Consider the following 52813-nt stretch of genomic DNA (forward strand, 5'->3'; position numbering starts at 1 on the left):
CGGTGTTCGTGCGCGGTGGCGTCGGCCTGTCGGACTGGCTGGCCGCGGCCTGGGCGCGCCTCGCCCCGGGCGGACGGCTGGTGGCCAGCGCCGAGGACGACCACGCCCGCGCCGACCTGCTCGCCTTCGCTGCCCAGGTGCCCGCCGAGGCCTGGCAGGAGCTGAGCCTGTCCCGCGGCGAGACCGTCGCCGGGCGGCTGCGTTTCGCCCCTGCCGCGCCGGTACGCCTGGCCCTGTGGCGCAAGCCGCTCAACTGAAACCGTCGCAATCCGCAGGAGCTTCGCCGTGTCCGAGTCCGCCTTTCCCCGCACCCACGCGCCGGCCCGGCCGGGCTGGGTCTACCTTGTCGGTGCCGGCCCCGGCGATCCCGAGCTGCTGACCCTGCGCGCCGCGCGCCTGCTCCTCGAGGCCGACGTGGTGGTGTACGACAACCTCGTCGGTCAGGACGTGATGGCCTGCGTGCCGGCCGGCGTCGAGCGCATCTACGTCGGCAAGAAGGCGTCGAACCATGCGCTGCCCCAGGCCGGCATCAACGCGCTGCTTGTCGAGCAGGCCCGCCTCGGCAAGCGGGTGGTGCGGCTGAAGGGCGGCGATCCGTTCATCTTCGGGCGCGGCGGCGAAGAGGTCGAGGAACTGGTCCAGGCCGGCGTGTCCTTCGAGGTCATCCCCGGCATCACCGCGGCGGCCGGCATCGGCGCCTACGCGGGGATTCCGCTGACGCACCGGGATTTCGCCCAGGCCTGCATCTTCGTCACCGGTCACCTGAAGGACGGCAGCGTCGATCTCGACTGGGCGATGCTGGCCCGCCGCAAGCAGACCGTGGTGTTCTACATGGGCATCACCCAGCTCCCCACGATCTGCGCCGAACTGGTCGCCCACGGCCTGCCGGCCAGCACCCCGGCGGCGGTGGTGCGGCGTGGCACGACCCGTGCCCAGCGCGTCGTCACCGCCGATCTGGCGACGCTGCCCGAAGCCGTGAAGGCCGCCGGCATCACGCCGCCGGCGCTCATCATCGTCGGCGACGTGGTCGGCCTGCAGCCGCGCCTGGCGTGGTTCCACCCGGAGGACGCGGCATGAGCGCGCCCGCCGTCGCGCGCTGTCCGGCGCTGTTCGTCGCCGCGCCCTCGTCCGGTCAGGGCAAGACCACCGTCACTGCCGCGCTGGCCCGGCTCCACGTGCGCCAGGGGCGCAAGGTGCGGGTGTTCAAGTGCGGGCCCGACTTCCTCGACCCGCAGATCCACGCCGTCGCCAGCGGTGCGCCGGTGCACAACCTCGACCTGGGCATGTGCGGTGAGGCGGACGCTGCCTGGCGCCTCCACGCCGCGGCGCAGGAGGCCGACCTGATCCTCGTCGAAGGGGTGATGGGCCTCTTCGACGGCCAGCCGTCCGGCGCCGACATCGCGCGCCGCTTCGGCATTCCGGTGATGGCGGTGATCGATGCCAAGGCCATGGCCCAGACCTTCGCCGCCGTCGCCCACGGCCTTGCCACCTGGCAGCCGGACCTGCCCTTCTCGGGCGTGCTCGCCAATCACGTGGGCAGCGACGGCCACGCCAGGCTGTTGCAGGATTGCCTGCCGCCGTCGATCGCCTGGTACGGCGCGATCCCCCGCGACGCCGACGCGGCGCTGCCCGAGCGGCACCTGGGCATCCTCCAGGCCGCCGAGATCGCCGATCTGGACGCCCGCCTCGACCGCCTTGCCGACCACCTCGCCCGCACTGGTGCCGCCGGCCTGCCACCGCCGGTCGATTTCCCTGCCGCGCCGCTGCCCGAGGTGGCCCCGCAGCTCGCCGGACGCACCGTCGCCATCGCCCGCGACGCGGCCTTCGGTTTCATCTACCCGGGTAACCTCGACACCCTCGAAGCCCTGGGCGCCCGGCTGGCCTTCTTCTCCCCGCTCGCCGGCGACGCCTTGCCCGCCTGCGATGCCCTGTGGCTGCCCGGCGGCTACCCGGAACTCCACGCCGACGCCCTCGCCGCCAATGCCCGCTGGCAGGCCGACCTGCGGGCCCACGTGACCGCCGGCAAGCCGCTCCTGGCCGAATGCGGCGGCATGATGAGCCTGTTCGAGACGCTCACCGACAAGGCCGGGGTCACCCACCGGGGCGCCGCGCTGCTGCCGGGCCGCACCGTGATGCAGGCGCGCCTTGCCGCGCTGGGCACCCAGGTGGCCGAGCTGCCCGAAGGCCGGATCGGCGGGCACACCTTCCATTACTCGAAGAGCGAGACGCCGCTGCTGCCGCTGGTGCGCGCCACCTCGCTCGGCGGCCGGGAGGGCGAGGCGATCTACCGCCACGGGCCGATCACCGCGTCCTACGTGCATTTCTACTTCCCGTCGAACCCGGCGGCGGTGGCGGCGCTGCTCGGCTAGCGTTCGCCCGGTCACGCGCGGGGTGGAACCAAACCGTCCCGCGCACGCTCCCACAGGCCATCAGTCACCCGTTGCGGGAGATCGTCATGGCCCAGCCCACCCGAACCGAGTCCGACGCTTTCGGCCCCATCGCGGTGCCCGCCGACGCCCTGTGGGGCGCCCAGACCCAGCGTTCCCTCGCCCACTTCGCGATCTCCACCGAGCGTCTGCCGGTGCCGCTGGTCAGGGCGCTGGTCGAGGTCAAGCGCGCCTGCGCGGTGGTCAATGGCGAACTTGGCCTGCTGTCGGCCGAGTTCGCCCGCGCCGTCGTGGCGGCCGCCGACGAGGTGCTGGCGGGCGCCCACGCCGAGGCCTTTCCGCTGTCGGTGTGGCAGACCGGCTCGGGCACCCAGAGCAACATGAACGCAAACGAAGTGCTCGCCAATCGCGCCGCCGAGCTGCTCGGCGGCACCCGTGGCGCCGGCCGGCGGGTGCATCCCAACGATCACGTGAATCTCGGCCAGTCGTCCAACGACGTGTTTCCCACCGCGATGCACGTGGCGGCGATGGGGGAACTGGACGGTGCGCTGCTGCCGGCGCTCGACGCGCTGACGGCGACCCTGGCGGCCCAGGCGACGGCGTTCGCCGACGTGGTGAAGATCGGCCGCACCCACCTGCAGGACGCCACGCCGCTGACCGTCGGGCAGGCCATGTCCGGCTGGGTGGCGCAGCTCGGGCTGGCGCGGCGAGCCGTCGTCGCCACCTTGCCGGCGGTCTGCGAGCTGGCCATCGGCGGCACGGCGGTGGGCACCGGGCTCAACGCGCCGGCGGATTTCGGCCCGCGGGTGGCGGCGGAGCTGGCTGCGCGCCGTGGTCAGCCGTTCGTCAGCGCGCCCAACAAGTTTGCCGCGCTGGCCGGGCACGAGGCGCTGGTGGCGGCCCACGGAGCGCTGAAAACCCTCGCCGCGGCGCTGCTGAAGCTCGCCAACGACGTGCGCTGGCTCGCCTCGGGGCCGCGCTCCGGGCTTGGCGAACTGCGCATCCCCGAGAACGAACCGGGCAGCTCGATCATGCCCGGCAAGGTGAATCCGACCCAGTGCGAGGCGCTGACGATGGTGTGCTGCCAGGTGTTCGGCAACGACGTGGCGATCACCGTCGGCGGGGCGTCGGGCAATTTCGAGCTGAACGTCTTCAAGCCGCTGATTGCCCATAATTTCCTCGGCAGCGTGCGCCTGCTGGCCGATGCGATGGCGAGCTTCGACGTCCACTGCGCCCGCGGTATCGAGGTGGATCGGGTGCGCGTCGCCGAACTGGTGGCCCGCTCGCTGATGCTGGTGACGGCACTGAGCCCGCACATCGGCTACGACCGCGCGGCGGCGGTGGCCAAGCACGCCCACCGCACCGGCCAGACGCTGCGCGAGGCGGCGCTGGCGCTCGGTGCCGTGACGGCGGAGGATTTCGACGCCTGGGTGCGGCCCGAGGCGATGGTCGGGCCGTCCGACGGCGGCGGCTGACGTCAGCGCGCGGTGGCGACCAGTTCGGCGAGGATCGCCAGGCCGCGCTCGATCTCGGCCTCGCCGGCGTGGCTGAAGTTGAGGCGCAGGGTGCCGGTGGCGGCCGGGTCGTCGGGGTAAAAGGCCTCGCCCGGCATGAACGCGACGCCCCGTTCGATGGCGGCCGGCAGCAGCGCGCGGGTGTCGACGACGCGCTTCAGGCGCAGCCAGAAGAACAGCCCGCCGGCGGGCGTCTGCCAGTCGGCCAGGGCGCCGAAATGGCGGTCGAGGGCGGCCGCAAAGACGTCGCGGCGGGCGCGATAGAAATCGGCCAGCCGCGCGAGGCGCGCCGGGCGGGCGGGCGATTCGAGCTGCTGCAGCACCAGCCACTGGCTGAGCCGGTTGCTGTGCAGGTCGGCCGCCTGCTTGAGGCGCACCAGGGGCGTGAACAGCTCGGCCGAGGCGGCCAGGAAGCCCAGGCGCAGGCCGGGCGCCAGGCTCTTGGAGAAGGAGCCCTGGTAGATCCAGCGGCTGCCGGCGAGTTCGGCGCAGACCGGACGGCGTGCGCAGGCGTCGTACACCAGATCGCGGTAGGGATCGTCCTCGAAAAGGGGCACGCCGGATTGCCGGCAGGCGTCGGCCAGGGCGGCCCGTTCGGTGGCGCTGTAGCAGCGCCCGGTGGGGTTCTGGAAGGTCGGGATCGCGTAGGCGAAGGCGGTGCCGGCCTCGCGCAGGGTGGCGGCGTCGAGGGTTTCGGGCGCGAACGGGGTGAAGCGTGCGCCGAAGAAGCGGAACACCTGCAGCGCGGCGAGGTAGGTGGGCGATTCGACCGCGACGGGGGTGCCGGCGTCGATGAACAGTTTGCCGACCAGGTCGATGCCCTGCTGGGAGCCGGACAGCACCAGCACCCGCTCCGGCGCGGCGTCGAGGCCGAGGGCGGCGAGTTCGTCGGCGATGCGCGCGCGCAGGGCCGGATCGCCTTCGGAGGGGCCGTACTGCAGGGCTTCGACGGGGGCGGCGAGACCGAAATCGGGAAAGGTTTCGGCGGCGGGCAGGCCGCCGGCGAAGGAGATCATGCCGGGCCGGCTGACGACCGCAAGGATCTCCCGGATCGGCGACGGGTGCAGGTCGCGCACGCGGTCGGAGAGGGAGAGCGGAAGCGGGCTGGGCGACATGAAGATTCTCCTGGCTAAACGGGTTAAATAGGTCAATAATATTGACCTAATGAATCCTCATCGTCGTCCTCTCCCGTAGAAAAGTCAACATGATTGACCTAAATCGTCAGGCCGCATTGCGTGCCGCCATCGAGCAGTTCTTCTTCGCCTATCGCGCCTTCACCGCGCCGCCGGACGAGATCCTGGCGGCGCGCGGGCTCGGCCGGGTGCATCACCGGGTGCTGTATTTCGTCGGGCGCAACCCGGGCGCGACGGTGACGACCCTGCTGAGCGTACTGGGGGTGAGCAAGCAGGCGCTCAACGCACCGCTGCGTCAGCTGGTGGAGTCGGGTCTCGTCGAGGCTGCGGCGGACCCGATCGACCGACGCATGAAGCGGCTCACCCTCACTGCGGCTGGCGTGGCGCTGGAGGGGGAGCTGTCGGGCACCCAGATGGCGATGCTGGAGCAGGTTTTCGCAGGGGCCGGTGCCGAGGCAGAGCGTGCCTGGCGGGGGGTGATGGAGGCACTGATCCACCGGCGCTGACGCGCGCTGGTGTGACCCTCAGTGACCCTTGAGGGCGTAGATGCCGGGGGCGTTGCGCCAGTAGCCCTTGTAGTCCATGCCGCTGCCGAACAGGAAGCGGTCGGCCACGTCGAGCCCGGTGAAGTCGGCGCGCATGCCGGTGTAGGCCTTGCGCGCGTGGGTCTTGTGGACCAGCACCGCCGAGAAGACTTCGCGGGCGCCTTCGGCCTTGAGGTAGTCGATGATGGCGGCGAGGGTATGGCCTTCGTCGAGGATGTCGTCGAGGACCAGGATGGTGCGTCCGCGCAGGTCGTGGGTGGGACGCACGCGCCAGTCGAGCAGGGTGCCCTGCAGCGCGTGGCCGTAGCGGGTGGCGTGCAGGTAGGACAGTTCGAGGGGAAACGGCAGCCGCGGCAGCAGCCGGCCGGCGAGCACCAGACCACCGTTCATGACCGCGTAGATCAGCGGATTGCGGTCGTGCAGACGGGCGGTGATGTCGGAGGCGAGGCGGGTGAGGGCGGCGTCGACTTCGGTGGCGTCGCAGAGGCAGTCGGCTTCTTCGTGGACGCGGCGGATTTCGTCGAGGTCGACGGTGTTCATCGGCGGGTGGTCAGGGGAGGAGGTTGCGGACGCGGCGCACGAGCTGGAAACCCAGCCACCCGCGCCGCGCCCAGCGCAGCGCGGCGCGTGGTCGCGCCACCAGCACGAACAGGCTGACGCCGGTGAGCAGCGGCGCGTGGTCGCGGGCCCAGCGCACGCCGTCGATGACGCGGTCGACGCCGCGAAAGGCCGGCGTGAACACCTGGGCGTGATGCACGAGGGCGGCGCGCTGGTCGGCGCTGCGCAGCTGCAGGCGCTGCTTGTGCAGGGCGAGCTGGACGAGTTCGGGATTCATTCTTTGCGGCGCAGGGCCTCGCGGTCCTGGGCAATCTCGGCGAGGCTGGCGGCAAACAGGCGCGAGCCGGCGCGCAGGCGGGCCGCTGCACGGGTGGCCGCCCAGATGCCGGCGAGGAACAGCCCGGTGGTTGCCATCCCGAGGGCAAGCAGCCGATGGCTGTCCCAGAACAGCACCGTGAGGAAGGCCATCAGGAACACGATGCCGAAGCCGACGAAGAGCGCCGCCAGCACGGTGTCGAAGAGGAAGCTGCCGGCACGCAGCTTTTCTTCCTTGAGTTCGACGGCGAACAGCTCGAGCCGGGTCTGGACGGTGCCAAGCCCGGACTCGACGAAGCCCTTGAGGGATTCGCCGAGGCGGGTGGGCGCGGGGGCGCTCATTTCGGTTCGCGCTTAGCGACGGTTGACCAGCAGGCCGAGCAGGAAGCCGACGCCGGCGGCGACGCCGACCGCTTTCCAGGGGTTCTCGTGCACGTAGTCGTCGGTGGCGCGTGCGGCGGCCTTGGTCTTCTCGACGACGGCAGCCTCCAGATCCTGCAGCTTGTATTTGGCGGAGGTGAGCTTTTCGCCCAGGCGAACGCGCACGTCGGCGACCTTGTCGCCGGCCTGGCCGGCGGTGAGCTTGAGCAGCTCTTCGGTGTCGGCCACCACGGCCTTGAAGTCGGAAACGAGTTTGTCCTTGGTCACTTGTGCGTCGCTCATGGTGTTCTCCAGTTTTTGTGGCGATTGAAGCTGCTTGAAAGCAGGCGGGCCGCCGGTTGCGGCAGCCACTACTAAATCCAGACCTAGGCTAATCCCAATCGTTCCCGAAGGCAATTCGCGGGTGCCGCGTCATGCTGTCGGATTACGCCGACAGCGGCTTGCCTCGGCACCGTCCGGGTGTGGCGCGGCGGACGATTGGTAAAATGTATCGAAGCCTGGACGTTGATGGTCAAATGCTATTGAATTGCGGGCCTTGCCCAGTCGTCAATAGCACCCATGCGTCATTCGCCGAAGGGGTGGTCGTAGTCGACGGTGAGTGGCGCGTGGTCGCTGAAGCGTTCGTCCTTGTAAACCGCGCTGCGGATCGCCCGCTCGCCGAGCTCGGGCGTGGCGATCTGGTAGTCGAGGCGCCAGCCGACGTTCTTTGCCCAGGCCTGGCCGCGGTTCGACCACCAGGTGTAACAGGCGTCGGTGGCGTCGGGATGGAGGCGGCGATAGGTGTCCACCCAGCCTTGCTCGTCGAGCAGTTGGCCGATCCAGGCGCGCTCTTCGGGCAGGAAGCCGGAATTCTTCTGATTGGAGCGCCAGTTCTTCAGGTCGATGGCCTGATGGGCGATGTTCCAGTCGCCGCAGATGATCACGTCGCGGCCGCTGGCGCGCAGACTGGCCATGTGCGGCATGAATAACGACATGAAACGGAACTTGGCGGCCTGGCGCTCCTCTGAGCTTGAGCCGGACGGCAGGTACAGGGAGATGATCGACAAGTTGCCGAAATCGGCCTGCAGATAGCGGCCTTCGGCGTCGAACTCGGCGTCGCCGATGCCTTCGACGATGCGGTCGGGTGCGATGCGGGTGTAGATGCCGACGCCGCTGTAACCTTTTTTAACAGCGCAGTGGAAGTATCCGGTGAAAATGCCCGGCTTGCTCATTTCCGGCGTCAGGTCTGACACCTGCGCCTTGAGCTCCTGGAGGCACACGACGTCGGCATTCTGGCGCCCGAGCCACGGGAGGAACCCTTTCACGCTCGCTGAGCGGATGCCGTTGAGGTTGACGGTCACGACGCGTAACATTTTGTGTAACTTGGTCCGATTCTTGGAAATAACGTGAATTTTAGCCGCGATTTCATCGAGCTCGCCTGTGACAAGGGCGTGCTGAGGTTTGGGGAGTTCGTCACCAAGGCCGGGCGGCTCTCGCCCTATTTCTTCAACGCGGGGCTTTTCAACGACGGGGCGTCCTTCGGACAGCTGTGCGATTTCTACGCGCGCACCCTGGTCGCGGCCGAGCTGCCCTGCGACATGCTGTTCGGACCAGCCTACAAGGGCATTCCGCTGGTGGCCGGCACGGCGATGCGTCTGGCCGAGCATGGCCACAACCTGCCGTTCTGCTTCAACCGCAAGGAAGCCAAGGATCACGGCGAAGGTGGCACGCTGGTCGGCGCGCCGCTGGCCGGCCGCGTGGCGATCCTCGACGATGTGATCTCGGCGGGCACCTCGGTGCGCGAATCGGTCGAGATCATTCGTGCCCATGGCGCCACGCCGTCGGCGGTGGTGATCGCCCTCGACCGCATGGAGCGCGGCACCGGCCGCCTGTCGGCGGTGCAGGAAGTGCGCGAGGCCTACGGTATTCCGGTGCTCGCGGTGGCGTCGCTGCAGGATCTGATCGGCTATCTGCACGACAGTCCGGCGCTGGCCGCCAATCTCGAGGCTGTCCAGCGTTATCGCGAAACCTACGGCGTCGCGGCGGAAAGCTGACTCGATGCGACGAAGCGCCCTCGCCCTTGCCCTGTGGGTCTGCGTGCCCGCGTGGGCCCAGACGCCGGGGAAAGGTGCGGTCTTCTGCTGCATGGACAACGGGCATCAGATCTGCGGCGACGTGCTGCCGATGCAGTGCTACGGCAAGGGCTACCGGGAAATGTCGCCGCAGGGTACGGTGCGACGCATGGTCGAGCCGCCGCTGACGCCCGAGCAGTTCGCCCGACGAGAGGCCGAGGAGCGCGCCCGCAAGGCCGAAATCGAACGTCAGCGCGCCGAGATGCGTCGCAACCAGTCGCTGCTCGAAACCTATTCGAGCGTGGCCGACATCGACGCCCGCCGCGACCGCGCGGTGGCCAGCGTGGATGTCGATCTCAAACAGGCCGAGGCCCGCCAGGCCCAGCTCCTGAAAAAGCGCGAAAGCCTCAACCGCGAGGCGGAGTTTTACCAGAAGCGCACGATGCCGGCCGCCCTGCAGAATGCGCTGCGCGAATCCGACAGCGAACTCTCGAACCAGGGTTCGGTGATCGCTGCCAAGAAGAAGGAGATCGAGGCGATCCGCAAGCGCTTCGAACTCGATCGCGTCCGCTACATCGCCCTCACCACCCCCCGCGGAAGTCTCCCGGTCCAACCCTGATCGATGCGCGATCGCGTCGGGGTTTTTTCGCCCCGAATTCGGGGTGTTTCTATTTGGCATATTTCAAAATCTTGCGTGGGTGTAATTCACCTTTTTGGCACCATCGTGCCGATTTCCTTTGCCAGACTGGATTTCCGGGGAGATGAAAAAAGAACCGGATGACGATTCATGCAAGGAATTCTGACATTTGCATTCTTTGGAATTGCCGGGGAATGAAAACAAGAGTGTCAGGTGGGGCGATTGGGCGCAGGGAGACGACAAGGTTCATAGCCACCGATTTGGTGCGTGATAAACTTTGCCCCACGTAAGGCATTCATGAACCGGTATTGAATATCAGGTAGCCAAAGCGCATTCGAGCTTCTTTTGAATCCCGCCGCGGCGCCAGACGCTGACCATGCTCCGATACAAGATCGTCCCTGTCACGCCGTTCGAACAGAACTGCTCCCTGCTGTGGTGTGATGCAACGCATCAGGCCGCGGTGGTCGACCCGGGCGGTGATGTGGATCGCATCGTCGCCGAAATCGATCGGCTGAGCCTGAAGGTAGACAAGATCCTGCTCACCCACGGCCACATCGACCATGCCGGCGGTACCGCCGAACTGGCGCGACGTCTCGGCGTCCGGATCGAAGGTCCGGAGCGCCAGGACAGTTTCTGGATCGATGCCCTGCCGCAGCAGAGCAAGATGTTCGGTTTCCCGCAGGTCGAGACGTTCACGCCCGACCGCTGGCTCGTCGATGGTGACGTGGTCCGCATCGGCGAGGAAAGCCTTGATGTGTTGCATTGTCCCGGGCACACGCCGGGGCATGTGGTGTTTTTCAGTTCAGCCGCCCGCCTCGCGGTGGTCGGTGATGTGCTTTTTGCCGGTTCAATCGGCCGTACCGATTTCCCTAAGGGAAATCACGCCACGCTCGTGAATTCCATCCGTCACAAGCTCTGGCCGCTGGGCAAGGATGTGGCTTTCATTCCCGGCCATGGGCCGATGTCCGATTTCGGCGAGGAACGTGAAAGCAATCCTTATGTGGGTGACTACGCGTAAACGCCTGGGCCGGAATTGGCGGCAAATGAAGGGCGGCGTGGTTGTGGATGGGCGTGCTTAATTTCTCGATAAAGGTAGACCAGCGTGCGATTCGCTATTCTCGAAGACGATCCGGCCCAGATGGAAGTCCTGACGGGCTGGCTGAGGGAAGCCGGGCACGATGTGCATGGTTTCGGACTGGCCCGCGAATTGATGCGCGTTGCGAGCCGTGAAAGTTTCGATCTTTTCCTGGTGGATTGGGTGCTGCCCGATCTCACCGGCGAGCAGGTGTTGCGTTGGCTGCGCGTAGAGCGCGGCAACGATACGCCGGCGATCTTCATCACGTCCCGCGACGCCGAGGAGGACATCGCCAACGCGTTCAGTGCGGGGGCGGACGATTATCTGATCAAGCCGCCGCGCCGCATCGAACTGCTGTCGCGCATCGAAGCGGTGATGCGGCGCTCCCAGCCGCGCAGCACCAACCAGACTCTGGTGGTGGCGCCCTACAATTTCGATCTGGCCCGCAAGGTGCTTACCGTCGATGGCGTGGTGGTGGAGATGACCGACAAGGAATTCGAACTGGCGGCCTTCCTGTTCCGCAACCTGGGGCGCCTGCTGTCCCGCGGGCATCTGCTCGAGGCGGTGTGGGGGCGCAACCCGGATCTGGCGACACGGACCGTCGATACGCACATCAGCCGTGTGCGCAGCAAGCTCAACCTGCGTCCGGAAAATGGCTTCCGGCTCACGCCAACCTACAATTTCGGCTACCGCCTGGAGCGGATCGACCCGTCCGAATCGCCGTCGCTCGGCACCGCGGTGCTCGCGCCGATCTGATGTTTCGCGGGGTTCCCGGGCGGGAACCCCGTTTCTCCCGCGCTTACTTCTTGAGCGCGTCGCGGATTTCCCGCAGCAGCTTCACGTCTTCCGGTTCGGCCGGCGCTTCCTCGACCGGTGCCGGCTCGTTACGCTTGAGCTTGTTCATCGCCTTGATCGCCACGAAAATGGCCATGGCCACGATCAGGAAATCGATCACGGTGTTGATGAACATGCCGTACTTGAACAGCGGTGCGCCCGCTTTTTCGGCGGCTTCCATCGTCTCGTAGGTCTTGTCGCCGAGATTGAGGTAGAGGTGCTTGAAATCGACGCCGCCGAGCAGCTTGCCGATGACCGGCATCAGCATGTCCTTGACGAGGGAGTCGACGATCTTCTGGAACGCACCGCCGATGATCACGCCGACCGCGAGGTCGACGACGTTGCCCTTCATGGCAAACTCTTTGAATTCCTGGATAAAGCTCATGGGTGCTCCTTTATTGCAGTGAAAAGGGTGATTGACTGAAAGCTTCGGGCTTTCCGGCAGCTTGACGGGAAGAATCAAGGTGTCGCGCCAATCATATGATTCGCGGCGCGCGCGGTGTTTGCGTAATTATCATGCCGTGACGAAGTTCTGGGCGAGTTTGCGAAGTTTTGCACCATGACCCGGACCGCAAACTAATATATTCAACCGAACTCCACCGAAAGACACTGTCCGTGGTCTGTCTCACATTGCGTATCCTGGCCGTCGCCGCCAGCGCCCTGGCGGCGAGCGGCGCCGGTGCGTCGGATCTCGAAGTCATATACACGACCCGCGCAGGCGACACCCTGATCGGACTCGAGCGGCAGTTCCTCGCCGCGCCCTTCGGCTGGAAGGGGCTCAAGCTGCACAACCGGCTCGTCGATCCGATGCGGATTCCCGTCGGCGCGCCGCTGCGCATTCCCGAATCGTGGCTGCGGATCGAACCCCGTACGGCGCGGGTCGTCGCGCTGCAGGGCAGCGTGACCGTCGATGGCCGGGCGCTCGCGCTCGACGCACAGGTACCGGCCGGCGCGCTGCTGCGTACCGATGCCGGCGCTTTCGTGACCCTGCTGATGCCGGACGAATCACGCCTGACGGTGCAGCCCCAGAGTTCGGCGCGGCTGCAGAAGGTCAATGGCGTGCGCGGATTCGGCGGCCAGAACACCGAAGTCTTCCTTGAGCGGGGCCGTGTCGAGACCACCGTCGCGGCCCAGCGCGGCCCGGCGGCGCGCTACCAGATCCGCACGCCGACCGCTTCGGTGGCGGTGCGGGGTACCGAGTTCCGGGTGGGCGCCGACGATGCGGGCGTGGCCGCCCAGGCCGAAGTGACCGGCGGCGAGGTGCGTTTCAGTCCGTCCGGCCCCGGCGGCGGCGCGGCGAAGGCCCTGCCGGCCGGCTTTGGGCTGGTGGCCAAGGCGGGCCAGCCGGTGCCGGCGCCGCGCGCATTGCTGCCGGCGCCGTCGTTGGCCGGGCTGCCGACGCGCTTCGAGCGGATCGAGGTGCGCCTGCCGTTCGCGGCCGTCGACAAGGCGGTCGGCTACCGTGCCCAGGTCGCCCGCGACAACCGATTCGCCGATGTCGTCACCGACGGCGTCTTCCAGGCGCCGCTGGCGCGCTTTGTCGACTTGCCCGACGGCCGCTACTGGTTGCACGTGCGGGCCATCGACGAAGCCGGGCTCGAAGGTTTCGACGCGGTGCACAGTTTCGAGGTCCGCGCGCGCCCGTTGCCACCCGAGCCGACCGTTGCGGTGGCGGGGCAGATGCACTGGCAGGCTGCCGCCGAGGCGTCGCGCTATCGGGTGCAGGTGGCCAGCGAAGGGCGCTTCGAGGCTCCGCTGTTCGATCAGGACGTGGACGCCCGCAGCGTCGATCCGCAGCTCGCGCCGGGCCGCTACCAGTGGCGCGTGGCGAGCGTGCGCGCCAGCGGCGAGCGCGGCCCGTGGAGCGACAGCCAGCCCCTGGTGGTGCGCCAGCCCCCCGGCCCGATCAGCCTGTCCGAGTTCAACCAGCGCCTGCGCGTTGCGTGGCCGCAGAGCCATGGTCAGATCTACGATGTCCAGCTGGCGCGCGATCCGGCGTTCACCGACCTGCTGGTCGAGCAACGCATCGGCGAGGCCGCGCTGACCATCCCGGCGCCGCCCCGTGGCACCTACTACCTGCGCGTGCGCGGCACCGAGCCGGACGGCAGTGCCAGCGCGTGGTCCGCCGTCCAGACCCTGCGCAACTTCTTCGTGCTGCCCTGGTGGTCCTTGTCGGCAGCCGCCGCGCCGAATCCGTGAGACACGTCGGCGGAGGCAGCCTGCGCCGGCCCACCCTCGAGTGGCTGGCCGTCACCCTGCTGTGCATGTCGCTGGCGGTGGCGGCGGCCATGGAGGGGTGGCTGTGGCGCATCGACCAGACGGTCTACGACGCCGTGCTGTCCACCTGGACGCGACCGCCGAGCGAAGACGTGGTGATCGTCTCCATCGACGACGCCAGCCTCGCCAGCATCGGGCGCTGGCCGTGGTCGCGGCGGGTGCACGCCGCGCTGATCGACCGTGCCCGCGAGGTCGAGGCGTCGGCGGTGGCGCTCGACGTGCTGTTCGATGCGCCCAGCCGCGACGATCCGGAAGCCGACCAGCTGCTCGCCAAGGCGATGCGCGATTACGGCCGGGTCGTGCTGCCGCTGAGCCAGGCGGTGACCGGCGCGGCGCTCAGCGGCGAGGCGCTGCCCCTGCCGATCTTTGCCAGCGCCGCGGCGGCGCTTGGCCACGATCAGGTCGAGTTCGATCCGGACGGGATCGCCCGCAGCGTTTACCTCTGGGAGGGCTTCGGCGCCGCCCGGCATCCCCAGCTCGCCCTTGCCCTGCTGCGCCTCACCGACGCCAGGGCGCGGCGCAACTATCCCCCGCCGCCGCTCGGCGAGGGGGTCGATTACCAGCACTGGCAGCGCTCCGGCTGGCAGCGCATTCCGTTCTCCGGGCCGCCGGGAACGTATGCCCATTATTCCTACCGTGCGGTGCTCAACGGCGAGGTGCCGGCCGCGGCCTTGCGCGGCAAGCTGCTGCTGGTGGGCGCCACCGCCTCCGGCATGGCCGACGCGGTGCCGACGCCCACTTCCGGCCTGTCCCGGCCGATGCCGGGGGTCGAGGTGCAGGCCAACATCTTCGATGCACTGCGGCACGACGCGGCGATCGTTCCGCTGCCCCAGTGGGTCGCCGCGTTGATCGCCGGGGTGCTGGTGGGGACGCTGATGCTGGTGCTGCTCTACGCCGACGCCCGCACCGGTCTGATGGCTTCGTTCGCGCTGGCTAGCCTGGCCCTGCTCCTGGCGGGGTTCGGGATGCAGCTGGGCGGCTGGTGGTTCGGGCCGGCGTCGGCGGTGCTGGGCTGCATGCTGGCCTATCCGCTGTGGAGCTGGCGCCGCCTGGAGGCCGCCCAGCGTTACCTCGACGCCGAACTGGTCGCCCTCGAACGGGAAGGCTCGCCGCTCGGGCTCGCGCCGACCAACGACGGCGTCGCCGCCGCCGATCCGCTCGAGCAGCGCATCCGCATCGTCCGCCAGGCGGCCCAGCACCAGCGCGACGTGCGCCGTTTCATTGCCGACACGCTGGAACACCTGCCCATCGGGGTGGTGGTGATCGACCAGATGGACCGGGTGATCCTGCACAACGAGCGCGCCCGCCACCTGCTGCGCGCCTTCCGCAGCGACGCCCTGCTGGCGGCGCTGCGCGAGCTGCCGTGGCCGGTCTACGTGCCGATGCGCGGGGGCCTGCCCGATCTGTCGGGCTTTGCCGGCATCCGCCAGTTCGAGTTGACGCCGGACAAGAAGCGCTACCTGCTGGTCTCGGTGGCCGACCTGGTCACCGAATCGAGTGGTCGGCCGGGCCGCGTGATCGGCCTCGCCGACGTGACGATGATGCACGAGGCCCAGCGCAGCCGCGAGGACACAATGCACTTCCTCTCCCACGATCTGCGCGCCCCGCTGGCCTCGATCCTGACCCTGATCGACGGTTACCGCGGCGATCCGGCCGAGCAGGTCGCACAGATCCCGCGCATCGCCCGTTACGCCAAGTCGGCGCTGGAACTGGCCGACGGCCTGTTCCGTCTGGTGCGGGCCGAAGGCTCCGACCCGAAGGACTTCGTCGAGCTCGACCTCGCCGGCCTGGTCGATTCGGCCGCCGACGAGGTGTGGCCGCAAGCCCACGCCCGCGGCATCCGGATCGACGTGGATACCCGCGATGCCGAGACCGAGGAAGCCATCGTGCGCGGCGACTTCTCGCTGCTGCGCCGCGCGGTGATCAATCTGCTCACCAACGCCATCAAGTACGGTGCGGCCAACAGCACGGTGTCGGCGAGCCTGTCGGCCGAAGGGCAGGACTGGGTGATCCGCGTGCGCGACCAGGGCGAGGGGATTCCGCCCGATGCGTTGCCGCGGCTGTTCAAGCGCTTTTCGCGGATCGTCGACGAAGGGCGCGACAAGCCCACCGGCGTCGGCCTGGGCCTGCTGATCGTCAAGACCGTGGCCGAACGCCACGGCGGCAGCATCAACGTCACCAGCACCCTCGGCGAGGGCAGCACCTTCGAACTGCGCTTGCCCCTGCGTGGTGTCGCCACAGTGCCCGTTTCGGGCTGAGGCGGCGCCTGGGTTAAGATCGCGGTCACGGAATCGTGGGTTCTCCGGACATGCGTTTCAAATACCTCAAGTACCTGGCATTTGCCCTGGGCGGCCTCAGCACGGCGGTCGCAACCGGGGGACTTTACCTGTACGCGACTTTCGACGGCGGCCGGCTGGCCACCGAGCTGAGCCATTTCGCCAAGCAGCGCTACCAGCGCAGCCTGCGTTTCGACGCGCCGCCCAGCCTGTCGATGTTCCCCCGCCTCGAACTGCGGCTGCCCGCCACGTCGCTGTCGGGGCGTAGCGGCGACGGCGAATTCCTCGGCTTCGAGCAGGGCGTGGTCGGCGTGCGCCTGCTGCCCTTGCTGGCCCAGCGGGTGGTCGTCGACCGGGTCGAGTTCGACGGCCTGCGGGTGGCCGTGCGCCGTGGCAAGGACGGCAAGCTCAATGCCGCCGATCTGCTGGCCGGCCTGCCCGCCGAAGCCCCGCTCGAACTCGAAGTGGACCGCATCGCCCTGCGTAACGGTACCCTGGCCTGGATCGACGAGGCCGGGGGCAACAACTTCGCGCTGTCCGACATCCGCTTCGAGAGCGGCCGGCTGGCGCGCAAGGCCGATGGACGACTCGAACTGGCCGCGCGGCTGACCCAGGCTACGCCGATGGTCGATGCCCGCGTCGAGCTCGAAACCGCCTACCGCTTCGATGGCGACGCCGGGCAGCAGGCGCGCAACCTGCATCTGGAGGTGAAGGGCGCGCTGGCCGGAAGGCCGGGCGTCGACCTGGCGCTGTCGGTGGCCGACCTGGCGCTGCCGCCCGACGCGGCGCCGCAACTGAGCGGCGTCAGCGTGCTCGGCAAGGCCCGCGCGGACGGCGACACCCTCGAACTGCGCGCTGCTGCGCCACGGGTGGTTCTCGCCGCCGCCGGTCCCGAGGCGGCCGCCGCCGAGCTGAGCCTGCGGGTGGACGGCAAGGGCCAGGGCGGCCAGGTGCGCGCGCGTCTGACGGGCGTGGCTGGCAAGGGGACGGCGCTGGCGGTGGATAAATTCGCGGCCGACATCGACTGGAAACTCGCCGCCGGCCGCCTCACCGGCAAGCTGGGCGGTCCGGCCCAGTGGCAAGGTGAAGCGCGACTACTCGAGATTCCGCAGCTGGCCGGCGATCTGGCCCTGACCCCGGCGCGCGCCGGTGCGACGCCGGTCAAGATTGCGCTGAAGGCGGGCGGCCGGCTCGATCTGGCCCGTGACAGCGGTGCGGGCAAGCTCGACCTGCAGGTGGACGACAGCCACGTGCAGGGCACCTGGACGCTGCCCCGCCTGACGCCGCTCGCGGTGGGCGTCGATGTGGACGTGGACCGGCTCGACGTAGGCCGCTATCTGGGCAGTCCCGATGCGTCGAGCCGCTTCGATCTGTCGGGCCTGCAGGGGCTGGATGCCGACGGCGCGGTGCGCGTGGCGCGCCTGACGGCCGGTGGACTTCAGTTCGAACGGTTGCGGCTGCCGTTCGCGCTGCATGGCGGCAGGTTCGTGGTGCCGGCCTACAGCGTGGCGCTGTACGGCGGTACGCTCGACGGCGCCGCCACGCTGGCTGCCGACGGTAATGCCCTGGCGTGGCGCGGCTGGCTGCAGAACGCCAATCTCGGTCCCCTGCTCAACGACGCCATCGGCCGCGAGGCCGCCAGCGGCACGCTCAATTTCTTCGTCGACGTGAGCGGCAAGGGCGACACCCTCGGCGCTCTGCGCGACACCCTCGCCGGGCAGGCGCGTCTGCGCCTGCGCAACGGCGTGATGCGGGGCATCGACGGCCCGGCGGCCTTGAAGGAATGGAAGGCCGCCTTCCTGGCCCGTCAGCCGGGCCGTCGCCCGTATCGCGAAACGGAGTCGACGCCGGTGGGCGAGGTGGTGGCGAGCTTCCAGGTGGGCGAAGGCCACGCGCGCAGCACCGACGTGTTCGGACGCAGCGCGAGCTTCGGGCTCAATGGCGGAATCGACGTGAGCTTCGCCGGCCCGAGCATCGACGCGGCGACGCGCTTCACCCTGCTGGCGGTGGCGCCGGCCGACATGCCGGTGCTGGGCAGCCTGCGCAATGTGACGGTGCCGGTGCGCGCCAAGGGCCCCCTCGACAGGCCGGAGTGGCTGATGGAGCCCGGTGCCACGCCGGTGATGCCGACCCGCGCCCTGCCCGCGACCTCGCCGACGCCGTCGCCCGCGGCGTCCAGGGCGCCCACCAAACCTGCCGCGAAGCCGGCGCCGGCCAGGCCTGCTCCAGCGGCCCAGCCGTCGGCTCCCAAGCCGGCTGCGCAGGAGCCCGCGGGGGAGTAGGGCGGTTTCCATACTCCTCCGTACGGTGCTAGATTGACGCCGGCTGCACCCTAAAAAATACCGAGGAGACTTCATGAACATGCCTTCCGTCTTCCGGGGCGCCCTGCGCGTTCCCGTCATTGCCGCGCCGATGTTTCTGGTGTCCGGCCCCGAGCTGGTCAGCGCCACCTGCCTGGGCGGGGTTGCCGGGAGTTTTCCGGCCCTCAACGCCCGCTCGTCCGACGAGCTCGACGCCTGGCTCGGCGAGATCAACGCCACCCTGGCCGCGGCGCGGGCGGCCGATCCGGCGGCGGCGGTGGCGCCGTTCGGGGTGAACCTGATCCTGCATGCCTCCAACCCGCGCGTCGGCCCCGACCTCGCCCTGGTGTGCAAGCATCGCGTGCCCTTCGTGATCACCAGTCTCGGTCATCCGGGCGAGGTGGTGGAGGCGGTGCACGGCTACGGCGGGCTGGTCTTCTCGGACGTGATCCACGCCTACCACGCGAAGAAGGCCATCGCTGCCGGGGTGGACGGGATCATCGCGGTGGGGGCAGGCGCCGGCGGCCATGCGGGCACCCAGAGCGCGTTCAGCCTGGTACGCGAGATCCGCGAGTTCTGGGATGGCACCCTGATCCTCGGCGGATCGATCTCCGACGGCTACGGGGTCCGCGCGGCGGAGGTGCTGGGCGCCGATCTGGCCTATCTCGGCACGCGCTTCATCGCTACCCGCGAATCCCGCGCCCAGCCGGCGTACAAGCAGATGGTGGTGGACAGCACGGCGGCCGATATCGTCTACACCGACGCCATTTCGGGCACCAACGCCAATTTTCTGTGGCCGAGCCTGGAGCGGGTCGGCCACCGGCGTGAAGACCTGGTGCAGGGCGTCGGCAAGGGCAAGCTGAAGGCGTTGTCGGACGAGGCGAAGGCCTGGAAGGACGTGTGGAGCGCCGGCCACGGGGTGGCGACGATCCACGATGCGCCGCCGGTCGCCGCGCTGTGCGAGCGGCTCGCCGCGGAGTACCGCGCGGCCTGCGCGCTACCGCCCAGCCCGGCGCTGGGGTGAGGTCGCGGCTCAGGCCGGCGGTCGGCCGGGCTGGCTGCGTTTGGTGGTGTACATCCGCAGATCGGCCTGGCTCAGCAGGCTGGCCGGGTCCTGGCCGTCGTCCGGGAATACCGCGAGGCCGACCGAGCAGGTGATGCGCACGTGGCAGTGCCCGAGGTTGATCGGCAGGGCCACGGCGTGGGTGATCTTGGCGATGATCGCGGCGAGCATGCGGGCGTCGCCGGCCTCGTAGAGCAGCACCGCGAACTCGTCGCCGCCGTAGCGGGCCACCCGGTCCTCGGCGCGCACCACGCGGCGCACCCGGTAGGCGACGGTCTTGAGCACGGTGTCGCCGGCCTGGTGGCCGTGGGTGTCGTTGATGAGCTTGAAGTCGTCGAGATCGATGAATAACAGCGCGATGCGGTCGGTCACCTCGCGGGCGCCGGAGATGGCGGCGCGCAGGTGGCGCTCGAAGCGGTCGCGGTTGAGCTGGCCGGTGAGGCTGTCGTGGTTGGCGCGAAATTCGTTGCGGCTGGCCCGTTCGTGGAACTCGGTGACGTCCACGATGGTGCCGATGAAACCGCGGATATGCCCCTGCGGATCGCGCAGGGCGCCTGCCTCGGCGCGCATCCAAAGGGGCTGCCCGGCGGGGGTGAGGTAGCGGAATTCCTCGGCGAAGCGGGTGGCGGATTCGACCGCGTAGCACCAGCGTTCGAGAATCCGCTCTTGCTCGCCGACGGGTAGCAGGTCGGGCCATGGCGTGCCCGCGACCTGGGCGAGACTGCGGCCGAGCAGCTGTTCGCAGCGCTCGTTGAGGAAGGTGCAGCGCGCCTCGGCGTCGGCCTCGAACAGGCCGGCCGGCGCCTGGCGGGCCAGCTCGCGAAAGCGCATCTCGCTGCGCTGGAGTTCTTCCTGGGCGCGGGACAGGCTTTGCAGGTCGGTGCGCAGCTGGCGGGCCTGGTGCTTGAGGAGGGCTTCGCGGCGCACGGTTTCGGTCACGTCGCGGATCTGCAGCAGGCAGGCGCGCTGGGCGTCGCTTTCGAGCGGGGTGATGTCGATGGACTGGAGCATGCGCTCGCTGCCGTCGCTGTCCGGCGGGTAGAGGGGCAGCGGCATCGGGTGCAGGGCGTGGGACAGGCGGGCCGACCAGCGAAAGTCGAGGGCCTCGCGGATGACCAGCGGGAGGCGCGGATCGATGTGGTGGCCGAACGCCTCGGCCACGCCGACGCCGATCACCTGACTGGCCTGACGCCGCGCGCGGGCGGCGACCCAGCGGTTCCAGACGCGGATGCGCCCGTCGCAGTCGACGAGAATCAGCCCGATATCGACGCTGTCGGCCAGGAGGCTGTTGCGTTCCATCAGCGTGCCGTGGTGGTGTCCGGCAGGTTGAAGAGGCGACACACGCGGTCCATGAACTGGTCGACCGAGGGCACGTCCATCAGGAACAGCACGAAGCCCGAGAGGTTGTGGGCCGACATGCTCATGCCGATGCGGGCGACCAGGATCAGGTTGTCCGGTGCCTTGTCGGCGAGCAGGTGACCGACGCTGCTGCATTGCACCTGGGGGAGCGAGCCGACCATCTCGGTGCCGAACAGGTCGGCGAGACTGCTCATGCAGCTGTTGATGATGATGTTGCCGATCTCGGCGAGGGCGTCCTGTTCGAGCTCGGTGATGTGCTGCACCGGCGTGTTGTCGCCGAGCATGCGGCGGACGATCTCGAGGCTGCCGTGCTCGGGGAAGAGCAGCAGGGCATCGGTGCGAAAGCCGTCGCCGGTCTTGAAGTTCTGGTTGATGCGGCACAGCCGGCCTTCGTCCTCGGCGGGCTGGCTGGCTTGCAGGCGGCGGGTCAGTTCGTCGCGGGAGACGAACTCGACGACCGGCACCGAGAGTTCGATTTCTTCGTGGACGATGGCCGAGAAGGTGGCGGCGGCTTCGCCGAGGGCGAGGTTGAAGGCCTCGGCGAGCGCGTCCATTTCGAGTTCGGAGAAGGCGCGCATGGCGTCAGTCCAGCAGTTTGAGGATGCTGGCGATCACGGCTTCGCCGATCGGCTTGCGGAAGAAGGTGACGCCGAGCGCGGCGGCGCGGCGCTGGACGGACTCCTGGACGTTGGCGGTGAGCAGCGCGAGGCGCAGCTGCGGATGGCGTGCGCGCAGATGTTCGGCGAGTTCGAGCCCGGACGTGCCGGGCATGTTCATGTCGAGTACGGCGAGATCGGGCGCCTGGTGGGCGACCCGTTCGAGGGCGCTCTCGCCGTCGCCGGCTTCGACGATGGCGACGTCGGAGCGCATGTTCTTGATGACCGAAGCGCATAACATCCGGGATGCGCGGCTGTCGTCAACGAGCAGGATCGTGGTGGTCATCGGGCGCTCCTTGGGTTTTCCTTGTGCAGTTACGGCCCGGCCGGAGCGAACTTTAGGCGATTTGACTAGCCTGGCCGCCGGCCCGCCCCGATCGGCTCCCGGCCCTGCGTCGATCGGGCGAGACGCGGCAGGGCGGGCCCGGTAAGCTGCGGGGTTCCCCCTCGTTCGTGCTGCCTGGTCATGTCGTCTCGTTCCGCTCCGTCGTCCGCCTTCCTCATCAGCCGGATCTTCCTGCCGTTTGCCGCAGGGTATTACCTGTCCTACCTGATGCGCACCGTCAACGCGGTGATCTCGCCCGACCTCACCCGCGAGCTGGGCCTGAGCGCGGCGGATCTGGGGCTGCTGACCAGCACGTATTTCTTCGCCTTCGGGCTGGCCCAGATTCCGGTCGGAATCGCGCTGGACCGCTACGGGCCGCGACGGGTCGAGGCCGGCCTCTTGCTGCTCACGGCGGTGGGGGCCGCGCTGTTCGCCATCGGGGACGATCTGCCGACCCTGGCGAGTGCCCGCGGCCTGATCGGGATGGGCGTCTCGGCCTGCCTGATGGGGGGCTTGAAGGGGTTCACCCTGTGGTTCGAGCGGGATCGGCTGGCATCGATGACGGGTTACGTGATGTCGAGCGGCGCATTGGGGGCGGTGACGGCATCGGCCCCGCTGGAGGCGGTCCTGCCCTTCATCGGTTGGCGCGGGGCCTTCTGGGTGGTCGCGGTGCTGGCGACGACGGTGGCGGCGGTGATCTTCTTCGCGATGCCGGAGAAGGACGACACCCATCCGCGCGGTGATCTGCAGCAGGCCCTGCGCGGCGTGCGGGCGGTGCTGGCGGCGCCGACCTTCTGGGGATTCGCCGCCCAGTCGGCCTTCTTCACCGGTGGCTTCATGGCGCTGCAGGGCTTGTGGGCGGTGCCCTGGCTGATGGAGGTGAATGGCTACGACCGGGCGCTGGCGGCGAACCATCTGCTGTGGCTCAACATCGGGATGCTCGCGGGCCAGCTTTCGATCGGTACCTGGGCGGTGCCGCTGGCGGCGCGGGGCATTTCGCCCCTGCGGCTGATGCAGATCGGACTGTTCGTCAGCATGGTGGTGGAGGCGTTCATCATCATGCGGAGCGGGCCGACGCTCGTGCTGTGGTGCCTGCTGGGTTACGTGTCGGCGACGGGCGCGCAGATGTATGGCGTGCTGGCGGGTTATTTTCCGCTCCACCTGGCGGGCCGCGTGACGACCAGCATCAACCTGATGGCCTTCGTGGGGGCGTTCGGTGTCCAGTGGGGGCTCGGCGGCCTGCTCGATGCGCTGCGCGCCGGCGGCATGGACAAGGCCGTGTCGCTGGAGATCGCCTTTGCGCTGCTGCTGGCGGCGCAGCTGCTGAGTTTCATCCCGCTGTCGCAGGCCGGGCGTTTCAAGGCGGTGAGCTGAGCGGGGCGGTGTTCGTTTCGCCGCTGCCGGCGACGCTGTATTCGCCGCGCCGGACGCGTTCGACCGCGACGGCAAAGCCCGACACGCCGCCGCCAGGGTAGAACAGGCAGGGCTTGCCGGCTTTCTTGCAGTGGCTTTTGACGTGGTGGTAGGCGTTGTGGCTCACCTTGTCGGTGGGGCACAGCACGGCGTCGGCGCTGCCGATCATGTCGGGCAGGCGCGACAGGGATTCCTCCAGGCCACCGTCGTGGTGGATCAGGCGGATGCCGAGTCGGCCGGCAAGCTGGCGATACTGGGCGATCAGCGCGGCGCGGCCGCCGACGTACAGGATGCAGCGAGCACTGGGCGCGTCGCTGCAACCGGCGCAGTTGTCGCTGCCGGCGCGGGTGCACAGGGCGTCGTCGGTGGTGGTGGTGGGCAGGCTGGCCTGAAGCAGGCGTTCGAGGGCGGCCCGTTCGGCGAGCGCGGTGTCCCGGGCGTCGGCGAGTTCGGGGGCGAGCTGCTGGGCATCGCGCAGGGTGTTTTCCAGTTCGTGCAGACGTCGGGTGCTCGCGGCGAGTTTTTCGTCGGCCCCTTGCAGGCTCATCAGGCGGCGCCCGAGTTCGATGATCACCTGGCCGGATTCGAAGCGTTCGAGGCGGTTGCGCAGTGCGCGCGCGTCGGCGCGCAGCGCGTCGCGTTCGGCGAGCCCCGATTCGGCGGCGGCGAGCTGGCGTCGGAGGGCGGCCAGCTCGCGCTTGAGGCCGCGCTTGAGTTCGGTGTTCTCGGTTTCCAGGGCGGCCAGCCGCCGGGTGTCGCTGGCGAGCCCCGCGCCCACCTGGTGGGACAGCATGTGGATGTCCTGGTACAGCGCCTGCAGCGTGGCAGGCGAGGTGGCACGATGGGTGCTGATCGCCCACAGCGGGCCGGCCACGTCACCGCCCCGGACCGAGGTGCGCCAGGCGTCGCGCAGGGCGGCGTCGTTCCTGAGGCGGGCCAGGCGCGCGACGACGGCGCGATACTTGGCATCGAGGTGGCGCTGGATCGCCTCGGAGCTCGGGTTGCGGCTCCGCGCATGGCTGACCGCCTCGACGTGGAGGGCGAAGGCATCGTCGAGCGGGGCGGCGAATCCGCAGCGTCGGGCGATCCGCTGCAGTTCGTCGAGCCCGAGGCAGGTGCCGACGATGGCGCAGTGGTATTGGGCGTCCAGCGTCCACAGCCGCGGGCGGACTCGCGTGATGGCGCTGTTGGGAATGGGCGGCTGGGCGAGCAGGGCGGCGCCCGCGGGGGGGCTGTCAGCGTGACGGCACATGGCGTTTCTCCAGGCCGGTGACGAGGCGCAGGCTGGCGCGTTCGCACAGCTCGCGCAGGTCGCGGTCGGTGCAGGGGTTGTCGGCGAGGCGACCGAGGAGATCGGCGGCGCGGCGCAGGGCATGGGGGCAGCCCGTTTCGTCGAAGCTCAGCAGGGCGCCAAGCGCGCCGGCCCACAGGCTGGCGGGTGAAGGGGCGTCGGAGGCGAGGCCTGGTTTCATCGAATCACACTCGAATAAATGAGAATGATTCGCAATATATTGGTTTTGGCGGGGAGTGTAAACGCGAACCGTTCTCATTGATGGCGGGTCGCGTTGCCGGCAAGTCGACCGGCAGGTCTTGCGCGAGTAGCGGAAAGCCGGTGGAAACCCACCCGCCGGGTGGCGGGCGGGCAGGGCGGCGAATGCGTGCCGCCCCTTGCGTCGGCGGCTTACTGGAAGGGGGCCGGACGCGGCGTGGTGTTGGTCGAAGGCGGCAGGATCGGCAGCTTGAAGTCGGGCTGCTTGCCGGTCAGGGTCTTCAGGAAGGCGACGATGCTGGCGTTTTCCTCGGTGGAGAATTTCTTGCCCAGTTGCAGGCGGCTCATGGTGTCCACGGCCTTTTCGAGGGTTTCGGCTTCACCGTCGTGGAAGTACGGGTAGGTGAGCTCGACGTTGCGCAGCGTCGGTACCTTGAAGTTGAAGCGGTCGGCGTCCTTGCCGGTGACGCCAAAGCGGCCTTCGGCGGGGTTGTTGGTCTTGTACCCCTCGACGACGCCCATCTTCTGGAAGGAGGTGCCGCCGACGGCGGAGCCGTTGTGGCAGGCGACGCAGCCGCTGTTCTTGAACAGCGCGTAGCCCGCCTGCTCCTGCTTGGTGAGGGCCTTCTTGTCGCCCTTGAGCCACTTGTCGAAGCGGGAGTCGGGGGTGGACAGGGTTTCTTCGAAGGCGGCGATGGCGGTGGTCACCTTGTCGATGTCGATGCCGTCGGTGCCAAAGGCGGTCTTGAATTCGGAGACGTACTGGGGAATCGACTTGAGGACGTCGACGGCCAGTTCGTGGGTGAAGGCCATCTCGCCCGGGTTGGCGATCGGGCCGCCGGCCTGGGCTTTGAGATCCTTGGCCCGACCGTCCCAGAACTGGGCGAGGGCGAGATTGGCGTTGAGGACGGTAGGCGCGTTGATCGGACCCTTCTGCCAGTTGTGGCCGATGGAGGTCTTGAGATTGTCAGTGCCGCCCATCGACAGGTTGTGGCAGGAGTTGCAGGAGATGAAGCCGGATTTCGACAGACGCGGATCGAAGTAGAGCTTTTTGCCGAGTTCGACCTGTTTGGCGTTCTTGACGACGACGGGGACGATCGGGCTGATCGGCTCGGCGGCGGGCTTGCGGCCAGGGCCAGGCCGCTGGCGGCGGTGCCGGCGACGAGCGTCGCCAGGGCGAGGGACTGGGGTTTCATCATCTACATTCTCCTGCGGAAGCGATTGAACCGGCGCTCACAAGGGCGGGCCGGCTTTCGAATTGGTCTGAACTACAGAAGCATTAGACATTGATGATGTTTCAGTAATCTTGATTTAGATCATGGAATATATGCTTTTCACTTGAATTTTTATATTTATGGAATTTCGCTGCGGCGCCATGCCGCATCGTTGCGTCGGTGAACGTGAGACGGGGCGTGTCCCGGTTTCCCGGAACACGCCCCGTCGCGGAGGCTAAAGCGCGGAGACTGCGGCGGTTACTTGACCGGCGCGGCGTCGGTGGCGGCCGGCGCAGCTTCGGCCTTCTTGGCCGGCTTGGCAGCCTTCTTGGCCTTCTTCACCGGCTTGGCGGCCTTCTTCTCGACCTTCGGCGCCTCGGCTTCGGCCTTGGGCGCAGCGGCGGGCGCAGCTTCGACCTTGGCGGGCTCGGCGGGCTTCACGGCGTCGGCCTTGACGGCTTCGACCTTCTTCTCGACTGCCGTGGTGACGGCGGCCTTGGCGGCCGGGACGGCCTGGGTGGCGGGCGCCTGGGCGAAGGAGACGGAAGCGAAACCGGCAGCGATGGCGAGGGCGATGATCTTGTTCAGCATGTGCATTCTCCTGGAGTACGAGGTGTTTGTTTCCGGGCGGCGTGATTGCCGGCCCTTGGAGCGAATAACGCGGCCCCCGGCGTGGACGTTGTCAGGGCAAATGTAAGCCTATGTTCAGTTGTAACAGTGGCGGGATCGAACGGCATGTGCGACGCAGTCGATTGACCCGACCCGATGCGAGGGGTATGCGCGCTGGCGTCGCCATCGCCAGCATGGTGACGCTGGATGCGAGCTTCGGCGGTCTGGCCGGCGCGACGGCGGTGGGCTGTCAGGGTTGAATGCCGGCATCGCGCTTGGCGATGATGAAGGCCGCCAGGCGTTTGTCGGTGTGCATGATGTGATTGACCAGCCAGTGGTTGAGGAAGTCGAGGAGCTCCTGGGGGGAAATCAGGATGCCGGCCTTGAGATCGTTGCGTACGCACACCACCTGGGCCGAGAAGTTGCGGTGTTCTTCGAGGTGGCGGGCGATGTCGTCGCGATCGGCGGCGTAGCCGTAGGCATGCATCAGCGCTTCTTCGGTCTCGAAATGGTACAGGGCGTAGCTGAGCAGGTCCTGGGTGATGGTGGCGAGAACGTCGAGGCTGGCGTCGGCGCCCAGCTTTTCGGCCGCTTCGTTGAGGGTGTGGACGAGGATGCGGTGCTGTTCGTCGATTTCCGGCACGCCGGTTTTCAGGCTGTCGTTCCAGATCAGGGCGGCGGGCTTGTCCATGGCGGTGTCTTGCGAGGGATCAGTGGGCGGCGACGGTGCGTCCGGCGGGGGACGGGGGTGACCACAGCGGGTCGGGCACGAAATCGTCGAGCCAGGGCACGATGCCGTCGGCGGGAAGCGGGCGGGAGATGCCGTAGCCCTGCATGACGTCGCAGCCGAGTTCGAGCAGGCGGCGTACCTGGGCCATGTCTTCCACGCCTTCGGCCACCACGTGACGCTGGAAGGCGCCGGCGAGCCCGACGACCCCCTGCACGATGGCGAGGTCGCCAGGGTCGTCGAGCATGTCGCGCACGAAGGTCTGGTCGATCTTGAGCACGCTCGCGGCGAGGCGCTTGAGGTGCACCAGCGATGAGTAGCCGGTGCCGAAATCATCCAGCGCGAAGCGGATGCCACGTGCCTGGAAGCTGGCGATGAGGCTGCTGACGGTGCCGATGTCTTCGAGCGCGGCGGTTTCGAGGATCTCGATCTCGAGGCGGTCGCGGCAGTCGTCGTGTTCGAGGAGGGCTTCGAGTCGCTCGGCGAATTGGCGGCGCATGAGCTGGCGGGCGGCGATGTTGACGCTGATCGTGAGGTCGTGGCCGGCGGCGCGCAGGCGGGCCTGCTGGCGCAGGGCTTCGCCGATGACCCAGTCGCCGATGTGCACGATGACGTCTTCCTGTTCGATCAGCGGCAGGAATTCGCCCGGCATCCGCATGCCGAGCACCGGGTGGTTCCAGCGGATGAGCGCCTCGAAGCCGACGACCCGGCCGGCGCGACAATCCACCTTGGGTTGGTAGTGGAGGGCGAATTCGTTGCGTTCGAGGGCCTGCTCGATCTTGCGGATCAGGCCGAGGTTGGCGCGGGAGCGGGATTCGAGGGTCGGGTCGAAGATGCAGAAGCGGTTCTTGCCCGACTGCTTGGCCTTGTACATGGCCTGGTCGGCGTGACGCAGGAGCAGGTCGGGGTCGGTGGCGTCGGTGGGATAGAGGGTGACGCCGATGCTGGCGCTGATGCGCGCTTCGCTGCCGTTGAGGCGGTAGGGCGTGGCGAGGGCGTCGAGGATGCGCTTGATGACCTGCTCGCATTGCCCGGCGGTCTTCAGGTCGCCGATGAGCAGCGCGAACTCGTCGCCGCCGATGCGTGCGGCGGTGTCGTCGCCGCGCAGGGTTTCGTGCAGGCGATCGGCGACTTGCTTGAGCAGCAGGTCGCCGGCGGCGTGGCCATGGACGTCATTGACGGCCTTGAAGCCGTCCAGGTCGAGCAGGCAGACGGCGAGGTGCTGCCCGTGGCGGCGGTTGTGGGCGAGGGCCTGGTCGAGGCGGTCGGAGAACAGGGCGCGGTTGGGCAGGCCGGTGAGGACGTCGAAGTGGAGCTGGCGCTTGAGGGATTGCTCCTGCTCGATGAGGCCGGTGACATCGGCGCTGGAGCTGACCGCACCGATCACCTGACCGGCGCCGTCGAGGAGCGGGCGGGCGTGCAGGCGCAGCCAGCGGACGCGGGCGTCGGGTGGGGCGATCTTGAGCAGGGCCGGGCCGGCGTGCTGGCCGCCCAGGGCGAGGGCGACCGGAAAGTGGGCCTCGTCGTCGTCGGGCACGTCGGTGAGGTCGGCACCGATGCGGGTGCGGGCGAGCCAGCGCCAGTGGCGTCCGAGGCTGGTCTGGGCGCCGTCGCCGAGCTGGGTCAGGGCGGCGGGATTGGCGAAGGTGAGGTAGCCGCGGAGATCCCACAGCAGGATGCCTTCGTCGAGGCCGAGCAGGATCGCGCGCATCTGGCTGCAGTCGAGCCCGATGAACTCGTAGGGGGAACATTCGGCCACGTTGAGCGCTCCGGGACTGCCTTTCGCATGAAAGGTTCAAGTCAGGATTAACGGCGCGTCATGGCCGATCTGAAGCTGCTCAGACCTCGGCGGGGTCCACGTCCAGGTGCCAGCGCAGCGCCCGTGGCAGCCGGAGCTGCCACAGCTGCCGACTCCAGGCGGCGAGAAAGCCCTGCAGGGCCGGTCGGGTGGCGGCCTCGACGAGGAGCTGGGCGCGTTCCCGGCGGGCGAGGCGGACCATCCGCATCGGCACGGCGTCGAAAACCTGCACGCCGAAGCCCTGGGCGAAGGGCAGGGCGGCCTCGCGGGCGGCCTTGAGCCAGTCGAGGGCGGTGGCGACCTCGTCGGCGGTGGCGCACAGCAGGGCGTTGGCGGCGAAGGGCGGGAAGCGGGCCGTCTTGCGTTCCTGCAGTTGCAGGGCGGCGTAACGGGCGAAGTCGTGGCGGGCCAGGCACTGGTAGAGCGGATGGTCGGGGTATTGGGTCTGGACCATCACCTCGCCCGGCAGCGCGCCCCGCCCGGCCCGGCCGCCGACCTGCATGAGCTGCTGGAAGAGGCGTTCGGGGGCGCGGAAGTCGGCGGCGAAGAGGGACGAGTCGGCGTTGAGCACGCCGACGAAGGTGAGCTTGGGGAAGTCGTGGCCCTTGGCCATCATCTGGGTGCCGACCAGGATGTCGGCCTCGCCCTTGCCGATCTGGTCGAGGAGGGCGTCCCACTGGGCGCGGGTGCGGGCGGCGTCGCGGTCGATGCGCAGCACGCGGGCGTCGGGAAAGCGTTCGGCGAGGGTCTCTTCGAGGCGCTGGGTGCCGCGGCCGAAGGGCTGGATGTCCTGGTTGCCGCAGTCGGGGCAGGCCAGCGGGATGTGCGTCTCGCAGCTGCAGTGGTGGCAGCGCAGGCGCTTGTCGGCCAGATGCAGCACGAGGTTGGCGGTGCAGTGCGGGCAGCGGCTGACCCAGCCGCAGGACGGGCACGACAGCACCGGCGCGTAGCCCCGCCGGTTGAGGAAGATGAGGCTCTGCTCGCCGCGCTGGAGGCGCGCGTCGATGGCCCGCAGGAGGTGTTCGGAGAGGCCGTTCTGCAGCGTCTCGCGGCGCACGTCCACCGGCCGCACGCTGGGCATGGTGGCGGCCACGGCGCGGCTGGCGAGTTCGATGCGGCGGTAGCGGCCGGTGTCGGCGGCGTGCCAGGTTTCGAGCGACGGGGTGGCGGAGCCGAGCACGATGGGCACGCTGCGCTGGCGGGCGCGCCAGATGGCGAGATCCCGCGCCGAGTAGCGCACGCCTTCGTGCTGCTTGTAGCTGGCGTCGTGTTCTTCGTCCACGACGATGAGGCCGAGCCGCGGGAGCGGGGTGAATACCGACAGCCGCGTGCCCAGCACGATCTCTGCACGGCCTTCCATGGCCTGCACGAAGCCCTGCGAGCGGGCGCCCTCGGCCAGCGCGGAGTGCAGGCTGACCACCCGCGCGGCCGGAAATCGTCCGGCGACGCGGCCTTCGAGCTGGGGCGTGAGGGCGATCTCGGGCACCAGGATCAGCGCCTGTTCGCCCCGAGCGATGATTTGCTGGACAAGGCGCAGGTAGACCTCGGTCTTGCCGCTGCCGGTGACGCCGGCCAGCAGGAACGGCTGGAACTGGCCGAAGCTGGCCGACATGGCCTCCACGGCGGCCTGCTGCTCGTCGGTGAGGGTGGGGGCGCCGGCCATGGCGGCCGGGTCGGCGGCGACGCCGGGGGCGATCCAGCCGCGCTTGAGGGCGTCGGCGACCACCGGTGTGCCGCCGTCGCCTTCGCGCAGCAGGCTGCGTCGGCGCGGTCCGTGGGTGGCGATGTCGCGCAGCAGGGCGAGGGCACGGCTCTCGCGCTTGGTGGTGGCGAGGGCGTCGCGGCCCAGGTCGGTGAGTTCGAGGAGCGGATCGGCCTCGGCGCCGGCGACGGCGTCGGCCTTGCGCAGGCGCGGTGGCAGGGCCATCGCGACGACTTCGCCGAGGGGGTGCTGGTAGTAGCGTGCGGTGAACTCGACCAGCGCGAGCCAGTCGGCCGGCAGGGCGGGGGCCTCGCGCTGGATCGCGATGACCGGCTTGAGCCGCGCGACGGGGAGCTCGGCCGCGTCGGGCAGGTCGACGATCAGGCCGGTCTTCTCGCCACGCCCGAAGGGTACCCGGACGCACCGCCCGAGATCCCCGGCGGTGACGTTTTCTGCCGTGTAATCAAAGCATTGGGGCAGCGGGACAGGCAGTGCGACGCGAACGATGGCGGTACTCATGGCCGGATAGTCGGACTTTTTTACGTGTATTTATATAAATCAGTGGCTTACAAAGTTTTGATAAGGCGTTGCGTCGGAAACAATTCTGAAACCCTTGGGGCTTCTCGGGTATTTTTTGTTGTCCACAAAATCTGTGGATAACTTTGTGGGGAAATTGGGTAAAGCCTCTTAAAACCCGCTCCCGGCAAGCCTTCGCCCTGCTTTGCCTAAATCGAGAGCAAAAAATATATCTTTATAAATCATATGGTTAGATATTTCGCTCGGTGGGCTGGGCGATAGTCGTCACAAAACTTACACAAAAGGTGGCGCTGTGCACAAGTCAAGCCCCGAATTGCAAATTTAGTGCTTGACGGGCCGGCTCGTGGGCGTTCCGGATTTGCCTTCGGGAAACAAAAAAGGCCGGCGCGGGCCGGCCCTTTCGGTATTACCGCAAAACCCGCTCAGGCGGAGGCTTGGCGCAGGTTGCGGCTGTATTCGTGAACGGTGTTCACCAACACGCTGACGTTTTCGGGGGGAGTGAACTGGGAGATGCCGTGGCCCAGGTTGAAGACGTGGCCGGCGTGGGGGCCGTAGGCGTCGAGCACCTTGCGGGCCTCGGCGGCGACGGCTTCGGGGCTGCCGAACAGCACGGCCGGATCGAGGTTGCCTTGCAGGGCAACCTTGTCGCCCACCAGGCGGCGCGCGGCGCCGAGGTCCACCGTCCAGTCGAGGCCCACGGCATCGGCGCCGGCGTCGGCGATGTCGGCCAGCCACAGCCCGCCGCCCTTGGTGAAGACGATGCACGGCACGCGTTCGCCGTCCTTCTCGCGGATGAGGCCGGCGACGATCTGGCGGATGTAGGCCAGCGAGAACTCGCGGTAGGCGTCGTGGGCCAGCACGCCACCCCAGGAGTCGAAGATCATCACGGCCTGGGCGCCGGCTTCGATCTGGGCGTTGAGGTAGGCGGTGACGGCCTGGGCGGTGACGCCGAGGATGTGGTGCATCAGGTCGGGGCGGCTGTAGAGCAGGCCCTTGACCTTGCGGTAGTCGTCGGAGCCGCCACCTTCGACCATGTAGCAGGCGAGCGTCCACGGGCTGCCGGAGAAGCCGATCAACGGCACCGAGTCGTCCAGCGCACGCCGGATCTCGGCGACGGCGTCCATCACGTAGCCGAGCTCCTGGACGGGATCGGGCACGGCGAGGTTGCGGATCTCCCATTCTTCCTTCAGCGGGCGCTCGAACTTGGGGCCTTCGCCTTCGGCAAAATACAGGCCGAGGCCCATGGCGTCGGGCACGGTGAGGATGTCGGAGAACAGGATCGCGGCGTCGAGGTTGTAGCGGGCCAGCGGCTGCAGGGTGACTTCGCAGGCGAGGCCGGGGTTCTTGCACAGATCGAGGAAGCTGCCGGCGCGCTTGCGGGTCTCGCGGTATTCCGGCAGGTAACGGCCGGCCTGGCGCATCAGCCAGACGGGGGTGTAGTCGGTGGGCTGGCGCAGCAGGGCGCGCAGGAAGGTGTCGTTCTTCGGACGGCTCACGGGGAATCCTCGGCAGGCAGGGCCGCGTTTGCGGCAAAGGCGGGATTATCCGCCATTTGCCGCCGCGGCGTGGATGAAGCAGATCAAGGGATGCGGATTTCCGCTGCGGCGCGGCGGCGGGCTGTCAGGCGCCGCTTTCGTCGTGACGCTTGCCGACGCTGATGCCGAGCTGTTTGAGCTTGCGGTACAGGTGGGTGCGTTCGAGACCGGTCTTTTCGGCCAGACGGGTCATGTTGCCGCCGTCGATCTGCAGGTGATGCTCGAAGTAGAGGCGCTCGAAGATCTCGCGCGCCTCGCGTAGCGGCAGGTCGAGGGGCAGACCGAGGGCGGTGGACGGGGTCTTGCCGAGCAGGTGGGCGACTTCGTCCATGCCGATTTCTTCTTCGAGGGTGCCCAGCGCGAGGGATTTGATGGCGGCCTTCAGTTCGCCGTAGCCACCGGGCCAGGCACGGTTGCGCAGGGCGTTGAGGGCCGCCGAGGACAGACGGCGGGCGGGCACCTCGCCGGCTTCGACGAAGTGCAGCAGGATCTGGCTGGCGATCTCGGGGATTTCGTCGCGGATTTCGCCGAGGGCCGGCGGGGCGAGGGAGACTTCGAACAGCCGGGCCAGGACGCGTTCGTCCCAGCCGTGTTCGACAAGTTCCTCGGGGCGGTGCTCGGTGGCGACGACGAGGCTCTGGCCGTGGCGTTCGAGGCGGTCCATGGCGAAGACGAGGTTCTTCTGCTGGGGGCGCGACAGGTAGATCAGCTCGGGTACGTAGAGCAGGCCGTTGCGCGCCGCTTCGAGGGTGGCGAGCTCGAGGGGCTGCGACGAGAGGGACAGATCGAGCCACGGGGCGCCGACCCGCTGGAGGGTGCGGGCACAGAGTTCGCCGAGGCTGCCCGGGCCGACGCGCAGCAGGATCACGCGGGACTTGTCGGCCATCTGTTCGAGGCGCTTCTTGAGATCGCGCAGCGGCACCGAGCGGGCGAAGGCGCCGAGGCCGAGGGGGCTCGGTGCGTTGGCGGGCTTGATGCGGGCAAGCCCGCGCTTGACCGCGGCGAGAAGCTTCTGCAGGGCGATGGGCTTTTCAAGGAACTCCATCGCGCCGATGCGGGTGGCTTCGACGGCGGTGTCGATGGTGCCATGGCCGGACATCATGACCACTGGCATGGTGAGCTGGCCGTTGGCCGACCATTCCTTGAGCAGGGTGACGCCGTCGGTGTCCGGCATCCAGATGTCGAGCAGGACCAGATCCGGACGGGCGGCGTTGCGGGCGGCGCGCGCCGCACCGGCGTTCTCGGCGAGGATGATGTCGTGACCCTCGTCGCGGAGGATTTCGGACAGGAGTTCGCGGATGCCGACTTCGTCGTCAACGATGAGGATTTTAGCCATGGGCTGGGGACTCTGGGTGAGGGGCGCTGCGCAGGCGGATGCGGATTTCCGCTCCGCCGGTTTCTCGATTGGCGAGACGAATCTCGCCGTCGTGCTCGTCGATGATCTTCTTGACGATGGCCAGGCCGAGGCCGGTGCCGCGGGCCTTGGTGGTGACGTAGGGTTCGAAGGCGCGGGAGAGGATCTCGGGCGGGAAGCCCGGCCCGTCGTCGCGCAGGATCAAGTCTACCCGGCGCGCCTCGACTCGGGTAGACAGCCAGATTTGAGGTGCCTCGGTGTCGGCGAGGGCGTCCTCGGCATTTTGCAGCAGGTTGTGGATGACCTGGCGGATCTGGCTGGCGTCGCCGAGGACGGTGGGGGTTTCGCTGGAAAGCTCGGCGTGGATCATCACCCGCGAGCCGTCGTAAAGGGCGAGCACGTCGTGCACCAGCGCGTTGAGGTCCACCGGCGTCATGACCGGGGCGGGCAGGCGGGCGTAGTCGCGGAAGGCGTTGACGAGGTTCTTCATCGCCTCGACCTGATTGACGATGGTGGTCGTCGAGCGTTCGAGCATTGCCCGGCCTTCCTCGTCGAGGCGATCGGCGAGCTTGAACTGCAGGCGCTCGGCGGAGAGCTGGATCGGGGTGAGGGGGTTCTTGATCTCGTGGGCGAGGCGCCGGGCGACTTCGGCCCAGGCGGCATTGCGCTGGGCAGCGATGAGGTGGGTGATGTCGTCGAACACCACCACCGTGCCGCCGCCGGTGCTGTCGGGCAGGCGGGTGCCGTGCAGCAGCAGCGTCTGGGTGCTGCCGTCGGGGTTGGAGAACTCGATCTGGCGGTTCCAGTCGGCCTCGGGGCCGTTGAAGCCGGCCAGCAGGGCGTCGCGGAAGGCGGCGTGGGCGGTCCAGTCCTCGAGACGGGTGCGCTCGTAGTCGTGCAGCTCGTCGTTGAGGATGGTCATGGCGCCGTGGTTGGCGGCACGCAGGTGGCCGTCGGGCGAGAAGGCGAGGACGCCGGCGGAGAGGTTGGCGAGCACGCTCTCGAGGTAGGCGCGGTTGCGCTCGACCGCGGCGCGGTTGGCATCGGCCTGGGCACGGGCGTCCTGCAGCTGGCGGGTCATCTGGTTGAAGGACTGGGTCAGCACGCCGAGCTCGTCGCGAGCGGGCAGCGCCTGGCGGGGGCTGAAGTCGCCGGCGGCGACGGCCTGGGTGCCTTCGGCGAGGATGAACAGCGGGGCTGCCAGGCGGCGGGTCAGCACGAAGGCGACGGCGACGGCGGCGAACAGCGCGAGCAGCAGGGTCAGGGTCAGCGTGAGGGTGTAGATGCGCTTGAGGCCGTTGCGTGCGAGGGACAGCTCCTGGTAGTCGCGGTGGACGGTTTCGACGCTGGCGGCGTTCACGGTGAAGGAGCGCGGCACCTGCTGGGTGATCTGCAGCAGCGGCGGGTCGGCGAGGTTGCGGGAGGGCACCGGGACGATGACTCGCAGCACCAGATCGTCGCTGCCGTGGGCTTCGGCGGCCTTGTAGCCGTGGGCCTGACGGGCTTGGCGCAGCTGGGCGGAGGACGGTTGCTCGGGCAGCAGTACGTCGATCTGGGTGTCGGCGGTGGCGAGGATCTTGCCGCTGGGCGAGAACAGGGTGGCGGAATCGATGGCGGCCCGTTCGCGTAACTGGTTGAGGAGTGGCGAGCGGATCTGCGGCGCGACCTCGAGTTCGAGGGCCATCTGGTCGGCCTTGCCGGCGAGCTGGTCGAGCAGGATGTCGAGGGTGGTGCGGCCCAGCTGCAGGCCGCTTTCGAGGGCGGCATCCACCCGCACGTTGAACCACGACTCGATGCTCTTGACCGCGAACTGCAGCGACACGGCGTACACCAGCGCGCCGGGCACGACGGCCATCGCGGCGAAGATGGCCATCAGGCGCAGCTTGAGGCGCGAGCCGAAGCGTCGGGCGCGGTATTCGCGCCACAGGCTGCGCAGCTGGGTGAAGACGAGCCCGGCGAGGATCAGCGCGATGATGCCGTTGAGGCCTAGCAGCAGGGTGTAGTTGCGGGCGAACAGCGGTGTGTTGGCGCTGGCGGTGGCGAGCAGGAACAGCAGGATGCCGGAGATCGCCGCGGCGACCACGAGGACGGTCGGTCTCATTTGGCGCTTTCGCGGGCGGCGGCGACGAAGGTCCAGCGGTACCAGTCGGTGGCGAGGTTCCAGTCCTTGCGGCCCAGTGCGCTGACCTGCAGCGGTTTGGGCAGTTCGCCGACGTCGAGCCGGAAGCGCAGCGCGGCGTTGTAGCTGCGCCCGACGCGCAGGCTGCCACGGTCGGCGACGCCCCAGTTGCGGATGCGCAGCATGGTCCGCAGGGCTTCGTCGAGGCTCCCGAAGTTCTGGTGCAGGGCGCCGGTGGTGAGTCGGTACTGGCGGGTCAGCGACTGGTAGGAGAGGCGATAGGTGAGGCTGCGGGTGGCGATTTCTTCGTCGAGCCAGTACCAACGCGGGGCGCTGAGTTCGAATTCGGCGATGAAGTAGAGCGATACGCCGCGTCCGACCACGTCGGCCAGGAGCGGGGTGAGCTCGGCGGCGATGTCGGCGTTGAGGATGTACTGGTCGTCGCTGGGCTGGAGCGCGGCGGCGCGAATCTCGGCGTCGCTGGCGTGGGCCGGCAGCGCCGGCAGGCCGAGACCGGCCACGGCAAGGGCGGCAAGCCCGTTGCGCAGCAGCCGGCGGCGCATCGACGCGGGCTGGGCGTCAGGCGGCTTTCTCGAGCAGTGCGTAGAAGAATCCGTCATGTTCGGTGCAGGGCAGGTACTGGCAGTCGAGCTGGCCGGCGATGGGCAGGCGGCGGCAATCCGCGTGGCGGGCGGTGAAGGCGGCCATCTGCTCCCCGTTTTCTTCGGCAAACACCGAGCACGTGGCATAGAGCATTTTGCCACCCGGCGCGAGGACTCGCCACAGCGCATCGAGGATCTCGGCCTGCTGGGCGGCGAAGCGGGGAATGTCGCCGGCACGGCGCAGCCACTTGATGTCGGGGTTGCGACGGACGACGCCGGAGGCCGAACAGGGCACATCGGCCAGGATGCGGTCGAAGGGGCGACCGTCCCACCAGCGGTCCACGTCACGGCAGTCGATGGCCTTTACCTCGGCCGCGAGGCCCAGGCGCGCGAGGTTTTCGTCGATCCGCCGGGTGCGTGCCGCGTCGGTATCGAGGGCGGTCAGCGCCACGTCGGCCTGTTCGAGGATCGCGCAGGTCTTGCCGCCGGGCGCAGCGCAGGCATCAAGGACGCGTTGGCCGTCGCGTAAGTCCAGGTGCTGGACAGCGTACTGCGCGCCGGCATCCTGCACGCTGAGGCAGCCTTCGGCAAAGCCCGGCAGGCGCGCCACGGGCACCGGGCGTTCAAGGAGCAGGGCGCCGTTGGCGAGGCGTCGCACGGCAAGTCCGGCCTCGTCGAAGCTGTCGAGGGTTTCGGCGAGGGTGGCGCGCAGCGGGTTGATGCGCAGCGCCATCGGCGGATGGGTGTTGCCGGCGGCGAGAATCGCGCGCCAGTCCTGGGGATATTGGGTCTTGAGGCGGCGAATCCACCAGGGCGGGTGACGGTGTTCGGCGACCATGTCGGCATCGGCCGCGTGAGCGAGGTCGGCGCGCTGGCGCAGGGCGTTGCGCAGCACGCCGTTGGCGACACCCTTGAACTTGCCGTCAAGGAGGGTGGCCGCGGCGCTGACCGCCTGGTCGACGGTGGTGTGAGCCGCGTCAGGACGGGCGTCGAGGCGATGCAGGGCTACGCGCAGGAGCGATTGAACGGGTTCGGGCAGGGGCTTCTGGAGCAGTTTGCCAAGGGTGAAGTCCTGCCGTCCGTAGTCGCGCAGGGTGCCGTAGGCAAGGTCGAGAATGGCGCCGCGGACGGCGGCCGGGGTGCCCGGACGGCTTGCCCAAAGGCGGGCGAGGGCGTCGGTGAGGGTGGTGCCGGCGACGACGTCGGCGATGAGGCCCGCGGCGGTGAGCAGCGCGTGGCCGAGGCTGTCCTCGGGCAGGCGGGGGGCGTATGAGACGGGGTGGCGTTCGATCATGGTGTCAGGCGAGGAGGTCGCGCAGGTAGTTGGGCAGCGCCGCGCTGGCGATGTGCAGGGCTGGATTGTAGTAGCGCAGGCCGTCGATGCGGCGTTCGGCAAGACGGGCGGCCAGGGTTTCGAGATCGCACGGGTGAGGTTCGAGGCTGGCGCGGACGAGCAGCCAGGGGCCGCCGTACAAGGGCACGTGGATCAGGGCTGGGGTGAGATGGGGGAAAACGTCGCGCACGCGTCGATGCAGGGCGCGGACTGCGTCAGGTTGGTAGAAAGGGGAGCCGAGCTGCAGATGGACGAGCCCTCCGGGTTGGAGCGCGGCGGCGCAGTCGCGCAGAAAGGCGTGGTCGTGCAGGTGGGCGCAGGCCGGATCGTCGCTCGCGGTGAGATCGAAGAGGATCAGATCAAAGCGTTCGCCGCAGGCTCGTGCCTTTCGCAGGTGAGTGGCCGCATCGCCGATGCGCAGGCGCACACGGGGATCTTCAAAGGCGCCGGCGGGCAGGCTGGGCATCTCGGCACGGATCGTCGCGACGACCTGCGGGTCGAGTTCGGCGACGGTGATCTGGGCCAGGCTGGGGTGCTTCAGCAGTTCGCGGGCACTGCCGCCGTCGCCGCCACCGAGGACGATGGCGCGCCGGGGAGCCGGGTGGTTGAGGGCGGCCAGGTGGGCCAGGCTTTCGTGGATGATGAACTCGTCGGCCGTCGAGGCCATTGCGTCGCCGTCGAGGGTGTAGAGCTGTCCGAAGCTGGGGTGCGTGACGAGGCGGAGGCTTTGGTCGTGCGTGGGCAGGACGTCGCCACAGCAGGCGTTTGCGAGCGTGAGCGCGGTGTCGTCGGCGAGGGGGATGGTCAGTGTGGCAGGGTGTTTCACGTGAAACATGCTTGGAGAACCGGGGTTTGAGTGGAGGCGGAGCGGTCTGAAAGGTGTGATGGCGCCGCCGTCATGATGTTCCCGGGTGAGGTGGTGGCGTGGTGGGCGTGCCGGTCTGGCGTGCAGCGGTTCCATGTTTCACGTGGAACAACTCAGCCGCTGAGGAAGGCTTGTCGGACGAGCGCGGAGCGGAGATTGCGCAGGGCGTCCAGGCCGGTACGCGGCAGGCTGACGCCCTGGCCGGGAATCTCGGGCTCCGTCGGGTTGATGCGGATCAGTGGTACACCGAGGGATTCGCTGAACCAGCGGACGGTGGGTACGTGGCTGCCGGCGCCCACTTCGATGACAACGGGGCGTTCGACCTGCCGCAGCCATGCGTCCAGCCGATCGCGTTGGGCTCCGCTGCGCTGGGGAAGCCAGCCCCAGTCGCCGAACATCAGCACATTGGGGCGCAATAGGTCGCCGCACTGCGCGCAGCGGGGCAGGGCAGAGCGCAGCAGGCAACGGCGCGTATCGACTTCGGGCTCGAATCCCTCGGCGCTCATGATCTGCTGCCCGCACCCGGCGATGCACTGGAGGTGATGAATCGAGCCGTGGACTTCGCAGAGCCGTGCACCATCGAAGCCTGCTCGCTGAAACTGGCCGTCGACGTTGGAGGTGAAGACGAAACTGCGATGGGGGAGCTTGTCGCCGATCTCGCGCAGGATCGCGAAACCGGCATGGGGGCGGGTACGCCGGTAGAGATCGAGCCGATGGCCGTAGAAGCCCCAGGCGAGGGCGGGGGTTCGCACGAACGCGTCCGGGCAGGCGATTTCCTCGAAGGCGATACGGGCCTCGGCGAGGGCTGGGTAGGCGCGCCAGAAGCCGGTGTTGCCGCGAAAGTCGGGGAGGCCCGAGTCGACGCCGATGCCGGCGCCGGCGCAGATGACGAGGCCGTCTGCCGCAGCGATGAGGCTGGCCGCGTCGTCCGCGGCGACATCGACGGCGCTCATCGCAGGGCGAGGAGGAAGATGCGACGGAATGGAAACAGGGTGAGTCCGTTGGCGTCTGCCGGATACGCGGTGGCAAGCCGGGGTGCGAGCTGCGCGATGAAATCGTCCTGCCCGGCCGCGTCCAGAGGGGCGAGGTAGGGCAGCAGCGTGGTGCCGCGCAGCCAGTCGAGGACCGGGCGGTCGCCCGACAGGGGCTGCCAGTAGGTGGTCTCCCACAGGGTGAGCTGATGGCAGTGGGGCGCCAGCAGGTGGTGGTAGTCGGCCATGCCCAACACCGCCCCCATCCGTGCCGTGCCGATGCGGGCCGCCCAAGCGGGGCTGGCGGCCAGGTCGCGGATCAGACGGTGGGAGGGCGCGTCGAAGTTGCCGGGCATCTGCACGGCCAGCACGCCGCCCGCGGTCAGCTGGACGAGGAGCCGCGGCAACAGCGTCGGATGGTCGTCGAGCCAGTGCAGCGCGGCGTTGGAGAACAGCAGGTCGACGGGGCCGCCGGATGGTGTCCAGTGGGCAATGTCGGCAGATTCGAAGTGTGCCGAGGGCAGCGCCTCGCGGGCCCGTTCGAGCATCGCCGGCGCGCTGTCGACGCCGGTGAGTCGGGCGTCGGGCCAGCGTTGGGCCAGCAGGCGGGTGACGTTGCCGGCTCCGCAGCCGAGGTCGACGATGCGCGATGGCGATATGGCGGGAATCCGGGCCAGGAGATCGAGGGCCGGGCGCAGGCGCTCGTCGGAGAACTGCAGGTAGCGGTCGGGGTTCCAGCTCATGGGCGCGCTCGAAGTGAGGGGATGAGCGGAATGATGCCAGCCGGTGGGGACGGGCGCCATGCGCGCTCGGCCGGTGAAATGTAAAAGCCCGGCGCGGGGCCGGGCGGAGGGAAGAGGTCAGGCGGTGGTGTTGATGATCTGCCCGACCAGTTGCCCACTGGCGTTGGTCACGGGCGGTGGCGTGGGATCGACCTTGCTGGCGCCATCGTCCTTGTCGCGGTCCTTGTCCGGGGCGACTTGTCTGACTTCGCTGGCTTCCGGCTGACGCGAAACGGCCTGGGCGGTGACGGCGCTGGTTGCGCCGCCGACGGAGCCGACATTCATGCATACCTCGCTTTCCGTTGTTCGACTGGGTGAGGACATTAACGGCGTGGCGGTGAGCCAACCTTAGCGTCCGATCACGCCGCGCGAAAGAGCAGGATCTGCCCGAGGCTGCGCAGTCCGATCCGCTCGTCGAGCACGAAGCCGCCGCGCCGGGCGAGTTCGATCCATTCGTCCAGCGTGCGCTCACGCCCATTGCCGCCGACGAACATCTGCATGTCGGGGGCAGAGGCGGAGGGTGTCGGCAAGCGCTTCGAACGCTATCCATGGCTGCGGATAAGTGCCGATTGAAGTTCAGGTGGTGGACCAGGTAGTCGAATAGGTGCTTGCCAGGTCGAGCCGCGCCGCCACCCATAGCGCCCGCGATTGCCTGTACGCGAGGCCGATTTGCACCCGTCGGAACCCTGCCGGCATCCGGCGGCTGCTGACGTGGGCCAGGGCAGGAAGGAAAGGCGCATCCATCGGGCGTTGGATCTGTGCCTCGAAGATCTCTTTGAGCAGCACTGGCGTCATGGCCGGTCTGACGAAGCTCAGGCGCAGGATGTCAGGTTCGACCGACGGGCTGATGCGTCCGTCGTGCCTGGGCGCGCTGACCCCGGATTGCGTCCGTCAATTGATATCGGGGATCGTGGAGTGTGCGCGGCACCGTGAGGTGGGATGGCGAGGGGAGGGTTCGATGCAGAATCTAGCGAATGGCCGGAAAGCCTTGTCGTTACTGGATTTCAGAAAATCCGAAATCGAAGATGGGCACACATATGGGAACACCAGATGAAGGTGACTCCCATCACTGGGGCGGGTTGGTCGGTAAGCGATCAGCGGAAACAACGACCCATAGGGGCCGAAGAACTGTCGGGTCTCGCGGTTCTATGTCCTCGTGAAGCAACCTCGCTAACAGAACCCGCGCAGTTCAGGCGTGCGGATTCATGGTTATTTGATTCCCGTTTGAGTCGGGGAAGTTTTCCCTGCATGGGATACCAGTCGGTTTCTGCCGCTCACAGCAGCCAGGGATTGCCTGCCCACTTCCTCTACATTTCGGCGTGACGATCCAGCGCGCGTCTGACGGAATCTAGCCCGCGCGCCATGATCCCAAGGTGTTCAGCCATTCCAGCCAGCGATGCGTCTACTAGCGCGTCATGTTCGGCAGTCAGTCGCCAGAAGGTCCGCCAGTGCATCCCGCGCGGCTTCGTTCGGGGTGTCGCGTTGAGGATGCCCACAGGCCAACCCAGCCGCCGCCGGATCTTGTCCGCGCGCCCGGCCAGACGGTCGTAATCCCGCTCCCGCTGGCTTTCGTAGGCCAGCCGGTAGCAGTGCCGGCAGGCAAAGACTGCGCCGCCGAACAGGATCGCCACGCGCCGCTGGCAGGATGGGCACAGGAACCACGGACGTTCTCCACCGAAGCGGCAGGGCGTCCAGCTCAAGCCCACCGGATAGCGGTAGTCCTTCCTCTCGCCGTTGCTGGTGGCGGAGTAGTTCAAGATCAGCCGTCCGGCTTCGGCTCGCACGTGGACCGAAGCCCGGAGCACGCCGCGGCTGCTCCAACTCCACATCGCAGCGTTCCCGGCGGCCAGCATCTCGGCCCCGTGCAGCGCCCGCACATCGAGCCGTCGATAGTCATCCGTGGTGCTTTTCGTCATGTTTCCTCGCGGATTTGTCGTGTCGAAATCAATAGGCAATTTCAACAGGTGCTAACCAAGCAAAAAGCCGGAAACTCTCGCTCCGTCTGGCTTGACGAAGGTTTCCAGCGATCTTGAATTACCGCATAGTCAGGGTCAGTTCTCCCAGGTTGCGCAGCTCTTACCCTGGTCGTCAGGCAGTCGTCGAAGCGGATGCCCAGGCCCGTAAGCCGGTGGAAGGTCGTCCCGCTCCCCGCAGTAGCCAGGAGACAAGCCGGGCCGTTTCAGGTGCCGGCATGTCTTGCAGGACGGGGCCGTCGTTTTCAGCGCCGATTCAGGCAGCGGTGCCACCGCCAGTGCATCGGGATAGGCGGCCAGGACTTCCGCGTGAGCGGCAGCAGGGGCGTAATGCACCGCTACCGGATCACGGTCAACGAAGCGGAGCAGCCAGGCCGGCGACGTGTCCGCAGGCCGGGCAGGATGCGGTTCCGGCGTCGGATCGTTCGCCGCTTGCGCCCCCTCGATTTTTTGAAAAGGGGCGGGGGGCGTACCTTCAAAACCTACAAAACCCCCCGTTTCGAGGTTTTGATGGTTATGTAGGGTGCCTCCCCCCGCGTTTGCGGATTTCTTGAGGCGATCCAAGTAGCTCATGCGTCCGCCCCCTTGCCCCACGTTTTCGGGTTGATCTGATAGCTTGCGGTCGGCCTGCCACCCGCTGCGCCGGGCTTCGTATCGATGCGCCGCAGGTGCCCCAGGTCACACAGCAGGGCCGCCGCCATCTTCACCGCCTCGGGGGTGCCCAGGTGCGCCCAGCCCTTCAGATACACGTCACGCACTGCGAACCCGTCCGCCACCTTGCCAGCCTGGATCTTGGCAAGCAAGGCCGTTGCCGCGTCGGTGTTCGGCCCGGTGCCGGCCCCGTAGGCTCGGGCTGCATGGCTCTTTAGGTAGTCTCCCCAGGCCAGCGCCCGCAACAGGGAATCCATGCTTACCTCGCTCTCGCCGTCCGCCAGAGCGCAGACCAGCGCCAGCGCCGGAACCAGCTTCCGGTATTTGGACAGGTGCGACTCCATCGCCGGGTGATGTTCGCCGGACCGAAGCGCCGTCTCGAAGTCGTGTCGCCAGTCGTCAAACTCGGCTTGTGCTTCGGGCGAGAAGCGATAGACGGCGGGGGCCGGCTCGCCGGTCTCCGGGTCAGTGCCGGGCTGCATGGCGTCGAGGCGCTGGAAGGTCTCGAAGGCGGCATTCTTCGCGGCGGTGTCCGGGAAGCGATCCACGTTGCGCCATGCCTTGCCCACGTCCGGCCAGACCAGCAGCCCGAAGCGTTGCAGGAGGCCGTCGTCAGCAGCTCCGCCCGATACCGCATCATGGATGTAGGCTTGCAGCTTGCCCGGCTGGATGCCGCCCAGCAGAGACAGGCAGACGGCGGGAATGTGCAGATTCCGCCCCCGCCCGATGCGGTCGAAGACGTATGCCTGGTTCCCGTCGTAGCCTTGCAGATAGAAGGCTCGAGAGCCTTCCTGCCCTTCCTTGTCGAGACTGCGCAGCAGCCCGTTTAGCTCATCCCGGTAGGCCAGCACGCCCCACGGGTTTTCGATCAGGATTTCCCCCAGGGCTTCCACGCTGGCATCCGTCACGATGTAGCGGCGCAAGGCCGGCGGCTTGGATGCCTCGAAGTCGGCAGCTTCCGCCAGGAGGTGCCGGGCCTCTTCGAGCTTGCCCTTATCGACAAGCCCCTGGGCCTTCCTTTCGGTCGCCTTGCCGCCCATCCCTTCGAGCTTCATCTTGATGTCGTGATCGCGCATCGCTTCGGCGTGCAGATCGCCGGCCACGACTTGCAGGCGGTCGAGGGGCTTCATGGCCTCGGCAAGCGCGGGAGACTTCATCACGCCGGGCCTGCCCACGACAGCGCCCCACAGGTTCGGGATCACTCGCCAGTTGTCCCGCCGCTTCGGTGCGATGCAGGCTTTCCGGCCAATCACAGAGGACAGCGCCACCATTGCCGCCACGGCGGGGAAGTCGGGCGGACACTGCATCCGGTCTGCAATATCAGTCACCCATGGCCCCAGGGCGTCAGGCATCAGGGCGGCGTCGAACGGCTCCACGGGCAGCAGCATCGAAGGAATCGGCAGCGGATCGCCCCACGGCTCGGGGGTCAGCTCGGGCAGTACGTCGGCACGGGTTTCGAGGGTGTCGGCTTCCATCGGCTCAAAGGCGGCGTTCATGGCTGCACCTCCAGGCCGCGGGCGGCGGACACGATGAATTCCACGTGGGGCGCATGGTTGCGCAGCACGATCAGCCGGCGGGGTTTGCAGGCGATCAGTTCCGCCAGCAGCCGGTGCAAGCGGTCGCCGTCACAGGGAGGCGGAACCTTAACCAGCACGTCGAGGCCGGCCAGGATGCGCCAGTCGTAGGCCGCGGGGTCGGCGTCCCAGGGGCAGGCCAGCGCCGGGCCAAAGGGTGGGCTTTCCGGCGGCCAGCAGTCGAGATAGACCATTGCCTGCCGGCCCTTGGGTTGCAGGCCGCGCAGGACTGCATCGGCCAGCGGCTTTCCAAACGGCGGGAGCTTGCGCCCTTGCGGGCATTTCCAGATCGGGGCCACGGCAGGGGCGGGGGTATTGATCGTGCGTCCCATGTTCAAGCCCCGGGGCAATCTACATCACTCGCGCCGGGCTGATCGCCGCAGTCATGCTCGCCAGCGGGAGCAATCAGCTCTTCCATGAAGCCGGGGGCGGGCCAAGACGGTAGGCTCAAGCTGTACAAGGCGACATTGCGCCGGATGCGCCCGCGAAACTCCACTTCGGGCAGAATCACGGTGATGATGTTGAAGCCCATGCCTCGCAGATCGTGAATACGGGCTGCGGCCTCGGGAATTGCAAGCTCCGCGGTCAGGCGAAACGACAGGACCGCGCCCTCTGTTCGCAGTAGTTCGAGCACCTCGGCGCATTGCCCGGTGACGGCTGGCGGCCTATGATCGCGACTGAAATTGTCTTTGGGGTTGCTTTCGCTCGGGCGGCCCTTTTCCTTATTGGTCATGGCGTCCGCTCCCGTCAGGCAGCCTTGCGGCTTGCTTGGATTCGGGCGTTCAGCCAGGCGTCAATCTCGGACTCGATCCAGCCGACGGCCTTTTCACCGAGCGAGATGGGGGCGGGGAAGGTGCCGGCCTTGATGCGGTCGTAGATCGTGGAACGGGCGAGACCGGTCCTGGCCTCGACCTGCGGGCGCCGCAGGATGGTGAGGGTGTTCTGATGCTGAGCAGCCATGTCGGATTTCTCCGTCTGTCACCGGAACTTACCGGCATGGCTACAATGTTGCGGAGACTCGATGTCACGAAGCCCGAATTCGGTGTTGTCTCGATGAATTCGGTTTTCCGCTACTTGTTTCTGCGGGTAACAGCTTCTGGGATCTCTTTCAAGACCGCACGGATCGTGTCGTCGCCAACCGGCGCACCGATGCACTCGGTCGACTCTGCAATGCGGCTAGCCGCGCCCCGCTCCAGAAGATCAAAACCGCCCTTCTCAGCAAGGGCTGCGATGATGATCAGCAAAGTATCGCGCGTTCTTGTTGCGGCCCCCCTGCGCTGAGGTGCTTCGCGCAAATCCAGACCACCGATTACATCGTCCAGGTTTGGTAGATCCGCCGGAAACCATCCAAAATCGTGAAGCCCAGGACACACTTGAAACTTCTCGTAGTTGTTCAGCCAGTTATCCGCCCACTCTTCTGCGGTCGCCAAATTCCGGCGTTCGATACGTGCTTCCGCCAGAAGATCAAGGGCCGTCTCTTTGTCCGGATCGCTGGAGGCGCCGTAGCGGCCAAAGCGATCAAAGCGGTAAATGGGCCCCTTTTCTATCGCGGTTGCGAGTACGGCAACCGATGCGTCAATTGACAGAAGATCGAACAAACTCAAGAAAGGCCCAGAAGGATCACCTTTTCCTTTGCTCCTGTGAGTAGTCACGCGGTCAATGAATTTCGCTTCGCGCATATCGAATTCGTTTTTCATTCAGCGCTCCATAGTACTCGCCCTTTTTGGAGAGGCCCCGCCGACCGGGCAAGGGAACCCGATTTCCTCTCGTCGGAGTAGGCGCGGCGGTGGTGCTCTGTCAGGCGGCGTAGGCCTTCCCGAATCGCCCGATCACGACCTTACGGCCTTCCTCGATCTGGGTATTCACGAAGTCCGCCCACCATTGCAGCATCTCGCGCCGTTGCTCGGCGTACTGCGCCCGGTTGTAGATGCCGCGGATGCCCTTGGTTTCGTGCGCCAGCGCCTTCTCGATCCAGTCGGAATTGAAGCCGGCCTCGTGTAGGTGGGTTGAGGCGGTGCGCCGGAAGTCATGGATCACGAAGTCCTGTACGTCGTGTTCCAGGGTGCGCACGGCTACATTCAGGGTGCTCTTGGCGATGGGCTGTTTCAGGTCGCTGCGGCTGGGGAAGATCCAATCGGAACCGCTCGCCAACCCCTTCAATTCCTCGAACATCGCCAGGGCTTGACGGGATAGGGGCACGAAGTGCGGCTTGTCCTTCTTCATCCGTTCGCCGGGGATCGACCATTCCGCTTTCTCGAAGTCGATTTCCTCCCACTTCGCTTCGATCAGCTCGGACTTGCGAACCATGCACAGGATCAGCAGATGAAGCGCCAGCTTGTGCGCCCGCTTCATGGAGGATTGGTAGATCGCCCGCAGTAGCCGGCCCACTTCCTCCGGAGTCAGCGCCACGTCGCGGCTCTTGGCGCTGGCGATGAACTTTGCCTCGACTGCCGCAGCCGGGTTGAAGTTGGTCTTCTCCCGGGCGATGGCGTAGGCGAAAAGGCGCTTCAGGACATTGCGCGTCTGCAGGGCCATCTGGTCGGCGCCGCGGGCCTTGATCTTGTCCGTGATGGCCAGCACGTCGGAAACGGTCACCTCACTGACCTGCTTGCTGCCGATTGCCGGGATCACGTCCTTCTCGAGAATGCGCTTGATGTTGCGCGGGTTGCTGTTCGCCGGTTCGGCAATCTCGGCGTACCAGTGGCGGGCGAAGGATTCGACGGTATCACCGGCCAGGGCTTCGGCTTCCTTGGCCTTGGCTTTCTCCACGGCTCGCCAGCACCAGTTTTGCAGGAAGGCTTGAGCGATTTCCTTCACCTCTGGCTTGGTGTCCTCGGGGATCGGGTCACCACGCTTCAAGGCCATTGGAGATTGGCCACGCCCGACGAGTACCTTGCAGTCGTCGCGCCAGGTGCGGGCCTCGGCCAGGGAGTAAGTCGGGTATTCGCCCAGGGAGACCTTCTCCTGCTTGCTGCCGCGCCCGCCGATCCGGTAGCGCAGTCGCCAGACCTTCGCTCCGCCTGGCATGACTTCCAGGTGCAGGCCGCCTTCATCGGTTTCGATGTAGGGCTTTTCTCCCGGCTTGAGGTTTCGCAGCTTGGTATCTGTCAGCGCCATGATTCGTTCCCCCGCCTGTGTGTTCCCATGAAATTGGCGCCTGTGTTGGGAACACCAAAAACCTAGGGAACACATGGTTGAAATCCAGTAACAGCAAGGCTTTCAGTCATATCGAGCCCGCCTTGTGTGTCCGTGAATACCTGATTTCTCCGTCAGAAAAATAGGGATTGGGAACACCAGAGCGCAACCATGGGAACACGTCAGCACTTCATGGGAACACCCTTGGGAACACAATTTACCGGCTTCCCCCGGAACATACAAGTATGCTCAGGAACAAAAAAGCCCGCAGTTATGCGGGCTTCGAGAGGTTTGGCGGACGGCTTCGGAACGTGTCGGAAGCTAAGTTATTTTCCGATGCAGAAGCGCGAGAAGATCACCCCGAGCAGATCGTCTGGGGTGAATTCGCCGGTGATCTCGTTGACCGCTTCCTGGGCGAGGCGGAGTTCCTCGGCCATCAACTCGAGGGCGTGGCGGTTGTCGAGAGCCCGGCGGGTGCAGGCGAGGGAGGTGCGCAGGGCCACGAGGTGGCGTTCGCGGGCAAGGATGAGGTCTTCGCCGTGGCGATGCCAGCCGGCGACACGCAGCAGTTCGGCCCGCAAGAGATCGACGCCTTGGTCGGCTTTGGCGGAGAGGTAGAGGTTAACCGCGCCATCGGCTTCGCTCCGTTCGGGCGGACGGTTGGCGAGATCCACCTTGTTGAAGACGGTGATGCGCTCGACGCCGGCCGGCAGGCGCGCGTCGATGGCGGCGTCGGTGTCGGTGAGGCCGGCGCGCACGTCCACCAGACGGACGACCACGTCGGCGCGTTCGATCTCCTGCCAGGTGCGGGCGATGCCGATCTTCTCGACCTCGTCGTGGGTGTCGCGCAGCCCGGCGGTGTCGGTGATGTGGAGCGGGATGCCTTCGAGCTGGATCGTCTCGCGCAGGGCGTCGCGGGTGGTGCCGGCGATGTCGGTGACGATGGCGCGCTCTTCGCCGGCGAGGCGGTTGAGCAGGCTGGATTTGCCGACGTTGGGCTGCCCGACCAGCACCACGTGCAGACCGCTGCGCAGCAGGCTGCCCTGAGCGGCACGGTCGAGGAGGGCGGCAAGTTCGGTGGCGATGGCGTCGACGCGTTCGAAGGCGCGCGCCTCGACGAGGAAATCGACGTCTTCATCCGGAAAGTCGAGGGTGGCCTCGACGAGCATCCGCAGGTCGATCAGACGCTCGACGAGCGCGTGGACTTCCTTCGAGAAGCTGCCGGTGAGCGAACGCACGGCCGAGCGGGCGGCGGCGGCGGTGGAGGCTTCGATGAGGTCGGCGACGCTTTCGGCCTGGGCCAGGTCGAGCTTGCCGTTGAGAAAGGCACGACGGGTGAATTCACCCGGTTCGGCGAGACGGGCGCCGAGTTCGAGGCAGCGGGCGAGCAGCATCTGCATGACCACCGGGCCGCCGTGACCCTGGAGTTCGATGACGTCTTCGCCGGTGAAGGAGTGGGGCCCAGGGAAGTAGAGGAGGAGGCCTTCGTCGATCAGGTTGCCGCAGCCGTCGCGAAAGCGCGCGAACTGGGCCATGCGGGCCTGGGAGGCCTTGCCGCCGAAGGCTGCGGCAAGGCCCGATAGTTCAGGTCCGGAGATGCGGACCACGCCGATGCCACCGCGCCCGGGGGCGGTGGCGATTGCGGCGATGATCTCAGTTGGCGGCTGCTTTGCCACCGGCGTCGATCATCCGGTTGATCTGCCATTGCTGGAGGATCGACAGGGTGTTGTTGACCACCCAGTAGAGCACCAGACCGGCAGGGAACCACAGGAACATGAAGGTGAACATGATCGGCATCAGCATCATGACCTTGGCCTGGATGGGATCGGGCGGGGCCGGGTTGAGGCGGGTCTGGATGAAGCTGGTGGCGCCCATGATCAGCGGCAGGATGTAGTACGGGTCCTTCACCGACAGGTCGTGGATCCAGCCCAGCCACGGCGCGCCGCGCATCTCGACGACACCCAGCAGCACCCAGTAGAGGGCGATGAACACCGGGATCTGGATCAGGATCGGCAGACAGCCGCCGAGCGGATTGACCTTCTCGCGCTTGTAGAGGTCCATCATCGCCTGCTGCATCTTCATCTTGTCGTCGCCGTACTGCTCCTTCATGCGCTGCAGGCGCGGGCCGAGGGTCTTCATCTTGGCCATCGACTTGTAGCTGGCAGCGGACAGCGGGAAGAACAGCGCCTTCAGGGCGATGGTCACGAGGATGATCGCCCAGCCCCAGTTACCGGTGAGCTTGTGGAACCATTCGAGCACCCAGAACAGCGGGGCGGCGATGATGGTGAGCCAGCCGTAGTCCACCACCAGATCGAAGCCCTTGGCGAACTTCTCGAGGCGGCTCTGCTCCTGCGGCCCGGCGTACAGCGGCACCGACAGGGTGGCGCTCTGGCCCGGGGCGACGGCCGGCACCGGCAGGATCACGCCGGCGGAGTACAGGTTGGAGCTGACCTGGTTGGCGAAGTATTCGCGTTCGCCGGTTGCGGGTGCCCAGCCGGCGACGAAGTAGTGCTGGACCATCGCGGCCCAACCGTCGGCCGCCTTCGAGACAAACTTGGCCTTCTTGGCGGCGATGTCGTCGAAGCTGACCTTCTGGTACTTGTCGGCTTCAGTGTAGAACGCCGGGCCAGTGAAGGTCTGCACGCCGAAGCCGCCTGGCTGCTCGGCCGGCTGGCCGTCGCGGGTGAACTGGAAGTAGGCGTGCGGGGCGATCGGGGCGCCGCTGCCGTTGGCGATCTCGTAGCTCACCTCAGCCTGGTAGCTGCCGCGGTGGAAGGTGATCAGCTTGGCGACCTTGACGCCGTCGGCGGTGGCGGGCGCGTCGAGACGCAGGGTCACCGCATCCTGGCCGTCCTTCAACTCGACGTTCTGGGCGCCGAGGGCGAAGAGGGTCTTGTGGTTGGGCAGGCCGTTGCCGATCAGGCCGGTCTGGGCCGAGTAGGTGTGCTTCTCGCCGTTGTCGAAGAGCACGTAGTTGCGGCTCTTGTCCTCGGTGGCCTTGTGCTGGGTGAGCTCAAGGCGGACGATGTCGCCGCCCTGGGCCGACACTTCGGCGATCAGCAGGTCGGTGCGGATCGTGGCCTTCGGGGCGGGCGCGGCAGCCTGGGTGGCGGCGGGCTGGCCGGGCACCGCAGCGGCGCTGGTGGCCGACGGGGTCGGCGTCGGCACGCCGGCCGACTGGCTGGCGGTGGCAGCGGGCGCCTCCACCTTGGGATTGGTGTGCTTCTGCCAGCCCTCCCACAACATGACCAGGGAGAACGAGAAGACGAGAAGGAGGATCAGGCGACGGTTGTCCATCGGAGTCAGTGTCAGGAAGAGGTGGGCGGGAGCAGGCGGAGCGGGCTGCGTTTGAGGAGCTCAGGGTACCGGATCGTAGCCGCCGCCGCTGAACGGATGGCAGCGGCACACGCGTCGGGCGGCGAGCCAGCCGCCCCGCACGGCGCCGTGGCGCTCGACGGCTTCGACGGCGTACTCGGAACAGGACGGCACGAACCGGCAGTTGCGACCGAGCATCGGGCTGATGGCGTAACGGTAGCCGCGCAGCAGTGCCAGCAGGACAGCTTTCACGGCCTGGCCTTCGGCTTCGGCAGGCGGCCGAGCAGGTCGATCATCTCTTCGCGCATGGCCCGTCTCGTCACGTCGTCAAGCTTGGCCGACAATCGTAACACCAGATCGTAGGGCGGCAAGTTTGCCCGGGCGTGACGGAACACGTCGCGGCCGATGCGCTTCACGAGATTGCGCTGCACGGCGCGCTTGGCGAGCTTCTTGGCCACGACCAGCCCGAGGCGCGGCGTGTCGCGGTCGTTCGGGCTGTAGTGCAGTGCGAAGTGGGCGCCGCGAAGCACCCGCCGAAAAGCAAAAACGGATGAAAATTCATCCGTTTTGTGCAGTCGCAATGACGAGTCGAAGCCGAATCCAGCCGGGTTTGCAACTTCCGCTGCCGCACGATCGCCGGCGTCGGAAGGGGCCGCGGTGGCCAGGCTTGCCTCGGCGGCCTTAGACGGCGAGACGATGACGGCCCTTGGCGCGGCGAGCGGCGATGACCTTGCGACCGCCACGGGTGGCCATGCGGACCAGGAAGCCGTGGGTGCGCTTGCGACGGACGACGGACGGTTGGTAGGTGCGTTTCATTTTGCGTGCCCGGAAAGTTGAGTCAAACGCGTAATTTCATACGTTAACCCTCTGTTTGTCAAGCGCCTTTGATGGATGGCAGCGGGCGGGCGGGTTTTGGACTGGGTGGGCGGCTGTTTCGAGCTGTGGATAAGTGCTCTCCGCGCAGGTACAATACGCGTTTGGCCGCACGGCGCCGCGCGTGATTCCAGCCGGCCCGAAGACCGGCCGGCGCCCGTGTCGGGATTTCGCCGGCAACGCGCATCGGCGCGCCGCGCGCCGTCGAACAAGACCACCGTACATCGTGTCAGAAGCCTCCTCAAAGTCCCAATGCGCTGCGTTCTGGACGCATTGCCTGAGCTGCCTGGAACAGGAACTGCCCGCCCAGCAGTTCAAGACCTGGATCCTCCCCCTGCGCGCCGAAGCGTTGCAGGACGAGGATGCGGCCGGTCTGCGCCTGGTGGCGCCATCCAACTTCCATCGCCAGTGGCTGCGTGACCGCTATCTGCGGCGTATCGAGGAGCTGGGCGAGGAATACTTCGGCGGCGTGCCGGCGATCGAGGTCGGGCTGGCGCCGGCCGGTGGCCTGCGGCGTCCCGCCCAGACGGCTGCCGCGCCCGCGGCCGCCCCTGTC

Annotated in this window: 55 protein-coding genes and 1 pseudogene; 15 read left to right on the forward strand and 41 right to left on the reverse strand. The window is 67.6% G+C overall.

Going from position 1 to position 52813, the window contains the following annotated elements:
- From ACE3P2_RS11670 to fumC, 4 genes are all read left to right on the forward strand, one after another.
- Positions 1–257: hypothetical protein (locus ACE3P2_RS11670; RefSeq protein ID WP_374264597.1), on the forward strand; the 257-nt coding region annotated here is incomplete at its 5' end.
- A 28-nt stretch (positions 258–285) separates the two neighbouring features.
- Positions 286–1077 carry a uroporphyrinogen-III C-methyltransferase gene (gene cobA, locus ACE3P2_RS11675; RefSeq protein ID WP_374264599.1) on the forward strand — a complete coding sequence of 264 codons (792 nt, stop codon included), beginning with the start codon at positions 286–288 and terminating at the stop codon, positions 1075–1077.
- Positions 1074–2369: a cobyrinate a,c-diamide synthase gene (locus ACE3P2_RS11680; RefSeq protein WP_374264601.1), complete on the forward strand. Its 1296-nt coding sequence runs from the start codon at positions 1074–1076 to the stop codon at positions 2367–2369. The genes cobA and ACE3P2_RS11680 overlap by 4 nt, the downstream gene beginning before the upstream one ends.
- 86 nt (positions 2370–2455) lie before the next feature.
- Positions 2456–3862, forward strand: a complete 1407-nt coding sequence (gene fumC / locus ACE3P2_RS11685) for a class II fumarate hydratase (RefSeq protein ID WP_374264602.1) — start codon at positions 2456–2458, stop codon at positions 3860–3862.
- 2 nt (positions 3863–3864) lie between these two features.
- On the opposite strand, the gene ACE3P2_RS11690 is transcribed toward fumC, so the two are convergent.
- A complete protein-coding gene (locus ACE3P2_RS11690; protein WP_374264604.1) occupies positions 3865–5016 on the reverse strand; it encodes a PLP-dependent aminotransferase family protein in 1152 nt (383 codons plus the stop codon).
- A gap of 89 nt (positions 5017–5105) precedes the next feature.
- Here ACE3P2_RS11690 and ACE3P2_RS11695 point away from each other — a divergent pair, with 89 nt between their 5' ends.
- The gene (locus ACE3P2_RS11695; RefSeq protein ID WP_374264606.1) at positions 5106–5540 is read left to right on the forward strand and encodes a MarR family winged helix-turn-helix transcriptional regulator; all 435 of its coding nucleotides are present in this window, start codon (positions 5106–5108) and stop codon (positions 5538–5540) included.
- Between the two features lie 18 nt (positions 5541–5558).
- Here ACE3P2_RS11695 and ACE3P2_RS11700 read toward each other — a convergent pair whose 3' ends face one another.
- From ACE3P2_RS11700 to ACE3P2_RS11720, 5 genes are all read right to left on the reverse strand, one after another.
- Positions 5559–6119, reverse strand: a complete 561-nt coding sequence (locus ACE3P2_RS11700) for a hypoxanthine-guanine phosphoribosyltransferase (protein WP_374264608.1) — start codon at positions 6117–6119, stop codon at positions 5559–5561.
- Between the two features lie 10 nt (positions 6120–6129).
- Positions 6130–6414: a YqjK-like family protein gene (locus tag ACE3P2_RS11705; RefSeq protein WP_374264610.1), complete on the reverse strand. Its 285-nt coding sequence runs from the start codon at positions 6412–6414 to the stop codon at positions 6130–6132.
- Complete coding sequence (locus ACE3P2_RS11710; protein ID WP_374264612.1) at positions 6411–6794, reverse strand: phage holin family protein; 384 nt, start codon at positions 6792–6794, stop codon at positions 6411–6413. The genes ACE3P2_RS11705 and ACE3P2_RS11710 overlap by 4 nt, the downstream gene beginning before the upstream one ends.
- Before the next feature lie 12 nt (positions 6795–6806).
- Positions 6807–7115 carry a YqjD family protein gene (locus tag ACE3P2_RS11715; RefSeq protein ID WP_374264614.1) on the reverse strand — a complete coding sequence of 103 codons (309 nt, stop codon included), beginning with the start codon at positions 7113–7115 and terminating at the stop codon, positions 6807–6809.
- A gap of 281 nt (positions 7116–7396) precedes the next feature.
- Positions 7397–8185: an exodeoxyribonuclease III gene (locus tag ACE3P2_RS11720; protein WP_374264616.1), complete on the reverse strand. Its 789-nt coding sequence runs from the start codon at positions 8183–8185 to the stop codon at positions 7397–7399.
- A gap of 33 nt (positions 8186–8218) precedes the next feature.
- Here ACE3P2_RS11720 and pyrE point away from each other — a divergent pair, with 33 nt between their 5' ends.
- From pyrE to ACE3P2_RS11740, 4 genes are all read left to right on the forward strand, one after another.
- Positions 8219–8866, forward strand: a complete 648-nt coding sequence (pyrE, locus tag ACE3P2_RS11725) for an orotate phosphoribosyltransferase (RefSeq protein ID WP_374264618.1) — start codon at positions 8219–8221, stop codon at positions 8864–8866.
- Positions 8867–8870: 4 nt separating this feature from the next.
- The gene (locus ACE3P2_RS11730; RefSeq protein WP_374264620.1) at positions 8871–9503 is read left to right on the forward strand and encodes a hypothetical protein; all 633 of its coding nucleotides are present in this window, start codon (positions 8871–8873) and stop codon (positions 9501–9503) included.
- A gap of 394 nt (positions 9504–9897) precedes the next feature.
- Positions 9898–10539, forward strand: a complete 642-nt coding sequence (locus ACE3P2_RS11735) for an MBL fold metallo-hydrolase (protein ID WP_374264622.1) — start codon at positions 9898–9900, stop codon at positions 10537–10539.
- An 84-nt stretch (positions 10540–10623) separates the two neighbouring features.
- Positions 10624–11352, forward strand: a complete 729-nt coding sequence (locus tag ACE3P2_RS11740; RefSeq protein WP_374264624.1) for a response regulator transcription factor — start codon at positions 10624–10626, stop codon at positions 11350–11352.
- A gap of 43 nt (positions 11353–11395) precedes the next feature.
- Here the strand turns inward: ACE3P2_RS11740 and mscL are convergent, their stop codons facing one another.
- On the reverse strand, positions 11396–11815 hold the full coding sequence (gene mscL, locus ACE3P2_RS11745; RefSeq protein ID WP_374264626.1) for a large conductance mechanosensitive channel protein MscL: 420 nt from the start codon (positions 11813–11815) through the stop codon (positions 11396–11398).
- A gap of 230 nt (positions 11816–12045) precedes the next feature.
- Between mscL and ACE3P2_RS11750 the strand changes: the two genes are divergently transcribed.
- The 4 genes from ACE3P2_RS11750 to ACE3P2_RS11765 all read left to right on the forward strand — a co-directional run bounded on the left by ACE3P2_RS11750 (position 12046) and on the right by ACE3P2_RS11765 (position 19307).
- On the forward strand, positions 12046–13629 hold the full coding sequence (locus ACE3P2_RS11750; protein WP_374264628.1) for a FecR domain-containing protein: 1584 nt from the start codon (positions 12046–12048) through the stop codon (positions 13627–13629).
- Positions 13626–15965: a CHASE2 domain-containing protein gene (locus tag ACE3P2_RS11755; protein WP_374264630.1), complete on the forward strand. Its 2340-nt coding sequence runs from the start codon at positions 13626–13628 to the stop codon at positions 15963–15965. Before ACE3P2_RS11750 ends, ACE3P2_RS11755 begins: the two co-directional genes overlap by 4 nt.
- A 50-nt stretch (positions 15966–16015) precedes the next feature.
- Positions 16016–18265: an AsmA family protein gene (locus tag ACE3P2_RS11760; protein WP_374264632.1), complete on the forward strand. Its 2250-nt coding sequence runs from the start codon at positions 16016–16018 to the stop codon at positions 18263–18265.
- A 73-nt stretch (positions 18266–18338) separates the two neighbouring features.
- Positions 18339–19307, forward strand: coding sequence for an NAD(P)H-dependent flavin oxidoreductase (locus ACE3P2_RS11765; protein ID WP_374264634.1), 969 nt, complete (start codon positions 18339–18341; stop codon positions 19305–19307).
- Between the two features lie 9 nt (positions 19308–19316).
- On the opposite strand, the gene ACE3P2_RS11770 is transcribed toward ACE3P2_RS11765, so the two are convergent.
- The 3 genes from ACE3P2_RS11770 to ACE3P2_RS11780 are packed head-to-tail and all read right to left on the reverse strand — an operon-like array spanning position 19317 to position 21647.
- The gene (locus ACE3P2_RS11770; RefSeq protein WP_374264636.1) at positions 19317–20645 is read right to left on the reverse strand and encodes a diguanylate cyclase domain-containing protein; all 1329 of its coding nucleotides are present in this window, start codon (positions 20643–20645) and stop codon (positions 19317–19319) included.
- Positions 20645–21283, reverse strand: a complete 639-nt coding sequence (locus tag ACE3P2_RS11775) for a hypothetical protein (protein ID WP_374264638.1) — start codon at positions 21281–21283, stop codon at positions 20645–20647. Before ACE3P2_RS11775 ends, ACE3P2_RS11770 begins: the two co-directional genes overlap by 1 nt.
- A gap of 4 nt (positions 21284–21287) precedes the next feature.
- Entirely contained in the window at positions 21288–21647 is a 360-nt protein-coding gene (locus tag ACE3P2_RS11780) for a response regulator transcription factor (protein WP_374264640.1), read from the reverse strand.
- 180 nt (positions 21648–21827) lie between these two features.
- Here ACE3P2_RS11780 and ACE3P2_RS11785 point away from each other — a divergent pair, with 180 nt between their 5' ends.
- Positions 21828–23060, forward strand: a complete 1233-nt coding sequence (locus ACE3P2_RS11785) for an MFS transporter (RefSeq protein ID WP_374264642.1) — start codon at positions 21828–21830, stop codon at positions 23058–23060.
- Here the strand turns inward: ACE3P2_RS11785 and ACE3P2_RS11790 are convergent.
- The 31 genes and pseudogenes from ACE3P2_RS11790 to rpmH all read right to left on the reverse strand — a co-directional run bounded on the left by ACE3P2_RS11790 (position 23044) and on the right by rpmH (position 52200).
- Entirely contained in the window at positions 23044–24351 is a 1308-nt protein-coding gene (locus ACE3P2_RS11790; RefSeq protein WP_374264644.1) for a DUF2325 domain-containing protein, read from the reverse strand. The genes ACE3P2_RS11785 and ACE3P2_RS11790 overlap by 17 nt on opposite strands.
- The gene (locus ACE3P2_RS11795) at positions 24335–24571 is read right to left on the reverse strand and encodes a hypothetical protein (RefSeq protein ID WP_374264646.1); all 237 of its coding nucleotides are present in this window, start codon (positions 24569–24571) and stop codon (positions 24335–24337) included. Before ACE3P2_RS11795 ends, ACE3P2_RS11790 begins: the two co-directional genes overlap by 17 nt.
- Positions 24572–24780: 209 nt before the next feature.
- Positions 24781–25784: pseudogene (locus ACE3P2_RS11800) on the reverse strand (cytochrome-c peroxidase).
- 276 nt (positions 25785–26060) lie between these two features.
- A complete protein-coding gene (locus ACE3P2_RS11805; protein WP_374264648.1) occupies positions 26061–26393 on the reverse strand; it encodes a hypothetical protein in 333 nt (110 codons plus the stop codon).
- 268 nt (positions 26394–26661) lie between these two features.
- Positions 26662–27102, reverse strand: coding sequence for a bacteriohemerythrin (locus ACE3P2_RS11810; protein ID WP_374264650.1), 441 nt, complete (start codon positions 27100–27102; stop codon positions 26662–26664).
- 19 nt (positions 27103–27121) lie between these two features.
- On the reverse strand, positions 27122–28897 hold the full coding sequence (locus ACE3P2_RS11815) for a putative bifunctional diguanylate cyclase/phosphodiesterase (protein WP_374264652.1): 1776 nt from the start codon (positions 28895–28897) through the stop codon (positions 27122–27124).
- Positions 28898–28976: 79 nt separating this feature from the next.
- Positions 28977–31157 (reverse strand): primosomal protein N', encoded by a 2181-nt coding sequence (locus tag ACE3P2_RS11820; RefSeq protein WP_374264654.1) that lies wholly within the window; start codon positions 31155–31157, stop codon positions 28977–28979.
- Positions 31158–31597: 440 nt separating this feature from the next.
- The gene (gene hemE / locus ACE3P2_RS11825; RefSeq protein ID WP_374264656.1) at positions 31598–32671 is read right to left on the reverse strand and encodes a uroporphyrinogen decarboxylase; all 1074 of its coding nucleotides are present in this window, start codon (positions 32669–32671) and stop codon (positions 31598–31600) included.
- Between the two features lie 124 nt (positions 32672–32795).
- On the reverse strand, positions 32796–34046 hold the full coding sequence (locus tag ACE3P2_RS11830) for a sigma-54-dependent transcriptional regulator (RefSeq protein ID WP_374264658.1): 1251 nt from the start codon (positions 34044–34046) through the stop codon (positions 32796–32798).
- Positions 34039–36165 carry an ATP-binding protein gene (locus tag ACE3P2_RS11835; protein ID WP_374264660.1) on the reverse strand — a complete coding sequence of 709 codons (2127 nt, stop codon included), beginning with the start codon at positions 36163–36165 and terminating at the stop codon, positions 34039–34041. Before ACE3P2_RS11835 ends, ACE3P2_RS11830 begins: the two co-directional genes overlap by 8 nt.
- Positions 36162–36746, reverse strand: coding sequence for a DUF4390 domain-containing protein (locus ACE3P2_RS11840; RefSeq protein ID WP_374264662.1), 585 nt, complete (start codon positions 36744–36746; stop codon positions 36162–36164). The genes ACE3P2_RS11835 and ACE3P2_RS11840 overlap by 4 nt, the downstream gene beginning before the upstream one ends.
- Positions 36747–36762: 16 nt before the next feature.
- Entirely contained in the window at positions 36763–38079 is a 1317-nt protein-coding gene (gene rsmB, locus ACE3P2_RS11845; protein WP_374264664.1) for a 16S rRNA (cytosine(967)-C(5))-methyltransferase RsmB, read from the reverse strand.
- 4 nt (positions 38080–38083) lie between these two features.
- Positions 38084–38944 carry a fused MFS/spermidine synthase gene (locus ACE3P2_RS11850; protein ID WP_374264666.1) on the reverse strand — a complete coding sequence of 287 codons (861 nt, stop codon included), beginning with the start codon at positions 38942–38944 and terminating at the stop codon, positions 38084–38086.
- Positions 38945–39096: 152 nt separating this feature from the next.
- A complete protein-coding gene (locus ACE3P2_RS11855) occupies positions 39097–39936 on the reverse strand; it encodes an NAD-dependent deacetylase (protein WP_374264667.1) in 840 nt (279 codons plus the stop codon).
- Positions 39933–40697 (reverse strand): methyltransferase domain-containing protein, encoded by a 765-nt coding sequence (locus ACE3P2_RS11860; RefSeq protein ID WP_374264668.1) that lies wholly within the window; start codon positions 40695–40697, stop codon positions 39933–39935. Before ACE3P2_RS11860 ends, ACE3P2_RS11855 begins: the two co-directional genes overlap by 4 nt.
- Before the next feature lie 117 nt (positions 40698–40814).
- On the reverse strand, positions 40815–41021 hold the full coding sequence (locus ACE3P2_RS11865; RefSeq protein ID WP_374264670.1) for a hypothetical protein: 207 nt from the start codon (positions 41019–41021) through the stop codon (positions 40815–40817).
- A gap of 74 nt (positions 41022–41095) precedes the next feature.
- A complete protein-coding gene (locus ACE3P2_RS11870; protein WP_374264672.1) occupies positions 41096–41236 on the reverse strand; it encodes a hypothetical protein in 141 nt (46 codons plus the stop codon).
- Between the two features lie 76 nt (positions 41237–41312).
- The gene (locus ACE3P2_RS11875; RefSeq protein ID WP_374264674.1) at positions 41313–41531 is read right to left on the reverse strand and encodes a hypothetical protein; all 219 of its coding nucleotides are present in this window, start codon (positions 41529–41531) and stop codon (positions 41313–41315) included.
- Between the two features lie 512 nt (positions 41532–42043).
- Positions 42044–42652 carry a hypothetical protein gene (locus ACE3P2_RS11880; protein ID WP_374264676.1) on the reverse strand — a complete coding sequence of 203 codons (609 nt, stop codon included), beginning with the start codon at positions 42650–42652 and terminating at the stop codon, positions 42044–42046.
- A 135-nt stretch (positions 42653–42787) separates the two neighbouring features.
- Positions 42788–43282, reverse strand: a complete 495-nt coding sequence (locus ACE3P2_RS11885) for a hypothetical protein (RefSeq protein ID WP_374264678.1) — start codon at positions 43280–43282, stop codon at positions 42788–42790.
- The gene (locus tag ACE3P2_RS11890) at positions 43279–44856 is read right to left on the reverse strand and encodes a YfjI family protein (RefSeq protein ID WP_374264680.1); all 1578 of its coding nucleotides are present in this window, start codon (positions 44854–44856) and stop codon (positions 43279–43281) included. The genes ACE3P2_RS11885 and ACE3P2_RS11890 overlap by 4 nt, the downstream gene beginning before the upstream one ends.
- Positions 44853–45266 carry a hypothetical protein gene (locus ACE3P2_RS11895; RefSeq protein WP_374264682.1) on the reverse strand — a complete coding sequence of 138 codons (414 nt, stop codon included), beginning with the start codon at positions 45264–45266 and terminating at the stop codon, positions 44853–44855. Before ACE3P2_RS11895 ends, ACE3P2_RS11890 begins: the two co-directional genes overlap by 4 nt.
- Positions 45267–45268: 2 nt before the next feature.
- Positions 45269–45667: a helix-turn-helix domain-containing protein gene (locus tag ACE3P2_RS11900; RefSeq protein WP_374264684.1), complete on the reverse strand. Its 399-nt coding sequence runs from the start codon at positions 45665–45667 to the stop codon at positions 45269–45271.
- A 14-nt stretch (positions 45668–45681) separates the two neighbouring features.
- Entirely contained in the window at positions 45682–45894 is a 213-nt protein-coding gene (locus ACE3P2_RS11905) for a helix-turn-helix transcriptional regulator (RefSeq protein ID WP_374264686.1), read from the reverse strand.
- 110 nt (positions 45895–46004) lie between these two features.
- Entirely contained in the window at positions 46005–46631 is a 627-nt protein-coding gene (locus ACE3P2_RS11910; RefSeq protein WP_374264688.1) for a hypothetical protein, read from the reverse strand.
- Positions 46632–46731: 100 nt separating this feature from the next.
- Positions 46732–48051 carry a tyrosine-type recombinase/integrase gene (locus ACE3P2_RS11915; RefSeq protein ID WP_374264690.1) on the reverse strand — a complete coding sequence of 440 codons (1320 nt, stop codon included), beginning with the start codon at positions 48049–48051 and terminating at the stop codon, positions 46732–46734.
- A 344-nt stretch (positions 48052–48395) separates the two neighbouring features.
- Positions 48396–49745 (reverse strand): tRNA uridine-5-carboxymethylaminomethyl(34) synthesis GTPase MnmE, encoded by a 1350-nt coding sequence (mnmE, locus tag ACE3P2_RS11920; RefSeq protein ID WP_374264692.1) that lies wholly within the window; start codon positions 49743–49745, stop codon positions 48396–48398.
- Complete coding sequence (yidC, locus tag ACE3P2_RS11925) at positions 49723–51366, reverse strand: membrane protein insertase YidC (protein ID WP_374264694.1); 1644 nt, start codon at positions 51364–51366, stop codon at positions 49723–49725. Before yidC ends, mnmE begins: the two co-directional genes overlap by 23 nt.
- Before the next feature lie 60 nt (positions 51367–51426).
- Entirely contained in the window at positions 51427–51636 is a 210-nt protein-coding gene (gene yidD / locus ACE3P2_RS11930; protein ID WP_374264696.1) for a membrane protein insertion efficiency factor YidD, read from the reverse strand.
- The gene (gene rnpA, locus ACE3P2_RS11935; RefSeq protein ID WP_374264698.1) at positions 51633–52127 is read right to left on the reverse strand and encodes a ribonuclease P protein component; all 495 of its coding nucleotides are present in this window, start codon (positions 52125–52127) and stop codon (positions 51633–51635) included. Before rnpA ends, yidD begins: the two co-directional genes overlap by 4 nt.
- Positions 52066–52200: a 50S ribosomal protein L34 gene (rpmH, locus tag ACE3P2_RS11940; RefSeq protein WP_079434516.1), complete on the reverse strand. Its 135-nt coding sequence runs from the start codon at positions 52198–52200 to the stop codon at positions 52066–52068. The genes rnpA and rpmH overlap by 62 nt, the downstream gene beginning before the upstream one ends.
- Positions 52201–52483: 283 nt before the next feature.
- Between rpmH and ACE3P2_RS11945 the strand changes: the two genes are divergently transcribed.
- Positions 52484–52813 (forward strand): DnaA N-terminal domain-containing protein (locus tag ACE3P2_RS11945; RefSeq protein ID WP_374264700.1); only part of this gene is annotated, 330 nt, incomplete at its 3' end.

This window comes from Zoogloea sp., assembly GCF_041911615.1.
Classification (GTDB): Bacteria; Pseudomonadota; Gammaproteobacteria; order Burkholderiales; family Rhodocyclaceae; genus Zoogloea.

Bases quoted from the DNA above. Each gene is read 5' to 3' on its own strand.
- ACE3P2_RS11680 (WP_374264601.1), top strand. From the start codon at position 1,074: ATGAGCGCGCCCGCCGTCGCGCGCTGTCCGGCGCTGTTCGTCGCCGCG.
- fumC (WP_374264602.1), top strand. From the start codon at position 2,456: ATGGCCCAGCCCACCCGAACCGAGTCCGACGCTTTCGGCCCCATCGCG.
- ACE3P2_RS11690 (WP_374264604.1), bottom strand. From the start codon at position 5,016: ATGTCGCCCAGCCCGCTTCCGCTCTCCCTCTCCGACCGCGTGCGCGAC.
- ACE3P2_RS11695 (WP_374264606.1), top strand. From the start codon at position 5,106: ATGATTGACCTAAATCGTCAGGCCGCATTGCGTGCCGCCATCGAGCAG.
- ACE3P2_RS11700 (WP_374264608.1), bottom strand. From the start codon at position 6,119: ATGAACACCGTCGACCTCGACGAAATCCGCCGCGTCCACGAAGAAGCC.
- ACE3P2_RS11705 (WP_374264610.1), bottom strand. From the start codon at position 6,414: ATGAATCCCGAACTCGTCCAGCTCGCCCTGCACAAGCAGCGCCTGCAG.
- ACE3P2_RS11710 (WP_374264612.1), bottom strand. From the start codon at position 6,794: ATGAGCGCCCCCGCGCCCACCCGCCTCGGCGAATCCCTCAAGGGCTTC.
- ACE3P2_RS11715 (WP_374264614.1), bottom strand. From the start codon at position 7,115: ATGAGCGACGCACAAGTGACCAAGGACAAACTCGTTTCCGACTTCAAG.
- ACE3P2_RS11720 (WP_374264616.1), bottom strand. From the start codon at position 8,185: ATGTTACGCGTCGTGACCGTCAACCTCAACGGCATCCGCTCAGCGAGC.
- ACE3P2_RS11730 (WP_374264620.1), top strand. From the start codon at position 8,871: ATGCGACGAAGCGCCCTCGCCCTTGCCCTGTGGGTCTGCGTGCCCGCG.
- ACE3P2_RS11735 (WP_374264622.1), top strand. From the start codon at position 9,898: ATGCTCCGATACAAGATCGTCCCTGTCACGCCGTTCGAACAGAACTGC.
- mscL (WP_374264626.1), bottom strand. From the start codon at position 11,815: ATGAGCTTTATCCAGGAATTCAAAGAGTTTGCCATGAAGGGCAACGTC.
- ACE3P2_RS11760 (WP_374264632.1), top strand. From the start codon at position 16,016: ATGCGTTTCAAATACCTCAAGTACCTGGCATTTGCCCTGGGCGGCCTC.
- ACE3P2_RS11765 (WP_374264634.1), top strand. From the start codon at position 18,339: ATGAACATGCCTTCCGTCTTCCGGGGCGCCCTGCGCGTTCCCGTCATT.
- ACE3P2_RS11770 (WP_374264636.1), bottom strand. From the start codon at position 20,645: ATGGAACGCAACAGCCTCCTGGCCGACAGCGTCGATATCGGGCTGATT.
- ACE3P2_RS11775 (WP_374264638.1), bottom strand. From the start codon at position 21,283: ATGCGCGCCTTCTCCGAACTCGAAATGGACGCGCTCGCCGAGGCCTTC.
- ACE3P2_RS11780 (WP_374264640.1), bottom strand. From the start codon at position 21,647: ATGACCACCACGATCCTGCTCGTTGACGACAGCCGCGCATCCCGGATG.
- ACE3P2_RS11785 (WP_374264642.1), top strand. From the start codon at position 21,828: ATGTCGTCTCGTTCCGCTCCGTCGTCCGCCTTCCTCATCAGCCGGATC.
- ACE3P2_RS11790 (WP_374264644.1), bottom strand. From the start codon at position 24,351: ATGTGCCGTCACGCTGACAGCCCCCCCGCGGGCGCCGCCCTGCTCGCC.
- ACE3P2_RS11795 (WP_374264646.1), bottom strand. From the start codon at position 24,571: ATGAAACCAGGCCTCGCCTCCGACGCCCCTTCACCCGCCAGCCTGTGG.
- ACE3P2_RS11805 (WP_374264648.1), bottom strand. From the start codon at position 26,393: ATGCTGAACAAGATCATCGCCCTCGCCATCGCTGCCGGTTTCGCTTCC.
- ACE3P2_RS11810 (WP_374264650.1), bottom strand. From the start codon at position 27,102: ATGGACAAGCCCGCCGCCCTGATCTGGAACGACAGCCTGAAAACCGGC.
- ACE3P2_RS11820 (WP_374264654.1), bottom strand. From the start codon at position 31,157: ATGAGTACCGCCATCGTTCGCGTCGCACTGCCTGTCCCGCTGCCCCAA.
- ACE3P2_RS11830 (WP_374264658.1), bottom strand. From the start codon at position 34,046: ATGGCTAAAATCCTCATCGTTGACGACGAAGTCGGCATCCGCGAACTC.
- ACE3P2_RS11835 (WP_374264660.1), bottom strand. From the start codon at position 36,165: ATGAGACCGACCGTCCTCGTGGTCGCCGCGGCGATCTCCGGCATCCTG.
- ACE3P2_RS11840 (WP_374264662.1), bottom strand. From the start codon at position 36,746: ATGCGCCGCCGGCTGCTGCGCAACGGGCTTGCCGCCCTTGCCGTGGCC.
- rsmB (WP_374264664.1), bottom strand. From the start codon at position 38,079: ATGATCGAACGCCACCCCGTCTCATACGCCCCCCGCCTGCCCGAGGAC.
- ACE3P2_RS11855 (WP_374264667.1), bottom strand. From the start codon at position 39,936: ATGAGCGCCGTCGATGTCGCCGCGGACGACGCGGCCAGCCTCATCGCT.
- ACE3P2_RS11860 (WP_374264668.1), bottom strand. From the start codon at position 40,697: ATGAGCTGGAACCCCGACCGCTACCTGCAGTTCTCCGACGAGCGCCTG.
- ACE3P2_RS11865 (WP_374264670.1), bottom strand. From the start codon at position 41,021: ATGAATGTCGGCTCCGTCGGCGGCGCAACCAGCGCCGTCACCGCCCAG.
- ACE3P2_RS11870 (WP_374264672.1), bottom strand. From the start codon at position 41,236: ATGCAGATGTTCGTCGGCGGCAATGGGCGTGAGCGCACGCTGGACGAA.
- ACE3P2_RS11875 (WP_374264674.1), bottom strand. From the start codon at position 41,531: ATGACGCCAGTGCTGCTCAAAGAGATCTTCGAGGCACAGATCCAACGC.
- ACE3P2_RS11880 (WP_374264676.1), bottom strand. From the start codon at position 42,652: ATGACGAAAAGCACCACGGATGACTATCGACGGCTCGATGTGCGGGCG.
- ACE3P2_RS11885 (WP_374264678.1), bottom strand. From the start codon at position 43,282: ATGAGCTACTTGGATCGCCTCAAGAAATCCGCAAACGCGGGGGGAGGC.
- ACE3P2_RS11890 (WP_374264680.1), bottom strand. From the start codon at position 44,856: ATGAACGCCGCCTTTGAGCCGATGGAAGCCGACACCCTCGAAACCCGT.
- ACE3P2_RS11895 (WP_374264682.1), bottom strand. From the start codon at position 45,266: ATGGGACGCACGATCAATACCCCCGCCCCTGCCGTGGCCCCGATCTGG.
- ACE3P2_RS11900 (WP_374264684.1), bottom strand. From the start codon at position 45,667: ATGACCAATAAGGAAAAGGGCCGCCCGAGCGAAAGCAACCCCAAAGAC.
- ACE3P2_RS11905 (WP_374264686.1), bottom strand. From the start codon at position 45,894: ATGGCTGCTCAGCATCAGAACACCCTCACCATCCTGCGGCGCCCGCAG.
- ACE3P2_RS11910 (WP_374264688.1), bottom strand. From the start codon at position 46,631: ATGAAAAACGAATTCGATATGCGCGAAGCGAAATTCATTGACCGCGTG.
- ACE3P2_RS11915 (WP_374264690.1), bottom strand. From the start codon at position 48,051: ATGGCGCTGACAGATACCAAGCTGCGAAACCTCAAGCCGGGAGAAAAG.
- yidC (WP_374264694.1), bottom strand. From the start codon at position 51,366: ATGGACAACCGTCGCCTGATCCTCCTTCTCGTCTTCTCGTTCTCCCTG.
- rpmH (WP_079434516.1), bottom strand. From the start codon at position 52,200: ATGAAACGCACCTACCAACCGTCCGTCGTCCGTCGCAAGCGCACCCAC.